This window comes from Mesorhizobium sp. M1396 (genome assembly GCF_040317725.1).
In the GTDB taxonomy this organism is placed as follows: Bacteria; Pseudomonadota; Alphaproteobacteria; order Rhizobiales; family Rhizobiaceae; genus Mesorhizobium.
Genome location: NZ_JAMYLA010000001.1, coordinates 115344 through 170388 on the forward strand (window position 1 = coordinate 115344; position 55045 = coordinate 170388).

Sequence of the window (55045 nt, forward strand, 5' to 3'; positions counted from 1 at the left end):
GCGGTGTCGGCCCCGCGCGTCAATGCAAGGGCATAGGCGCCATGAAAGCAGTCACCGGCGCCGGTCGAGTCGACGACGGCAACCCGGTACGGAGGCAAGTGCCAGAGCCCTGTCTCGCCGCGTCCGCGATAGAAGACACCCCTGCCGCCATCCGTCAGAACCACGGCGGACCGCGACGGCAACCACAATGCATCTAGTATCTCGGCCGGCGAGCGGCGGCCCGTGGCGGCCCGCGCAAAGCCGAGCGGAAGAATGAGATGGTCGCAGAGCCCGATCAGTCTCTCGGTGGCTGGGCCGCGGCTCCATTCGACATCGCCGAGGATCGCAAGGCCGAGATCGCGAGCCCGAGCCACGACATCCAGCGACCCGATCCCGTAACTATCGACGATCAGGACGGTCGCGCGGCTGAGAACCTCGTCCGGAAAGTCCGGCGCGGTGCCCAGCATCGCTTCGTCGTCATACGCGATGAACCGCTCCCCATCCGAACCGACGGTGATCCGCGAGCGCACCGGGCGGGCGTGCGGGTGGCGCGGCGCGAACGCGGTTTCAACGCCGCTCGCAACGAGATCGCACAACACGGCGTCGTCGGCGGCGCTGCCCAGCCATCCGACGAAGCCGGCGGTTCCGCCGAGCCGCGCGACGGCGGCAAGTGCCGTCGCGACATTTCCCCCGAAAGCCCGGGCACTTTGCAGAACCTTCCCCTTGCCCGCCGACAACGGCTGATCGACATAGACGATGTCGTCGATCGCAATAGCTCCGAAGCCGAGGATTGAAGGGACGGTGGGCATCGTTCAGGCACCCGCCTTCGCCAAGGCGTCTTGCGCCGAAAGGCCGTCGTGGATGACGCCCCGAAAGGCAATCGCTGCCTTTTCCGGATCGCCATGCCCCCAGAGATTGCGGCCCACCACGGCACCGCGCGCGCCGGCACGGATGGCGTCCGCCGTCTGCTGAAGGGCGCCGAGCAGCGTGTCGGTCTTCGGACCACCGGCGATCACAACCGGCACCGGGCAGGTCCGAACGGTCTCTCGAAACGACTCGAAATCGCCCGTGTAACCGATCTTGATCACATCGACGCCGGACTCGTAGCCGATGCGTGCCGCATAGGCGATCTCGTCGGGGGTGAAGACGATTTTTGCCCCGTCGGTGAAATCGCGAGGGTAGATATGCGCCACCACCGGCATGCCGTAACGGGCCGCCGCATTCACCGAATCGGTCAGCCAGCGTATGTATTTGCCCTCGGTCGCGCCGCGCACCGGAATGGCCACGGCCAACGCATCGGCGCCAGCGCGCACCGCATCCTCGGGCGTTGCAATCAGTTCACTGATGCGATCGTCTGGGGTGAAGCAGCCGGCCTGGATCACCAGGGAAGCCTTGCCCGCGTATTGCGGCCACAGATGGCGCGCGGTGCCCGGCTGGATGCTGACGTAGTCGGGTTTGCCTACCATGACGCGTGCAAGCGCGCCCGGCAGGTCGGCAAGACCTCCTTTGCGCACGTCGCCATAGCCGACAAAGTGGTCGACCGCGCCGCCAAAAAGATTCCCCGATGGATGTGAGAAGAGGCGCGCCAGGCGCACCTTGGTTCCGAGGCTCATGAGTCCAAAACTCTCCAATCGATTGAATTCAAAATCCCTGGATCAGTGTTTGCGAAAGAAAGGATAAATGCAATCTTTCGAAAGCTTTCGAATTTGCGTATTTTTGGTAGAGTGAACCGAGGCCAGGGCGATCGCCTGGCGCATGGAGGCAAGGACAGGGCAATGTTGTCAGAGCAGAGACGCCAATCGATCCTGGGTGAAGTGCAACGCAGCGGACAGGTTCGCATCAAGGACCTGTCAGACGATTTTGGCGTGTCGGAAGTCACGGTGCGCTCCGACCTCGAGATACTGGACCGCAAGGGACTGCTGACCAAGACCCGTGGCGGCGCGGTGACCCGGACCACAGATTCGACCACGGCCGCGTTCGCCAGGCGGATGCAAACGAACCTCGATGCAAAGAAACGCATCGCCCGGGCAGCGATAGAACTGTTCGAGGACAACCAATCGGTCATCTTCGACGGCGGCTCGACATTGATGCAGGTTGCCATGCTGTTACCGCCGCTCAGCAATGTCGTGGTCGCGGCCACGGCGATGAATATCGTGCAGCATCTGATGCATCGGCCCGGGCTCGACGTTCACATGATCGGTGGCCGGGTCTATCCAGACACGGTGAGCACGCTGATCACCGATGCCGACACGGCTCTCGGCGGCTTGGTAGCGCATCAGGTCTTTGTTGGAGCGCATGCGATTGACTCGTCACTGGATGTGGTCGACGTGAACGAAGACATGGCGCGAACGAAGCGAAACCTCGTGCGCATGGCCCGGCGCGTTGTCCTTCTTGCGGATTCGAGCAAATGGGGCGTCAGCGGGACCTCCAAGGCCTTTTCGCTGTCGAGCGTCGATGTTGTGATTACCGACGATGACCTGTCCGGCCCGATACGCAGCCAGCTTGATAGGACCGGGGCCAAGGTGATCTATGCCTGACCCCGTCGCCGTCCCTGGCCGCGACGGAGATATCCAATGCGCACATGACCCACAGGCTTAGCACCGGCAGTCGGCCGTTTTTCATGTCTGTCATTTTCTCCTCCTAGGGCTGGCAGCCTCCCGATATCGCGCCAGCATTTTCGCATGTTGTATAAAAATTTTACGCGCGTCAATATTTAAAATGTTGTATAGCCCCTGCGAAGGCGATCCGTTGCCGGCTGGGCGAATCCGGCAGACCATGACCGCGTTGGGAGGTACGATCGAAAATGCACGGGAAAACAAAGACGAAACTCGGGATCGGCGTCGTCGGATGCGGCAATATCTCGATGACCTACCTGCGCAACGCCGCCCTCTTCGGCGGGATCGAATTGCGCGCCTGCGCCGATATCTCGGCCGACATGGCGGCGGTGCGGGCGAAAGAATATGGCATCCGGGCGCTCGGCGTCGATGCGCTGCTGGCCGACACCGAGATCGATCTTGTCCTCAACCTGACCATTCCGGCGGCGCATTTCGACATTTCGTTTTCAGCACTTTCCGCCGGCAAGCACGTCTTCACCGAAAAGCCGCTCGCCACCTCGGCCGCCGACGGACAGCGCCTGGTCAACGAGGCGAGGTCGCGCGGCCTGCTGCTCGGCTCGGCGCCCGACACCTTCCTGGGTGCCGCCGGACGCCGGGCGCGCCGCCTGATGGACGAGGGTGCCATCGGTCGCCCGGTCACCGGCACCGCCTTCATGATGGGCCGCGGCATGGAGCACTGGCATCCCAACCCGCAATTTTACTACCAGCCGGGCGGCGGCCCGGTGTTCGACATGGGCCCCTACTATCTAACCATGCTTGTCAATCTGCTCGGTCCGGTCGAGCGCGTCATGGCGATGGCGACACGCGGTCAGGAGGAGCGGCTGATATCCGCCGAAGGGCCATTCAAGAACACCACATTCAAGGTCGGCACCCCGACCAACGTTTTGTCGCTGCTCGAATTCCGCTCCGGCGCGACTGTCACCTTCGGCGCCTCTTGGGATGTCTTTCGCCATTCCAACCATCCGATCGAGCTGCACGGCACGGAAGGCTCGCTGCGTCTGCCCGACCCCGATACGTTCGGCGGCACCGTGTCGCTGTCCGAGCGCGGCACCGAGTGGAAGGATTTCGCCAGCGAAGGCGAGCTCTATGGCGCTCGCAACTGGCCCTATGCGGTGCCCGACCGGGCCAATTACCGCATGCTCGGCGTCGCCGATCTGGTGCGCTCGCTTCAAACCGGCAACACGCCACGCGCCTCCGGCAGCCTCGCGCTGCATGTGCTGGAGATCATGGAGGCGATCCTGCGCTCCGGTGAAACACAGGGCTCGGTCGCCGTCTCGGGCGATGTCGTCCAACCGGCCCTGCTGACCGAGGAAGAGGCAAGCGACCTGCTGGCCTGAGGACATGACCATGACACTCGATCCGGATGCGCTGCGCGTCCTCGAAATCGGCCGCGCTGCCGGCGGCGAGCCGTTCGAGAACGGCAGCGTGGCGGCGGCGCGCGCCGCTTACAACGTCTCGTTCCCGACGCTGCAGGGCGAGCATGAGCCGGTCGCCGCGACCTTGGAACAGCAGATCGACGGGCCGAACGGCGCCATCACTGTCCGCATCCATCGAGGCATCGGCGCACTGCCGAGCGGGGCGCCGGCGCTGCTCTATCTGCATGGCGGCGGCTGGGTCATCGGCAATCTCGATTCGCATGACGAGATCTGCCGGTGGCTGGCCAATCTCGGCAACGCCGTCATTGTCTGCCCCGACTATCGCCTGGCGCCGGAGCACAAATTTCCCGCCGGGCTGGAGGATGGGCTGGCGACACTGCGCTTCATGGCGCGGAACGCCGCCGATCTCGGCATTGACCCGGCCCACATCGGTGTTGCCGGCGACAGCGCCGGCGGCAATCTCGCCGCCGTCCTGGCGTTGCTCGCCCGCGATGGGCTGGCACCACCGCTTGCCGCGCAGATCCTGATCTATCCCAACACCGACGCACGTCAGATGGCAGACAGCTACCGGCGTTTCGGCGACGGCTTCGGGCTTACCGCAACCACCATGGCATGGTTCCGCGACCGCTATGTGCGAACGCCCGACGACATGCTGGACTGGCGCGTCTCGCCCCTGCTGGCGTCTGATATCGCGGGTGCCGCACCGGCGTTCGTGGCGCTTGCGGGCTTCGACATCCTCGCCGACGAAGGGGGAGCCTATGCCGCGCGCCTGCAGGCCGAAGGCGTGCCAGTGATCCTGCGGCAATGGCCGGGCCAGATCCATGGTTTCGTCTCGATGGGACGCCATATCCCAGCCGCGCGGCAAGCGGTGGCCGAGGCGGTGGCTGCCTGGCGCCATTTCGACCCAGGGTCGCTGACGCCTAGGCCGACTGACGCATCACCAGGGTGGCATCGAGCTTGACCGTGCGTGCCAGGCTTTGCTTCGGCGGATCGGCCTCGTCCAGCAGGGCCAGCAGGATCTCGACGCTGCGGCCGGCCATGGCGGTGAAATCCTGCGCCATGGTGGTGAGCGCCGGACAGGTGTAGCGGCTCAGCGGATGATCGTCATGGGCGGCAACGCGCAGATCGCAATCGGACCTGCGGCCGACCTTCAGGCCGCGCGAATACGCGGCAGCCATCACGCCAAAGGCGAGACGATCGTTGGCGCACAGGATGGTGCGGCCGGGCAAGTTGCCGGCCTCCAGCATTCTTTCCATCTGCTCGTAGCCGACCCGTTCGAAGTCCCAGGTGTAATCGCGCGCGGCCTCGATCACGACCGGCTTGAAGCCGGCGGTTTCCATCGCGACGATGTAGCTTGCCTGGCGTTCGCCGGAGTTGTGGTTGACATGCGGAATGTCGAGATAGGCCGGGGGCTCACCCGACCGGCACAGATAATCGACGATGGTCGACACGCTCTGCCGGTTGTCGTTGCCGACGAACGGCGTATCGCCCTCGATATAGGTGTCGAAATAGACGATCGGAATGTCCTGCCCGAGCTTGTCGAAAACGCTTCGGTCGGAGGCCAGGCCGAGCGGAGCGATGATCGCGCCGGCGACCTTCAGTGACAGCAGCGTCCTGACCGACTCCGCCTCCAGCTTCGGAGAGCCATGCGAGGAGATGACGATCGGCCAGTAGCCTTCGTCGCGGCAGCGAAATTCGATGCGGCTGACCATCTCGGCATAGAACGGATCGGTGATCGTCGGCACGACGATGCCGATGTTACGGGTGCGCTTGCGGTTGAGGTTGCGGGCGAAAAGGTTCGGCTGATAGTCCGAGGAGCGCAGGGCTGCTTCGATCCGTGCCCGCGTCGCCGGCTTCACGCTCGCCGGGTCGTCGAAATATTTGGACAGCGTCGGCCGCGACACGCCACATGCCTGGGCGAAGTCATCCATCGTGCGGTGTGTCTTCTCCGCCATCGATACTCCTGATCCCCTTGCCGTCATCGCCGACCGGACGAGCCGTCACCAGTCATGCGGCCGTTGACCGGAAGCGGCAATGCTTGACCCAACTTATTCAGTCAAATTTTCACAGTTCCCAATACAGCGCAAAAACATTACGTGCGTCAAATTATTTATTGACGCTCTAAAATTGAAGACGTAGGGTTCGGGTTGGAAAAGCGGAGCATGGTGCAGCCGGGCGAGCCCAACGCCATCCAGCGACATGGTGAGAACATGAAGAAACTGGTTTGCGCCGGCGAGATCCTGGTCGAGATCATGGCCGAGCGGATCGGCCAGAGTTTCCTTGCTCCCGGCCCGCTCATCGGCCCGTTTCCATCCGGTGCACCGGCGATTTTCGTCGACCAGGCGGCGCGGCTCGGCCAGCCGGCAGGCCTGATCGCCGCGGTCGGCGACGACGATTTCGGACATTTGAACATCGAGCGCCTGCGTTCCGACGGCGCCGACATCTCGGCCATCAAGGTGCATCGAGGCGCGGCGACGGGAACGGCCTTCGTCAGCTATGAGACGGATGGCAGCCGGCACTTTGTCTACAACATCAAGCAGAGTGCCGCCGGCCTGATCGAGATCGGCGACGAAGCGCGCGCACTGCTGGCGGGGGCTGATCATTTTCATGTCATGGGCACGTCGCTGTTCTCGCCGGAAATGATCGAGGTGGCCCGCACCGGTATCGAAGCGGTCAAGGCACGCGGCGGCACGGTCTCCTTCGATCCCAACATCCGCAGGGAGATGCTCGATCTGCCCGGCATGCGCCAAGCGTTGAGTTTCGTGCTGTCGCGGACGGATCTTTTCCTGCCCAGCGGCCCGGAACTGTTCAACTTCGCCAAGGCCGCCGACGAGGAAGGCGCGGTGCGCGAAATGCTGGAACGCGGCATTTCGGCGGTGGTCATCAAGAAAGGCGCGCAGGGTGCCGTTCACCACGACCGTGCCGGGCGCACCGTATCGCCCGGCTTCGTCGTCGACGAGATCGACCCGACCGGCGCCGGTGACTGTTTTGCCGCGGCCTTCGTCTCCTTCTGGCTGCGCGGGGCAGCACCTGAAAAAGCGCTCAAGGTCGCCAATGCCTGCGGCGCGCTGGCCGTGACCAAAAAGGGTCCGATGGAGGGCATAGCTTCCCTCGCCGCAGTCGAAGCGTTCATCGAGACTGCCGAGACCGGAGCGCCGGCATGAGCCAGGCGACGGACAGGCTGGCTGCCATCGCGACGCGTCGCGCGGCCGGCGAACGCCGCGGCATCGCCTCGGTCTGTTCGGCCCATCCGCTGGTCATCGAGGCGGCGCTGCGCCATGGCAAGGCACGTGGCGCCGACGTGCTGATCGAGGCGACCTGCAATCAGGTCAACCACGAGGGCGGCTACACCGGCATGACGCCCGGCGATTTCCGCCGCTTCGTCGAGGTGATCGCCGACAAGGTCGCCTTTCCCCGGGACAGGCTGGTGCTCGGCGGCGACCACCTCGGGCCCAATCCGTGGAAGGACCTTCCGGCGCCCGAGGCCCTGCAGAACGCCTCGCGCATGGTAGACGCCTATGCCGAGGCCGGCTTCACCAAGATCCATCTCGACGCCAGCATGGGCTGCGCCGGCGAAGGCGCGGCGCCGCCCGACGCGACGATTGCAGAGCGCGCCGCCGAACTGGCCGCGGTGGCGGAGACCGCGGCCGACCGAACGGGCGGCGCCAAGCCTGTCTACGTTATCGGCACCGAAGTGCCGGTGCCGGGCGGTGCCCTTGAAGCGATGGACCATCTGGCGGTGACGACGCCCGAGGCGGCACTTGAAACCGTCCGTATCCACCGGCAGGCGTTCAGCCGCCTTGGTCTGGACAAGGCCTTTTCGCGTGCGATCGGTATCGTCGTGCAGCCGGGCGTCGAATTCGGCAATGCGGAGGTGATCGCCTACAGGCCGGAACGCGCCCAGGCGCTGGCCGGCACGCTGCGCGACCTGCCGCAATTCGTCTTCGAGGCCCATTCGACCGACTACCAGCCGGTGACGGCGCTGACCGCACTGGTCGACGATGGCTTTGCCATCCTCAAGGTCGGGCCATGGCTGACCTTCGCGCTGCGCGAGGCGCTCTATGGCTTGAGCCACATCGCCGATATCCTCGTTCCCGACCCGGCGCGCGAAAGCCTGCCGGCGGCGATGGAGCGCGCCATGCAGGCGGCGCCCGGCAACTGGAAGAACCACTACCACGGCTCCGCGACCGAGCAGCGGATAGAGCGGCATTTTTCCTACAGCGACCGCATCCGCTATTACTGGCCGGCGCTGGCGGCCCGGCAAGCCACGGACGCGCTGATGCAGGCGCTCGGTGACCGGGACATTCCCCCACCCCTCATCAGCCAGTATCTTGGCCGTCTCGACACAGCGGTGGCGAACGGGTCCGCTGCGCCAAAGGCCAGGGAGTTGCTGATCGGCAGCGTGGCGGAAGTGCTCGACATCTACGCCGGTGCGACGGGCTGACCGCCGGCCACGGCCTTAGCAGCAAGGCCAGCTACCCGCGATAAGCGAAGCGGCGCCGGCAATTGTCGGCGAGGCGAAGACCGGCAGTTCGATGCCGCGCTTTTTGGTTCCGAGCTGAAGCTTGCCGCTCGGCTATCGGCCATGGCCCTGCTTGCCAAAAGTCGCCACGCCGCCCATACACGGCTTGCGCAATCGCCCAACCGAGGTCCGCCTCTCCTTCGATTTTTGCCAGGGATACTGTCCAATGTCCGCGACGCCGTTGTCAAAGCCTTGACGGATCACTCCAAGCCATCGCTCGCCAGCCTGGGCTGGACGGATTTCTTCGGCGACCAGATCGAGCCCGGCGAAGCCAATCTCGTCCCGACGCGTATCGCCACGGTTCATCGCGACCGCCTGACCGGCCTGTCCCAGGCAGGGCCAGTCGATCTGACGCTGCCCGCGCAAGCGAACACTGGTGATTATGCCGTCGGCGACTGGGTGCTCGTCGACGCGCATGACAAGCTTGTGCAGCGCCGCCTGACCCGCAAGACGGTGCTGGAACGCCGCACCCAGGGCGGCAGGGTGCCGCAACTTGCCGCGGCTAATATCGACACGCTGTTCATCGTCACCTCCTGTAATGCCGACTTCAATCCCGCCCGGCTCGAGCGCTATCTGGCGCTCGCCAACGAGGCAGGAACGACACCGGTGATCCTGCTGACCAAGGCAGACACGGCTGAGGACGCCGAGGCATACCAGAAGCAGGCTGCGGCGCTGCAGCGTGGACTGGCCGTCGTGACGCTGAACCCGCGCACCGCGGATGCCGCGACCGCGCTGGCCGCCTGGTGCGGCGCCGGCCAAACGGTGGCGCTGATCGGCTCTTCCGGCGTCGGCAAATCGACGCTGGTCAACACGCTGGCCGGACCGGCGCAGCAATCGCCGCAACAGACCGGAGGCATCCGCGAACACGATGCCAAGGGACGCCACACCACCACGTCGCGATCGTTGCACGCCATCGCAGGTGGCGGCTGGGTGATCGACACGCCCGGCATGCGGACGTTGCACGTCAGTGATGTCGCCTCCGGCATCGACACACTTTTTGCCGAAATCACCGAACTCGCCCCGCTCTGCAAGTTCCGCGACTGCACGCATGTGCATGAGCCGGGCTGCGCGGTGCAGGCTGCCTTGAAGGCCGGGACGCTGGACCCGGAGCGCCTTGCCCGCTGGCGCAAACTGTCCGACGAAAACCAGCACAACACGCCGGTTCAGAGCGGGCCGCGCGGGGCCAAGTCTCCCGGCGGTCGCGGAAAGAGGCGTTGAGCGGCGGGGGGCAGGCCCCTGGATTCAGAGCCGCGCCGTACCGAAGACCCGATCCCAAAGTGCCGACGTAACACCGAAATTGGCCGATTCGTCGATGTGATGATGCACGGCGTGGCGGCGTTTGAGCGTGTAGAGATAGCTCGGATGGCTGGGATGCCAGTGATGGATCATGTGGTGGATGCTGATGTACCAGAGGTACCCCAGCATCAGCCCGCAACTTACAGCACTTGCGGTTGCGAAACCTGAGACCATCCAGACGGGTACAAACGCAACCAGCGCATGCACCCCAAGGCTGAGCCAGGTCGGCGTGCCCACCGAATCGCGCTCCTCGACATGGTGACGATCGTGCAGGTCCTTGATGTAGGGAATGTGATGAAGGACGAACCTGTGCAGCACGTATTCGGTCAGCGTCCAGAGAAAGAGACAGGCGAGGACCGTGCCGATCCAGCCTGGCGCATTGTCTTCGCCGGCCTCGATCAGCCCTGCAACTGCCAGTGCGGCGATAACCAGCGGATAGACCACGAAGTCGCTATAGTAGCCAATAAGACCGAGTTGCATCGTCACCTAGCCTTCGAGCCGCCAAATAAGCGATGGTATCAGTTTGCCGGACTCGTGCGTGAGGCGCAATGCAGACGCAACTGACATAGCGTCGCAATCCCTAGGTGCAAGGTTCGCGTCAACGATTCAAGGACCATCGGCAGGCTGCCGGCTTCGCAAACGGACGTTCAAAATGGCAAAACGCAGTGCGGGATTGCTGATCTATCGCCGCGGCGACGGCGATCTCAGGGTGTTGCTGGTTCACCCGGGCGGACCGTTCTGGGCGAAGAAGGACGACGGTGCGTGGTCGATACCGAAGGGTCTTGTCGGCGAGAACGAGGACGAGTTGGCGGCAGCGCAACGCGAAACCGAGGAAGAGCTCGGCGTCAGGATAGACGGATCCTTCGCGCGGCTTGGCAACTACAGGCAACCGGGGGGAAAGATCGTCATGGCCTGGTCTGTCGAACCGGCCGTCGACATCGATGTGGCTGCCATCAAGAGCAACATTTTCACCATGGAATGGCCGCCAAGGTCGGGATTCCTGAAGGAGTTCCCGGAAGTCGACAAAGCGGGCTGGTTCACCTTGCCCGAGGCCGAGGTGAAAATCCTCAAGGGGCAGCGCCCGATCCTGTTGGATTTTGCCAGGCAGCAAGGCGCTGGATGATCCGCGGCCTTCAGTAAGGCAGGCCGACATAGTTCTCGGCGAGCGCGGTCGACGCGGCTTGCGAATGGACAAGATAGTCGAGTTCGGCCTCCTGGATGCGCTGGCCGAACTCGCCGGTGTCGGGAAAGCGGTGCAGCATCGTCGTCATCCACCAGGAGAAGCGCACCGCCTTCCAGACCCGTGCCAGCGCCTTGCCTGAATAGGCGTCGATGCCGGCGTGTGATTTCTCGACATAGAAGTCGCGCAAGCCGGCAAAGAGATAGCGCACGTCGCTGGCGGCGAGGTTGAGCCCTTTGGCGCCGGTCGGCGGCACGATGTGGGCGGCGTCGCCGACCAGGAAAAGCCGGCCGAAGCGCAGCGGCTCGGCAACGAAAGAGCGCAGCGGCGCGATCGACTTCTCGAAGGATGGCCCCGTGACGACGCTTGCCGCTGTTTGCTCCGGCAAGCGGCAGCGCAACTCGTCCCAGAAGCGGTCGTCGGACCAAGCTTCGACACGATCGTCCTGCGGGCACTGTACATAGTAGCGGCTGCGATGCGTCGAGCGCATCGAGCACAGTGCGAAACCCCGTTCGTGATTGGCGTATACCAGTTCGTGATGGGCCGGCGGCACTTCGGCCAGCAGGCCGAGCCAGCCGAACGGATAGTGCCGCTCGAAGGTCTTCAGCGCATCCGCGGGCACAGATTTGCGGCTGATGCCGTGATAGCCGTCACAACCGGCAATGAAGTCGCAGTCGATACGATGCGTGGCGCCGTCCCTGTCATAGGTGACGAAAGGTGCCTCACCATCGAAATCGTGCGGCGCGACATCAGCCGCCTCGTAGATCGTGGTCAACCCTGCCGCATCGCGTTCATCCATCAAATCATGTGTCACTTCGGTCTGACCGTAGACGGTGACATGCTTGCCGCCGGTGAGTGCGGTAAGGTCGATGCGGTGTAGGCGTGCGTCGAAGGCCAGCGAGATGCCTGAATGCGGCAGCCCCTCGGCGTGCAGCCGTGCCGCGGCACCCGCCTCCTCCAGCAATTCGACAGTGCCTTGTTCGAGCACGCCGGCGCGTACGCGGCCAAGCACATGCTCGCGGCTCGCGCGTTCCAGAATGACCGTCTCGACGCCGATGCCGGCCAGCAGCTGGCCGAGCAGCAGGCCGGACGGTCCCGAACCAATGATAACGACCTGGCTGCGCATCAGTGGCCGAGACTTTCGACCTGTGCGGCCAGTTCGGCGGCAAGGCGCAGCGACGCGGCGGTCGCGACGACCATCTGCGGCAGCAGCAGCCATTCCAGCGTCCATGCCGCGCCCGAGCGTTCCTGTTCATGCACAAGTGCCTGATGCATGCCGGAAAGCTGCGTGGCGTTGAAGCGGGCAAGCGCCACCAGCGCCTCGGCCTTCACCGGGTTCTGCTTGTGCTGCATGGCCGACGAGCCGCCGCCGCCCGACAGTTCGATGTCGGTTCCGCCTTGCGCCATCAGCGCAATGTCCTGGCCGAACTTGCCAAGGCTGCCCGTGACCAGCGACAGCCAGCCGGCAAAATCGGCGAGCGCGTCTCGCTGGCTCTGCCACTGCCGGGCGTCGCCAAGGCCGAGTTTCGCGGCAAGGGCCGCGCGCACCGCCGGCCCCTTGTCATCAAACTTTTCCAGCGTGCCGGCGGCACCGCCAAACTGCACCACCAGCAGACGCCTCGACTGCTCCGACAGCCTTTCCTGATGCCGTTGCAGCGGCGCCCGCCACGCTTTGACGCGATCGGCCACTTGGATCGGAATCGCCGGTTGCATGCGCGTCATTCCGGTCAGCGCCCTGCCGCCAAAATGCTCTTCGAGCGCGGCGAGGCGCATAACGGTTTCGGTCAACAGCAGATCGAGATGCTCGACGATGGATTTGAACCGAAGCATCAGGCCGGTGTCGATGACATCCTGGCTGGTCGCGCCGAAATGCACTTTCGCCCCATGCGGTTCGCCGACCGCTGCCCTGATCTGGCGCACCAGTTCCGGCACCATGACGCCGTCCCTGGCGACAGCGGCCCGCAGCGGGGCGGTGTCGGGCCGGAACGTGGCAAGTGCGGCCACGATCGCCGCCGCCGCGTCGCTGGCGATGATCCCGGTTTCGGCCTCCGCTTCCGCCAGCGCACGCTCGAAGGCCAGCATCGCCTCGATTTCCGCCTCGACGGAAAAATGCCTCGCCGCTTCCTCGTCGCCGAGGAGAGCGGAGAGCAGTGGATGGTCGAAAGGCGATACGGTCATGGCGCGAGTCTCCTGAGCATCAGCTGTCGAAGAAGACCGTTTCCTTCTCCCCCTGGAGATGGACGTCGAAGATATAGATATCGCCCTTGCGCTCGGCGATCAGCGTCGGCACGCGGATGCGGTGCTCGATCCGTGCCAGGATCGCATCCCCGGCATTGGCCTTTTCCTCATCGGAAAAATAGAGCCGTGTGTGGAGGCCGAGATTGATGCCGCGCGCGACAATCCAGAGCGTGATGTGCGGCGCCATCAGGCTGCCATCCCTGAACGGCACCCGGCCCGGCTTGATCGTGTCGAACGTGCACAGGCCGGTGTCCATGTCGGTCGGACAACGGCCCCAGCCGAAGAAATTCGGATCGGCGGCACCGCGCGGTTCGGCCGGCGAATTGTAAAGCCCATCCGCATCCGCTTGCCAGATCTCGATCAGCGCGTCCTTGAGCGGCGTGCCGGTGCCGTCGAGCACCCGGATGCGAAGACCGATGCGCTCACCCTTGGTCTTGTCGTTGACCATGGTCGCACCAAGGTCGGCCGGGTAGACGCCGCCGATGCCGCAGAAATTGGGCGTCAGCCCGATATGGACATAGGGTCCGGCGGTCTGTGAAGGGCTCTCCTTCAGCCGGTCGAGCGATTGAGCCATCAATTGCCCTCCAGCCTGTTTTCGAACAGCGACGCGCGCCGCCCGCGAAGCACGATGTCGAATTTGTAGGCGCGCGCGTCGAAAGGGATCGTCGCTTGCATGTCGAGCGCGGCGATCAGCGTCTCGACTGCTGCCTTGTCGGGGATGCCGCGCGCGATCGGGCACTGCCAGATCAGCGGGTCGCCCTCGAAATACATCTGCGTGATCAGCCGCTGGGCAAAGCCGTGGCCGAACACCGAGAAATGAATGTGCGAGGGGCGCCAGTCGTTCGGCCCGTTCGGCCAGGGATAGGGACCGGGCTTGACGGTGCGAAAGGCATAGCCGCCATCCTCGCCTGATATGGCACGGCCGCAGCCGCCAAAATTCGGGTCGAGCGGCGCCAGGTAGCCATCCTTCTTGTGGCGATAGCGGCCACCTGCATTGGCCTGCCAGAATTCGAGCAGAGCGCCGGGCACGCCAACGCCGCGTTCGTCGAGCACCCGCCCATAGACGATGATGCGCTCGCCGATGGCGCTCTCGCCGGGTTTGGCGAAATTGTGGATCAGGTCGGCGTCGAGTTCGCCGAGCATGGCGTGGCCGAAGACAGGACCTGTTATTTCCGACAGCGTGTTGTCGAAGGCAAGCAGCGCCTTCCGTGGCGAGCGCAGCACGGAGGTCTTGTAGTTCGGCGTCAGCGCCGGCGGATGCCAGGTCCGGTCGCGCTGGAAGAAGGCGCCGGTCTCGGGTCTCTGGTTCGAGCCGGACTTAGCGGGCATTCTTGGCTCCGTCCATTTCCGAAAACACGTCCTTGGCGATCTTGAAGGCACGGTTGGCGGCCGGCACGCCGGCATAGATGGCGACATGCAGGAACGCCTCGCAGATGTCGTCGCGCGAAGCACCGGTGTTGACGGTGGCGCGCACATGCATGGCGACCTCCTCATCATGGCCGAGTGCGGCCAGCAGCGCCAGCGTGACGATCGAACGCTCGCGCTTGCTGAAGCCCGGCCGCGCCCACACGGTTCCCCAGGCGGCCTCGGTGATCAGTTCCTGGAAAGGCTGGTCGAAATCGGTGGCGGCGACCTCGGCCCGGTCGACATGCCGGTCGCCGAGCACCGAGCGCCGCACCGCGAGACCCGTGCGATATCTGGCTTCGTTGCCGGGGACTTCATCCATGGGGTTCTGCTCCGGGGGCAAGCGATGCGATAAAATCGCGGATCAAGGCGGTCAGCGCTTTCGGTTGTTCGACACAAGGAATATGCCCGGCGTCGCGAATGATCTCGAAGCGCGCGCCGGGGATCAGGTCGGCCAGCGAGCGGACGAGATCGGGAGGCGTCGAGCCATCCTGGTCGCCGGCGACGCAGAGCGTCGGCACCGCGATGTGGCGCGCGGCATCGGTGAAATCCGCATCGCGAACCGCCACGCAAGTCCCGATGTAACCCGCCAGCGCTTGCCTGGTCATCATGTTCCAATAGCCGTCCAACTCGGCCAGACGCGCCGCGTGGAAAGCGGGGGTGAACCACATTTTGAGCACTCCGTCAGCAATGGCCTGGATGCCCTTGCTTTCGACCGTCGCGATGCGTGTGTTCCAGCTGTCTGTCGTGCCGATCTTGTGGGCCGTGTCGCACAGGATCAGGCCTTCGACCATTTCTGGGCGCCTGCGATAAAAGCCTTGTGCGATCAGGCCACCGACCGACAGGCCGCACAGCACGACCTTGCTCAACCCGAAATGATCGATGAGCGCCGAGAGATCATCGACATGATCGTCGATCGACCTGATGTCGCCGATATCGGACAGCCCATGACCGCGCTTGTCATAAACCAGCAACGGCATTTCACCATCGAGCGCCGAGACAATTTCGTCCCAGATCCGGAAATCGGTGCCCAGAGAATTGATGAATATGATCGGGCGCGCATTGCCGGCCGCCTTGATGCGGCGATGGTGCAGCGTGATGCCGCCAATGGTGACGAATGGCACGATTTCGATCCTCCATCCCCACATTGCACAAGGCGTTTGGTTCGGTAAAATGATATTTTTCACCGTTTCATTAACTCAGGGGTTATCAAATCCATGTCCGTAGGCCGCATCCGGTTCCGCCACCTGCAGGCATTCCTGGAAGTTGCGCGGCAGGGAAGCGTGGCGCGGGCGGCCGACTTGCTGCACGTCAGCCCGCCGGCGGTGACCAAGACATTGCGCGAACTGGAAGAGGCGCTGGGTGTGGCGGTGGTCGAACGCGACGGCCGCGGCATCAGGCTGACGCGCATCGGCGAAATCTTCCTGCGCCATGCCGGCACGGCGATCACGGCGCTGAAGCAAGGCGTCGATTCCGTCAGGCAGGACGGAGCGGTCAACCGGCATCCGATCCGTATCGGCGCGCTGCCGACGGTGTCAGCGCGGGTCATGCCGCTCGCCATGACCTTGTTTCTCGAAGAGGGCACTGGTGCTGCGATCAAGATTGTTACCGGCGAGAACGCGGTGCTGCTCGAACAGTTGCGCACCGGCGCGCTCGATCTCGTCGTTGGACGGCTTGCGGCGCCGGAGAACATGACCGGCTTCTTCTTCGAGCACCTCTATTCCGAACCCGTGCTGTTCGTGGTGCGGGCGGGACATCCGCTGCTTGACCCGGGACAGGATGTGTTCGCGCGGCTCGACGAATTCCCGATGCTGATGCCGACACGGGAATCGGTTATCCGTCCCTTCGTCGACCGCCTGTTCATCACCAATGGCATGACGGCGCCGGCAACCGAGATCGAAACCGTCTCGGACTCCTTTGGTCGCGCTTTCCTGCGGCAGAGCAATGCGGTCTGGATCATTTCGGCCGGGGTCGTTGCCAACGAACTCGGCAGCGGCGCCTTCGTCGCCTTGCCGGTCAACACAGAGGAAACCAAGGGCCCAGTCGGCTTGACGATGCGCACGGACACCGCGCCCTCGCCGGCCTTCTCCATCCTGCTGCAGACCGTCCGCGAAGCGGCAAGGCAAGGCAGCTAGGCTCGAGATGGCCGCTGTTCGTCCCGAATTTCCTAACCCAGGGGTTAACGAAACACCGCAAAATATCATTTTACCGAACCAAACCGCTGGTGCACTGTGACGACTGAGGAGCACAGAGGGAGGAACGTATGACTCACGCTATCGGCAGCAAATCCAGTATTCCAGGCATTTCGCGGCGCCAGTTCATCGCCACCTCGATCGCTGGCGGCGCAGCTCTCACGCTTGGCGGCCGCGGCGCCTTTGCCCAGGCAGGCGACACGCTCAAGGTCGGCTTCGTCAGCCCGCGCACCGGGCCGCTCGCCGGCTTCGGCCAGACCGACGGCTACGTGCTCGACCTGGCCCGCAAGGCGCTGGCCGGCGGCCTCGAAATCGGCGGCAAGAAATACAGCGTCGAGATCCTCGACCAGGACACGCAGTCCGACCCGTCACGCGCCGGTCAGCTGGCCAAGGACCTGATCAACAACCAGGCCATCGACCTGATGCTGGCGGTGTCGACGCCGGAGGTGATCAATCCCGTGGCCGACGCCTGCGAGGCCGCCGGCGTGCCGTGCCTGTCGACGGTCATGCCGTGGGAAGCCTGGTATTTCGGCCGTGGCGCCAAGCCCGATGCGCCCTCGCCGTTCAAGTGGACCTATCATTTCGGCTTCGGCGTCGGCGAGTTCTTCAAAGCCTATATCTCGCAATGGAACCTGATCGAGACCAACAAGAAGGTCGGCGTCATGTATCCCAACGATGCCGATGGCAATGCCATCCGCTCCCATTTGGCGCCGCTGCTGGCCAAGCAAGGTTTCACCATTGTCGATCCCGGCGCCTATGAGACCGGCACCACCGACTATTCCTCGCAGATCGCGCTGTTCAAGCAGGAAGGCGTCGAGATCTTCAATTCCTTCCCGATCCCGCCGGATTTCGCGGCGTTCTGGCGCCAGGCGGCGCAGCAGGGCCTGATCAAGCAGATCAAGATCTGCCAGGTCGCCAAGACCGGGCTGTTCCCCTCCGACATCGAGGCGCTCGGCGATCTCGGCGTGAAGATTTCGAGCGCCGCTTACTGGCACAAGGCCTTCCCCTACAAGTCGCCGCTGACCGGCGTTTCGGGAACCGAGCTAGCCGATGGCTACGAGGCGGCGAGCGGCAAGCAGTGGACGCAGCAGCTCGGCGCCTCGATGTCGCTGCTCGACGCCGGCTTCGAAGCGCTGAAGGCAAGCACCGATGCCAAGGACAAGGCAGCGGTGGCCAAGGCGCTGAGCTCGCTGAAAACCGAGACGATGGTCGGCAAGGTCGACTTCACCAGCGGACCCGTGGCCAATGTCTCGCCCGGCCCGATCATCGGCACGCAATGGGTCGCCGCCAAGGAAGGAGCCAAGTTCCCGCTCGACTATGTCGTGACCGAGAATGCCACCGACCCCAACGTGACTGTCGAAGCCAAGCTTCTGCCTTACAACGGCTGATGGACCGCTGAGGATCGCCTGGTGACCCATCCGCAACAACAGGCGATCCTCGCTGCCGCCGGTATCCACAAGCGCTTCGGCGCGCTTGTGGTGTTGGATGCGGTCGACTTCAGCATGGCTGCCGACGAGGCGGTCGGCATTGTCGGCCCGAACGGCGCCGGCAAGACCACACTGCTCAGCGTGCTCGCCGGAGCCTTTCCACCAAGCTCGGGCACGGTCAGCTTCAAGGACAGCGACGTGACGCCGCTGACGGCGACGCAGCGCTGCCGGCTCGGCCTGGTGCGAACGCACCAGGTGCCCAAACCGTTCAGCGGCATGACCACCTTCGAGAATGTCTTCGTCGCCGCCTCGCATGGCGCCGGCCTCGGCCGCGACGAGGCTTATGAGGAAGCGCTCGGCTCGCTGAAACTGTGCGGCATGCTCGGTGTCGCCAACCGGCGCGCCGAAACGCTCGGGCTGCTCGACCGCAAGCGGCTGGAACTGGCGCGCGCGCTGGCGGCCAGACCGACGCTGCTTTTGCTGGACGAGATCGGCGGCGGACTGACCGACGGCGAAGCCGGCGAACTCGTCGACACGATCAAGGAATTGCGCCGGCGCAAGATCGGCATCGTCTGGATCGAGCACATCGTCCACATTCTCCTGCAGGTGGCCGAGCGGCTGATCTGCATGGACGCCGGCAGGATCATCGCCGACGGCGACCCGCAAACAGTGATGGCCGACCCCGAGGTCGTACGCGCCTATCTGGGCGGAGGCCCGAGATGAGCCTGCTTGCGGTCGAGAACCTGGTTGTCCGGCACGGCCTGCTGCAAGCGGTGCGCGGCGTCAGCTTCGGCATCGAACGCGGCGAGACGCTCGCACTGGTCGGCGCCAACGGCGCCGGCAAGACGACGCTGCTGAGGGCGATCGCCGGCGCGCATCAGCCGGCTGCCGGCCGCGTGCTGCTGAACGGCGCCGATCTGACGGATGTGCCATCGCACAAACGCGTCGGCATGGGCATTGCACTGGTGCCGGAGGGGCGAAGACTGTTCGTGCGGATGACGGTCGAGGAAAACCTTCTGCTGGGCAAGACTGCCGGCCGGCCGGGCGACTGGAGCGTCGACAAGGTGCTGGAAATGTTTCCCAATCTGAAGCCACGCCGCCATGCCAAGACGGGCCACCTCTCTGGCGGCGAACAGCAGGCGACGGCGATCGGCCGGGCGCTGATGAGCAATCCGGACGTGCTGCTGCTCGACGAGGTCTCGCTTGGCCTGTCGCCGCTGATCGTCGACCGCGTCTATACAGCACTGCAAGGGCTGATCGCCTCGGGCACCACGATCATCCTCGTCGAACAGGACCTTAACCGGGCGCTCGCGGTTTCCGACAGGATCATCTGCATGCTCGAAGGGCGTGTCGCGCTAGAAGGGCCGAGCAAGGCGGTTTCGCGCGAGGAGGTGACGAAAGCCTATTTCGGCCTGCACCGGAAAAGCCCCGGGAGCGTTCCCGTATGAGCAACCAGATCATCCAGGGCATTCTGCTCGGCGGCTACTACGCGCTTATCGCCTGCGGCCTGTCGTTCATGTTTTCGGTGATGCGCATCATCAACCTCGCCCATGGCAGTCTTGCCGTGTTCGCCGCCTTTGCGCTGTGGTGGCTCGCCTCGCGGTTCCACATCTCGCCCTTTGTCGGCCTGCTCATCGTCCTGCCCTTGATGGCGGCGATCGGCTGGGCGCTGCAGCGCTTCCTGCTCGAGCGCAGCGCGCGCGGCGGCGCGCTGCTGCCGATCCTGACGACGTTCGGCCTCGCCATCGTCATCGACAATCTGCTGTTCGAGCAGTTCGGCGCCGACACCCGTTCGCTGGCGCCCTATATCGGCAGCCTGTCCTATGATTCCTGGGAATGGCCGGGCAGCATCTATGTCGGCAAGCTCGCCGTGATCATGTTTGCCACCGCCGTCATCCTGCTGGGCGGGCTGCAATTGTTCCTGACCCGCACAAGGCTTGGCCGCTCGATCCGCGCTACATCGGAGGACCCCGACACTGCCGGCCTGGTCGGCGTCGATGCACGCCGCGCCAATGCCATCGCCGCTGCCATCGCCATGGTCACGGTCGGCCTTGCCGGCGCGTTCCTCGGCATGCGCGCCACCTTCGATCCCTATGCCGGCGCGCCGCAATTGCTGTTCGCCTTCGAGGCTGCGGTGATCGGCGGCGCCGGTTCGCTGTGGGGAACGCTGATCGGCGGCATCGTGCTGGCGCTTGCCCAGACGCTCGGTGCGCAGGTGCATCCGCAAGGGTTTCTGATCGGCGGCCATGTCGCATTCCTGATCGTCCTGTTCGTGCGGCTCTCCACGTCGGGCCTCGGCCTGCGCGGCCTGTTGCGCCTGCCATCCCGGAGCGCATCATGAGCGCCGTCTCGGCCTCACCGGTCATCGAGCGCGGCACAGCGACGTCGCGGATCGCCGCGATTGCGGTCGCGCTGGTCATCGCGCTGCTAGCGATTGCACCACAGTTCCTGTCGAACGGCGGTGTCGACCGGATGACCGCGCTGTTCATCTATGTGATCCTGGCGGCGATGTGGAACGCGCTGGCCGGCTTCGGCGGCCTGGTCTCGGTCGGTCAGCAAGTGTTCTTTGGGCTCGGCGCCTATTTCGCCATCCGGCTCGCCGATGCCGGCCTCAACCCGTTCCTCGCGCTCTTCGCCTCTGGAATTGTCGTTGGCGCCGTCTCCTGGCCGCTCTCGCTGTTCATGCTGCGGCTGAGGAATGGCGAGTTCGCCATCGGCATGTGGGTGATCGCGGCGCTGACTCATCTTCTGGTCAATCTCGACCGTCTGGTGCAGGGCGAAACCGGCACATCGCTGATCTCGCTCAACGCCTATGACGCGGGCGCCAGGCGGGCAGCGATCTACTGGCTGGCGCTGGCGTCGATGACCGCCCTGCTCGCCATTCTGTTTGGCCTGCTGCGCGGCAGCACAGGTGCGGCGATCCGCGCGATCCGCGACAATGAGGATGCCGCCGCATCGGTCGGCGTGCGCGTCACCGGCACCAAGCGGCTGCTGTTCGTGCTTGCCGCCTTCGGCATCGGCATTGCCGGCGCGCTGTGGCTGGCGACCTCGATCACCTTCCAGCCGAAGACCTATTTCAACGTCCAGTGGACCGCCTACATGATTTTCATGGTGCTGGTCGGCGGCATCGGCACTTTCGAGGGCGCCATTTTAGGCGCGCTGCTGTTCTTCCTCATCGAGACCTGGTTCGGCGGCACCGGCGTCTGGTACCTGATCGGGCTTGGCGCCACCGCCGTGCTGTTCTCGCTTTTCCTGCCGCGCGGCCTGTGGGGGACGATCGAGGAGCGCTTTGGGCTCCGCCTGCTGCCGGTCGGCTATCGCGTCAGGCTCTCAACCGATGGCGATGCGACGCCTGCGCCACAACGAGCCACGACACATCGGGAGAAGGCATGACCATGCTTTTCGGCAAGACGATCCTCATCACCGGCGTCGCCTCCGGCATCGGCGCGCGCACGGCGGAACTTGCCGGCCAGCTTGGCGCCGACGTGATCGGCGTCGATGTTCGACAACCAGCCGCGGCGGTCGGCGGCTTCGTCAAGGCCGACATCTCGTCGAAGGCGGGCGTCGATGATCTCATCGCGCGTCTGCCGCAGCGCCTCGACGCGCTCTGCAATGTCGCCGGCCTCTCCGGCAACACCGGCCCGGCGTCGACGCTGGCCGTCAACTTCTTCGGGCTGCGGGCGCTTTCGGAAGGCCTCGCGCCAAAAATCCGCGAGGGCGGTGCCATCGTCAACGTCGCCTCCATCGCCGGCTATGGCTGGCGCGCCAATCTCAATCGCGCCGCCTCAATGGTCGGCATCGAGGGTTTTGCCGATGTCGCCAAGGTGGTCGAAGACCACGCTGTCAAGAACGAGGAAGGTTATCCGGTCTCCAAGGAACTGCTCTTGCTGTGGACTTTCCGCGCCGCGCATCAGGACCTGTTCAAGAGCCGTGGCATCCGCGTCAATGCGGTGAGCCCGGGGCCTGTCGAAACGCCGATCCTGAAGCAGTTCCGCACCGTGCTCGGCGACGCCCGCGTCGACAGCGACATTGCAAGGGTCGGCCGCGCCGGCACATCGGGCGATATCGCCCCAGTGGTGCTGTTCCTGTGCTCGGACGGAGCGCGCTGGGTCAACGGCGCCAATGTGCCGGTCGATGGCGGCCTCGAAGCATCGATCAATGCCGAAGTGCTCGGCTTCTAAACCTCAATCAGCAGCTCCAACCGGAGCAGTGGAGACTACAATGGATATCGGACTTCTGATCGACGGTGACGAACGGGCAGCCTCGGGTGCGGCGTCCTACGAGCGCATGGACCCGTTCACCGGCAAACTGGCGACGCGTGCCGCGGCAGCGAGCATTGCCGATGCCAATGCCGCCGTCGAAGCCGCCGCGGCCGCCTTTCCGGCGTGGTCGAAGGCCGGGCCCGGCGAGCGCCGCGCCTTGCTGTCGAAGGCTGCTGACGTCATGGCCTCGAAGGTCGGCGAGTTCACCCGGCTGATGATGGAAGAGACAGGAGCGACCGGTCCCTGGGCCGGCTTCAACGTCATGCTGGCGGCCAACATGCTGCGTGAGGCGGCGGCGATGACGACGCAGATCTCGGGCGAGATCATTCCGTCCGACAAGCCGGGCACGCTGGCCATGGCGATCCGCCAGCCCGCCGGCGTGTGCCTCGGCATCGCGCCGTGGAACGCACCGGTCATTCTCGGCACCCGCGCCATCGCGATGCCGATCGCCTGCGGCAACACCGTTGTGCTGAAAGCATCCGAAATGTGCCCCGGCACGCACCGGCTGATCGGCCAGGTGCTGGTCGAAGCCGGGCTGCCCAAGGGCGTCATCAATGTCGTCACCAACGATCCCAGGGATGCCGCCGGCATTGTCGAAGCGCTGGTCGCGCATCCCTCGGTCAAGCGTGTCAATTTCACCGGTTCGACCAAGGTAGGCAGGATCATCGCCGAACTCGCCGGTCGGCACCTGAAGCCGGCGCTGCTCGAACTCGGCGGCAAGGCACCGCTGCTGGTGCTGGACGATGCCGATATCGACGCCGCGGTCAACGCGGCCACCTTCGGCGCCTTCATGCATCAGGGCCAGATCTGCATGTCGACCGAGCGCCTGATCGTCGACGACAAGGTCGCCGATGAATTCGTTTCCAAGCTGGCTGCCCGCGCCTCACAACTGCCGGCGGGTGACCCGCGCGGCCATGTCGTACTGGGCTCGCTGATCAGCAGCCAAGCCGCCGACAAGATGGAGGAGTTGGTCGCCGACGCGGTCGGCAAAGGCGCCAAATTGGTGGCTGGCGGCAAGCGCGCCGGAACCGTGGTGGAGGCGACGCTGCTCGACCATGTCACACCGGCGATGCGCGTCTATTCGGAAGAGTCCTTCGGGCCGGTCAAGCCGGTGATCCGGGTCAAGAGCGAGGACGAAGCCGTGCGTGTCGCCAACGACACCGAGTACGGCCTGTCGTCAGCCGTGTTCAGCCGCGACATCAAGCGTGCCATGGCGGTTGCCGCGCGCATCGAGGCCGGCATCTGCCACATCAACGGTCCGACCGTCGGCGACGAGGCACAGATGCCGTTCGGCGGCGTCAAGGGTTCGGGCTATGGCCGCTTCGGCGGCAAGGCCTCGATCGCCGAATTCACCGATTTGCGCTGGGTGACGATCGAGGATCCGGGCCAGCACTACCCATTCTGATCCGGCCTCGCATTGGGCGGTTCGACATGGGCGATCAGACCGCCTGCGACGGCGTGAAGCGAACGCTTGCGGATCGCATCTGCCCGGGTGCCAATACGATGCATCCGGTATCGATGCCCGCGTCACCCCTGCAGTTGAAGGCGTCGGTGATGTTGCTGACCGGCTCGGCGCAAAAGAACGGCTCGCCGGGCGGCGTGTAGAGGACGAGGAAATCGAGTGGGGCCTCGGCCTCGATGTCCAGCTGCCGCCCATGCTCCGGCCAGGAAATCCGAGCGCGGCGCGCCTATCCGGTGAAGACCGTGTCGAAGTCCGTCTCCGACACGCCGAAGCCCGTGGTCGGGTTGGAGCCAGCGGGCGGCAGGACGTGCCGGGTGGGCAGGATTTCCGCATCGCCGGATCCGTTTTGCCGCCAGCGATAAGACGCCAGCGCGCCGCCGCCAGCCGGCGCAATTTCAACCTTTCGCAATGCCGTCGCTGATCGAGACCAGCTCTTGATGCTGCTCGGCAACGGCAGCCGAATTCTTTGTCATCGGCACTCCGTCGTCCCTTGACTCCAATCGCCACGCCTATAAGACATATCATATGAATAGTATGAAGAATAAAAAGTCTTTCAGCACGGCGCGCACGTCAAGGGTCACGGTGGCGGTTTCCAGCGGCTCGACGGCACTGCATGCGACGGTCGTCGAGCAGATCGGATTGCGCATCGTGCAAGGCGATTTCCTGCCCGGTGAGGCACTGCCCAATGCCGACGATTCCAGCGAGATGCTGGGCGTCAGCCGCACGGTGCTGCGCGAGGCGATCAAGGTTCTGGCCGGCAAGGGGCTGGTCGAATCGCGGCCGAAGACCGGTACAAGGGTGCGTCCCCGCTCCGACTGGAATTTCCTCGATCCGGACGTCCTGTCGTGGCGCTATGCCAGCGGTGTCAGCGCCGAGGATGTCCGGGCGCTGTTCGAACTGCGCCGTGCCATCGAGCCGATGTCGGCCGCGCTCGCCGCCAAGCGCGCCACACCGGCGCAGATTGCCGAGATCAATGCCGCGCTGGCCGAGATGGAAGCCGTTGTCGACGATGGCGACCGCTTCGCCAAGCCCGACCTTTTGTTCCACCAGACCATCCTGCGCATGACCGGCAACGAGCTGATCGGCTCGCTGGCCGCACTTGTCGAAACCGCGCTGGTGATGAGCTTTCGCCTCTCCAACGACAATCCGGAAGGGCAGCGTCATTCTTTACCGCTGCATCGGGAAGTGGCCGAAAAGATTGCATCCGGCGACGCGGCAGGCGCGCAAAAAGCGCTGCTGGTGCTCATCGACAATGCCGAGGAAGACGTGCGCCGCAGTGTCGAGAACCGCAACAAGCGCCGCCAGGATCGGGAACAGACATCGTGACCGAGACAAAACGCAAGCTGCGATCCGAGGCCTGGTTCGGCGGCGAAGGCAAGAACGCCTTCATGCACCGCAGTTGGATGAAGAACCAGGGCATCCCCGCCGACGCTTTCGACGGCCGCCCGGTGATCGGCATCTGCAACACCTGGTCGGAATTGACCCCGTGCAATGCGCATCTGCGGGCGCTCGCCGATCACGTCAAACGCGGCGTCTATGAAGCCGGCGGCCTGCCGCTCGAATTCCCGGTGATGTCGCTGGGCGAGAGCAACATGCGCCCCACCGCCATGCTGTTTCGCAATCTGGTCAGCATGGATGTCGAAGAGTCCATCCGCGGCAATCCGATCGACGGCGTCATCCTGCTTGTCGGCTGCGACAAGACCACGCCGGCGCTGCTGATGGGGGCCGCGTCGTGCAATCTGCCGACCATCGCTGTTTCCGGCGGACCGATGCTCAACGGCAAGTTCCGAGGACAGGATATCGGCTCGGGCACCCATGTCTGGAAATTCGCCGAGGAAGTGAAGGCCGGCCGCATGCCGGTCGCCGACTTCCTCGCCGCTGAGCAGGGCCAGAGCCGGTCGGCGGGCAGTTGCATGACGATGGGCACGGCTTCGACCATGGCCAGCATGGTCGAGGCACTGGGCATCGGCATGCCGGACAATGCCGCGATCCCGGCTGTGGATTCACGCCGTGGCGTGCTCGCGCAGATGGCCGGACGCCAGATCGTCGATCTCGTCCGGAGGGACGTGACGATCGCGCGGATCCTTACCAAAGAGGCGTTCGAGAACGCCATTCGCGTCAATGGCGCGATCGGCGGCTCGACCAACGCGGTGCTGCATCTGATCGCCATCGCCAACCGGGTCGGTGTCGATCTCAGCCTCGATGACTGGGACCGCCTTGGCCGCGACGTTCCAACCATTGTCGACCTGATGCCGTCGGGCCGGTTCCTGATGGAAGATTTCTACTACGCCGGGGGGCTAGCCGCGGTCATGGCGTCGCTTGATGAAGTGGGGCTTCTTCATCGCGACGCCATGACCGTCAGCGCCAAGACCATCGGTGAATTGATCGACGGCGCGCCCAACTACAACAGCGAGGTGATCCGACCGCTGAGCCAGCCGCTGAACAAGGAGGGCGGCATCTCCATCCTGCGCGGCAATTTGGCGCCTGACGGGGCGGTCATCAAGCCGTCCGCGGCAACGCCGGAGCTGATGCAGCATCGCGGCAAGGCGGTGGTGTTCGAGAACATCGAACACTACTACGCGCGCATCGACGATCCGGAGCTGGATATCGACGCCTCCTCGGTGATGGTGCTGAAGAACTGCGGGCCGCGCGGCTATCCCGGAATGGCCGAGGTCGGCAACATGCCGCTGCCTGCGAAACTGCTGAAGCAAGGCATCTCCGACATGGTTCGCATTTCGGACGCGCGGATGAGCGGCACCGCCTACGGCACCGTGGTTCTGCATGTGGCACCGGAAGCAGCCGCGGGTGGCGCGCTGGCGCTGGTGCGCGACGGTGACCTTATCGAGCTCGATGTCGCCGGCCGCCGGCTGGAGCTTTTGGTATCGGATGAGGAGCTGGCAATCCGCCGGCGTGACTGGAAGCCGCCGGCGCCGCCGGAAGGCGGCTATCAGAGCCTTTATGTCGAGCGCGTTCTGCAGGCCGACAAGGGCTGCGATTTCGACTTTCTCGTCGGCCGACGCGATGCCGGCATCCCTCGGCATTCGCACTAGAGAGGCGCGCGATGACGGATGAAATCGGCTACGCGATCTATCCAAGCCTCAAGGGCCGCAGCGTCTTCATTACCGGTGGCGGCAGCGGCATCGGCGAAAGCCTGGTGCGCCATTTCTGTGCGCAAGGCAGCCGTGTCGCCTTCGTCGACATGGCCGAGGAGCCTTCACGGCGTCTGGTCGATGCGATCGCGGCCGAGGGACATGCCGCACCGCTGTTCATTCCCTGCGACCTGCGCAACGTCGAAGAGTTGCAGACGGCAACCGTGCAGGCGATGCGGCACAATGGCCCCATCCAGGCCCTGTGCAACAATGCCGGCAATGACGACCGCCACCAGACCAAGGATGTGACGGTTGCCTATTGGGACGACCGCATGGCGGTCAATCTGCGCCACCAGTTCTTCGCGGCGCAGGCGGTGCGTCCGCAGATGAGCACGCTGGGCGGCGGCTCGATCATCAATTTCGGCTCCATCACCTGGATGGTCGGCGATCCGGATTGCCCAGCCTATGTCACCGCGAAAGCCGCTGTTTACGGAATGACGCGGGCGCTGGCCCGCGAACTCGGCCCCGAACGCATCCGCGTCAACTGCATGGTGCCGGGCTGGGTGATGACCGAGCGCCAGATGCGCCTGTGGCTGAACCCGGCCGGCGAACGCCAGATCGCGGAAAGGCAGTGCCTGCCCGACCGGCTGCAACCCTCCGATATAGCGCGCATGGCGCTGTTCCTCGCCGCCGACGACAGCCGCATGTGCACGAGCCAGCAGTTCATCGTCGATGCGGGCTGGGTATGACCCGTACGGCTTCAAAGGAAGAAGGTTAGTTCATGCGTCTTGTTCAGTTCAGAATGGCCGACGGCAGCAGACGGGTTGGCCGTGTCTCCGATGACGGCAATCATCTGCACCCGCTCGAAAAGACCAGCACCGTGCTGGAACTCGCCGAAGCGGCGATCGCCCAGGGCACGTCCATCGCAGCGCTGGTCGAGAAGCGGACGGGCACAGCGAAAATCGACTACGACCAGCTGTTGCGCGATGGCCGCGTGCTGGCCCCGGTCGACCATCCGGAACCGGCGCGCTTCCTGGTCACCGGCACGGGCCTGACCCATACCGGAAGTGCCGCCGCACGCGACAAGATGCATGTGCTGACCCATGGCGAGGATGCCGAGGAATCGGATTCGCTGAAGATCTTCCGCATGGGTCTGGAGGGCGGCAAGCCCGCCGCCGGGCAGATCGGAATCCAGCCCGAATGGTTCTTCAAGGGCGTCGGCACCTGTGTCGTGCCGCCAGGTGCGCCGCTGCCGATGCCGGCATTCGCGCTCGCCGGGGCCGAAGAAGCCGAGATCGTCGGCCTCTATCTCAATGGGCCGGATGGCCGCCCCTACCGCATCGGCTATGCGCTCGGAAACGAATATTCCGACCATGTGACGGAGGCCGAGAATTACCTCTATCTCGCCCATTCCAAGTTGCGCTCCTGCTCGATCGGGCCGGAGCTGCTGATCGGCGGCCTGCCCGACGAAGTGCGCGGCCATTCGCGCATCCTGCGCGACGGCACCGTCATCTGGGAGCAGGAGTTCCTGTCGGGCGAGGCGCACATGTCGCACTCGATCGCCAATCTAGAACACTTCCATTTCCGCTACCCGATGCACCGCAGGGCGGGCGACCTGCATGCCTATTTCTTCGGGGCGGCGGTAATGAGCTACGCCTCCGGCGTCAAGACGGCTTCCGGCGACGAATATGAAATCCAGGCACAGGCATTCGGCAAGCCACTGCGCAACCGGATGGTGTCGGTGCCGGACGAGGGACTGGTCGCGGTCACCCAGCTGTGACGGCAAAAGTCCGGAAACTGCGGTCCACCAGAATGACAATGGGAGATTGAAAATGGGACTGAAAAAACTGTTTCTAAGAATGGCAACGATCGGGCTCAGCATCGGCCTGATGACATCGGCGGCGCTCGCCGCGAACCTGCGGGTTCTGGCCTGGGACGGCTACGCCGACCCGGACTGGGTGAAAGACTTCACCGCTGCGACCGGCATCGGCGTCGATATCGTCTTCATCGGCAGCGACGACGAGATCTGGGCCAAGATCAAGGGCAGCGAAGGCCAGGACTTCGATGTTTTCGCGGTCAACACCGCCCAGCTGCAGCGCTATATCAAGGCCGACCTGGTGTCGCCGATCGACGTCACCAAGCTCGCCAACCAGAAGGAAGTGCTGCCGCGCTTCCGCGATCTGACCGCGGTGAGCGGCGTCACCAAGGACGGCAAGGTCTATGGCATTCCGTTCTGCTTCGACTCCATCGGCCTGATCTACGACACCGACAAGGTCAAGCCGGCGCCGGCCTCGATGTCGGTCCTGTGGGACCCGGCATACAAGGGCAAGGTTCTGGCCTACGACAATGGCGAGCACAATTTCTCGTTCACCGCACTGACGCTCGGCTACAAGGATCCGTTCAACCTCAACGAAGAGCAGATGGCGACGGTCAAGGCCAAGCTGGTCGAACTGAAGCGCAACGTGCTGAGCTTCTACACCACCGCCGACGAGGCGCAGCAGATCTACCAGAACAATGATGTGGCCCTGATCTGGGCCAATTACGGACAGCAGCAGGTCAAGGCGCTCCAGAAGATCGGCGCCCATGTCGCCTACGTCAATCCAAGCGAGGGCGCGCTCGCCTGGCTCGACAACTGGGTCATTTCCAAGGGCGTCCGCGACAATGCGGCGGCCGAGAAATGGATCGACTTCATGCTGAGCAAGAAGGTCAGCGGCGAGCTTTCCGAGCGCACCGGCTTCGGCAACACGGTGACGGAAACCGGCAGCGCAGGCGGCAACGACAAGCTGGTCTGGCTCAACAATGTCGAGGACCCGCTCAAGCGTTCGGACATGTGGAACGAGGTCAAGGCGACGCCCTGATCTTTCCGCCCCATGCCTTCGAAGGACCCGGCGGTCCGGAGTTCCGGACCGCCGAAGCGTATGCGAGAGTATTTCATGAACCAGAACGCCGACCTGCTGACGCTGCGGTCCGTCTCGAAATCCTACGGCACGGTCCCCGTGCTGCACGACATCGACCTGTCGATCCGGGACGGTGAGTTCCTCACCGTTCTCGGGCCGTCCGGCTCCGGCAAGACAACGGTGCTGCGGCTGATCGGCGGGCTGGAGCCGCTGACATCTGGCGAGATCCGTCTGGACGGCCAGGACATCAGCCGCATGCCGATCAACCGGCGGCCGTTCAACACCGTGTTTCAGGACTACGCGCTGTTTCCGCATCTGACCGTTTCAGGCAATGTCGGCTACGGGCTTTCGGTTCGCCATATCCAGCGCAAAGAGATCGCGCGCCGTGTCGCGGAGGCGCTGGACCTGGTTCAGCTCGGGCGTTTCGCCGACCGATTTCCGGCACAGCTCTCCGGCGGCCAGCGCCAGCGCGTCGCGCTCGCCCGTGCACTGATCTGCCAGCCGCGCCTGATCCTGCTCGATGAGCCACTGGCCGCACTCGACCTCGAACTGCGCCGGCAGATGCAGGTGTTCCTGAAATCCATCCAGCGCGAAATCAAGACCACCTTCCTGTTCGTCACCCATGACCAGGAAGAAGCCATCGGCATGGCCGACCGGATCTGCGTCATGGAAGCCGGGCATATCCGTCAGCTCGGTACGCCGCACGACCTTTACTACAAGCCGAATTGCGAGTTCGTCGCACGCTTCTTCGGCGAGAACAATCTGATGGCCGGGAAACTCGGACCGGTCCAGGGCGAACTGCGATCGATCGAGACGGCGCTTGGGCGCCTCATCTGCTCGATCAGCAACCAGCCGCATTTGACGGCCGCGGCGGACGGCGCCAGCGCCTACGCGGCGTTCCGTCCCGAGGCCTTACATCTTGCGGGTGCAAAGGACACCGACAACCGCTTTTCCGGCACGATCTCCGACATGGCCTTCGCCGGCTCGTCGACCGTCGCCACCATCACGGCCGGCGCCGACAATGCCGCGCAACGCTTGCGGCTGCGCGTGCCAAGCCGCGTCAACGGCAGCACGCTGAAACCTGGCGAGACGGTGTCGCTTTCGTTTGCGCCGCATGAAGGCCATCTGGTGCTGGCATGAGCGAAGCCGGCTCGACACAGCCTGCGGAAAGACGGCTGTCGCTGCTGGTGACAGTGCTGGCGTTCGCCTTGCCGGTGGCCTTCGTCCTGGTGCCGCTGGCGATCTTCCTCGGCTACAGTTTCTTCAGCGTCGACCAGGGCACGATCGTCTACGGCCTGTCGCTGGGCAACTATGTCAGGTTTTTCACCGATCCGATCTTTCTGCCGGTGTTCTGGAACACCATCGTGCTGTGCGTCTCGGTGGCCATCATCTGCATTCTGCTTGCCTATCCCGCCGCCTATTTCCTGACGACGCTGAAAGGGCGCTGGCGCTATGCCTTGCTGATGCTGCTGCTGGTGCCGTTGCTGATGAGCTACGTCATCAAGATCTATGCGATCCGCAGCATCCTCGGCCTCAACGGCTTTCTCAACAAGGCGCTGGTGGCGGTCGGCATCCTGCAGCAGCCGTCGACGCTTTTCGTGTTCAACATGAACGCCATCCTGCTGACGCTGACCCTGCTCTTGATCCCCTTTGCTATCCTGCCGATCTTCCTGTCGCTGGAGCGGATACCGCAGGTGCTGCTGCGTGCCTCCGACGATCTCGGGGCGAGCGGCTGGCAGACATTCCTGCGCATCACCTTGCCGCTCAGCCTGCCCGGCGTGGCCTCGGCGGCGAGTTTCGTCTTCGTGCTGGCGATCGGCGATTTCCTGACGCCGCAAATGGTCGGCGGGATCAGCGGCTTCACCTTCGGCCGCATTCTCTACAGCCAGTTCGGCACGGCCTATAACTGGCCGTTCGGCGCCGCACTATCGGTGGCGCTGGCGGTCGTGGTGATCGCGGCAATCCTCGTTGGCGAACGCTTCGGGCGAAATCGAGGGACTTCGGTATGACCACCCTGCCCCGGTTGTCCACCGTCCTTCTGGCCGCGATCACGACGCTGGTTGCCGTGCTGCTCTACAGCCCGCTGTTCGTGCCGATCGTGTCGTCGTTTTTCACCATTGCGCGTGGCAATGTCGACTGGTCGTCGCCGACCTTCGCGACCTATGTCGCGCTGGCCGAAAATCACGACATATTGGTCGCCTTGCGTACCACGCTGATCGTCGGTGTGTGCACCGTCATCCTCTCGGTGGTCAGCGGAACGCTGCTGGCGCTCTACTATCACGGCCGCCGCTCCGGGCGGTCGATCCTGCAGTTCATAATCTTCCTGCCGTTCCTGATGCCGCCCATCATCAGCGGTCTGGCGCTGCTGATCTTCTTCCGCGAAATCGGCCTCGAACGCTCGCTGCTGACGATCGTCATCGGGCATACGGTTTTCGTGCTGGCGATCGTCTACCGCACAGTGCTGATGCGGCTGCAGTCGATGAGCCGCACGCTGGTCGAAGCCTCCTACGATCTCGGCGCCACGGGCTGGCAGACGTTCTGGCGCATCATCCTGCCGAACCTGTCGAGCGCGATGGTCGGCGGCGCCATCCTGGCCTTCGCGCTGTCGTTCGACGAGACGATGATCACCATCCTGGTCACCGGCACCCAGAGCACATTGCCGGTCAGGCTGTGGGCGATGATGCGGCTTGGCTTCTCACCCGACATCAATGCGCTGGTGGCGCTGATCCTGATGTTCACCGTGCTGCTCTGCGTGCTTGCCGCCCGCTTTCTCATCCCCAGGCAAGTCGCGACTGAACGGACCTGAGTTACCGGGCAATCGTCATCGGGAGAAGGCGGTTGGGTTGAGGTCGAAGACCCGTCCCGGATTGAGGATGTTTCTGGGGTCGAATGCGGCCTTCAGCCGCCGCATCGTGGCGATTTCGGCGTCACTGCGGACCAGATGCAGCCACTTCTTCTTGTCGAGGCCGATACCATGTTCGGCCGAAACGCCGCCGCCGGCCGCCGCGACGCCGCGATAGACGATGTCGTATGCCGCCGCCGGATCGACCGTGCGAACCTGGTAGTGCAGATTGCCGTCGCCGAGATGGCCGAAGACATAGATGTCGGCGCCGGGGTCGACGGCATGGATGGCGGCGTCCGCCGCTTGCAGGAATGCTCCCATGTGGGCCAGCGGGATGCTGATGTCGACGCCGATCAGACCCTTGATCGAGAACAGGATGCGATTAGCGTCTTCCCGCACGTCCCACAGCGCCCGGAATTCGCGCGGCGACTGCGAGACGACCACATCGTCGATGACACCGTCCTCGACCGCCTGCATCAACACCTCGGCGAAGCGTTCGCCGTCACGTTCCGGCTCGCTGCCCTGGATCTCGGCCAGCACATAGATGGGCGAGCCCGCCGGCAGCGGCGCCGGCATGGCCATGCTGGCGACCATGACGTCATAGAGCGGTGCGAAGTTGACCTCATAAGCAGACAGAAGGGGCCCGAGCTTTTGCCGCAGCAGCCCAAGCAGCGCGATTGCCGCATCGAGCGAGGAGAGCGCGCAAAAGGCGTTGACCTCGGACGCCGGCTTCGGGTGCAGCCTGAGCGCGGCGCGGGTGACGACGCCGAGCGTTCCTTCCGTGCCGATGAAGAGCTGGCTGAGGTCGTAGCCGGAATTGTCCTTGGGCAGCCCCTTGAGCGAGGTCAGAACGCTGCCATCGGCAAGCACGGCTTCCACCCCCAGAACCTGAGCGCGGTACATGCCATAACGCAGCACACGGATGCCGCCGGCGTTGGTGGCGATATTGCCGCCGATCGTCGCGGAGCCGCGTGCGCCGATATCGACGCCGAACATCAGCCCGGCGCCGTCGGCCGCCTCCTGCGCCGCCTGCAGCGTCGCGCCCGCTTCGGCGACGATGCTGGCAGCCTGGCGATCCAGAACGGCGAGGCCGGTCATGCGCTCCAGCGACAGCACCACCTCACCCGGCTGCACACGCGCGGCGCCTGCCAGGCTGGTGCGTCCGCCCTGCACGACAACCGGCTGGCCAAGATCGTTGCATGCGGCGAGTGCCGCCGCGACGCCTTGTGTGTCGCGCGGGCGCAGCACCGCTTCGGGAAGCGTGCCGAGCTTGCCGTCGGGATCGTCGCGATAGCGCTGATCCACATCCGGGCCGGCGAGCACGCCGCCCGCACCCAGCCGGTCGCCGAGCGCAGATAGGAGCTGTTGGATTTCAGGCGACATCGGCCGATCCTATCCATGATCGCCTGCCGGTCAAACGCTCGTCCACACAAAGCGACGTCGTCCGTGTCCGTGGGCAATGCAGAACAGGACAATCGTCCGGTATCGATCACGATGGGATCGTGATCGATACCGGAGAATATGTTGTCTTACTGAAGTTTCGCCTGCAGGGCGTTGACGTCGTCGGTGGTCATTTCGCCGTCGGTCGCTACCTTGCCGTCGACGATCTTCCACAGCCGGAACGGGCCGGTGATGTCGCCATATTTGTCGAAGGCGACCGGGCCGATGACGCCTTCGTAGCGGATCGGCTTGCCGTCCTTGATCAGGCCGAGCGCCTTGGCGAATTCTTCCTTGCCGGCAAAGATCGGCGTGCCCGCGGGATCGACCGCCTTGTACATCGCGTCCTTGATCTTGGCCGGATCCTCCGAACCGGCAATGGCGATGGCCAGACCAACGATGGCGCCGGCGTCATAGGAACGGTCGGCCGCCGGATTGGTCGGTTCGATGCCGGAGAATTCCTTGTAGTTCTTGGTGAAGTACTCCGTCGAAGCCGTCGGGCTGGTGCCGGACGAGGTGCCGTAGGCTTCCTTCAGATAATCCGCGCCGACGGACTCGATGAAATCAGGGCTGTTCATGCCGTCATTGAGCAGGAACTTCTGCACGCCGCCTTGCGAAATCCAGGTGCGGGCAACCGTTGCGCCGTCGACCGGCGTGCTGACGAGATAGAGCCCGTCCGGTTCGCCGGCCATCGCCGCCGTGACTTCCGAGGCATAGCTCGACTGCTTTTCATTGTAGGGCGTGTCGGAGACGATGGTGCCGCCGAGCGCTTTGTAGGCGCGCGAGAATTCGGCCACCATGTTGACGCCGAAATCGTTGTTGACATGGATGATCGACAGCTTCTTGAAACCCTTGTCGATGGCGTATTTGGCGGCGGCGACACCCTGCAGCGCATCCGAGGTGATGGTGCGGAAGAAGATGCCGTTGGTCTTGCCGTCGCGGCCGAGCGCCGTCAGCGTCGGCGAGGAGGACGCGGGCGACACCTGGACGATCTTTGCAGGTGCCGTGACCGAGGTCAGGATCGGGATCGACACCGACGAGATGATGCCGCCGATGATGACCGGGACTTTCTTGACCTGAACCAGCTGGGTGGCGGCGTCGACCGCGATGTTGCCCTGGCTCTGGCTGTCGCGCGTATCGGTGACGAGATCGCAGCCGCGCACACCGCCGGCGTCGTTGATGTCGCGGAAGGCCATCTCGACCGACTTGGCGCCAGCCTGGCCATATTCGCCGGCCGGGCCGGTCAGCTCCATGACGAGGCCGACGGTGATCTTGCAATCCGCGGCCTGTGCCGCACCCGCCATCGTCACGAGAGCAAGTGCCGTGGTGAGTTGAAGTATCGTCTTTGTCATTGTTGTTCCCCTTTCGTTACTCAACTGTATTTGATCTCTGGAGCCTGTTTCAGCATTCCGGCACCTGCAGCCAGGTTTCATGCAGATGTCGCCATTCGACCCCGTTGGGCGCCGATGAACTGGTGGTGAAGACGGCACTCGACTGGCGGCGGCTGTGCTTGCCGCCGCGCAGCTGTGCCTCGACGTAAAGGACGACGATCGTGTCCGCGTCCTGCCAGCCGGGCCGGATGTCCTCGATCGAAATGGCAAAACCGTCGTCGCAAGAGGCGCGGCTCGAGCGGACATGGTCGACGACCGCTTCGCGATCGAGGACCTGCCCGTCCGGTGCCACCATGCTGAGGTCTTCGCCCATGGCGCGTTCGAAGCGGCCGAAGTCCACCGTATTGGCTCGCGCGGCGACGAACCAGTCGACGAAGAAGCGATGCAGGTCGATGACCTCGGCGCTGGCGCGTGAAAACAGGGAGGGTTCGCCGCTCATTTCTTCCCCGCATTGAGGTTGTAGTGCATGATCGAGCCGTGGCGGCCGTGACGGTCGCGCTCCAGCGTGTAGACGTCTCCCTCGAGGCCGGTGCCTTGTGCGATGACGGTAGCAATCCGTGCCCGGTCATCGGCGTCGAGCGCAACGTCCATGATTTTCGCATTGGCCAGCGCATGCGCCTGGTTGCGGGCGCCGACGATGACAGCCGCCACTTGCGGCTGCTCCAGCACCCAGGCGCTGGCGATGGTGGCGATGTCAACGCCGTGGCGGTCGCCAACGGCCTTCAGCGCCTGAAGCAGGTGCTGGAATAGGTCCCAGCCGCCGAAATCGTCGATGATCAGCTTGTATTTGACCAGCGAACGGTTTTCGAGCGGCGTGGCGGGCTCGGCCGCACCGAGCCATTTGTCGCTGAGGAAGCCGCCGGCGACGGAGCCGTAGCAGAGGAAGCTGACGCCGTTCTGTTTTGCCAGTGCCGCCAGGCTGTTGCCCGGCCGCTGATCGAGCACAGAATATTGCAGTTGCTGGCTGACCAGCGGGATGCCGGCGGCGAGGATTTCGGCAAGCCGCGGCGTGTCGAAATTGGTGGTGCCGAGATTGCGCACCTTGCCTTCCAGCCGAAGCTCGTCGAGCCAGCCCATAGCATCGACGTAGCGGGGCTGCGCATAGTCCCACCAGTGGAACTGCACGAGATCGAGCCGCTCGGTCTTGAGCCGCCGTAGCGACTGGTCGACGATCCCCCTGATATAGTCTCGGCTGATGCTGGCCAGCCGTTCGAGGTCGGGCACCAGCTTGGTGTGCACCTTCATCCTGGCCGCGACGTCGAGGCCGCGCTCGCTGGCCAGCCGCAGGCGCGCCGCGCCAATGAGCTCCTCGACACCGGTGTAGATGTCGGCGCAATCATAGGTCCAGATGCCGGCATCGAAGGTGGCGATCAGATCGGCAACTGCTTGGCCGCGGTCGATGGCGCCGTGGCCGCCGGCCAGCTGCCAGCCGCCGCGGATGACGCGCGAGATTGTATAGCCGGGGCCGAGTTCGAAGGACTTGGCGATCATGTCAGGTCATCCTCCTTCGGCAGCGGCACGGCCGTGGTCTCGGCATGGCTGAACCGCCGCTTGGCCACCCTGACGATCCGGAGCCGGCTGGCGCAATTGGGGTCGGGACAAGCGATCTCGGCGTCAGAGGTCATCCAGTCGTTCGCGTGGGTAGGGCGCTGCTTCGCCGCCAGCAGCGGCAGCACGGCGGCGAGCGAATAGATCGAAAACCCCTGCCCTGCCGGCATCGACAGCATCTCGCCCTTGAGCTCGAAATAGTCGCCGGCCTTGGCGCCGCAATAGATCGGTTTGCCCTCAGGAATGACCGCCTCGACGCGAAGGTCGAACAGCTCGAAACTGTCGTCGGCCATTTCAGGCCTCCACCAGGCTGAAAGTGACGTCGCAGGCGCCATTGCGCCGGATCACCCCACATGCGGCGGCGAACTGATCACGCTCTTCGGCGCGCACTTGCGCCACCACGCTGCCGGCGAGCCAGCCGATCGGAAACAGCAGCCGCGCGCCCTGCCCGTAGTAGAGGCCGATGTCGAAGATCGCATTGGGGTTGCCGCCCCACATGCGCGGCGGCACATAGGACAACACGATGTCGCCAGGCTGCGGTGTCAGCGTGGCGTTCTCGGCCGGCAAAGGCCTGGCAAAGGCCTGGCCCTCGAGATCGGCCGCCGGAACCGGACAGGAGATTTCCGGCCCTGTCCACATCGCGTGGATGCCAGGGACGACACGTGGCGTGCCGAGGTACGCCGAGAGGAAGGCGGCGTTCTCCGGCGCCTTCCCAGGCAGCAGGAGCGCAGTCACGGAAAGCTGCGAGCGCGGCTCGGTGATCCTGATGGAGGTCATGTCTGGTCTTTCGCGGCGACAGCCTGCAGCTTGCTGCGCAGGAAGGTGAAGGGTCGGCTGATGTCGGCGACCAGCGATTCACGCGCCGCCTGCGCATCCTGCGTGGACAGCGCCGTGACGATGCGGCGGTGATACTGGGCGGTGTCGACCTCGCCGGCTTCCGAGAAGGCGTAGATGGCGACACGGATGCAGGGGCCCGATTGCAGCCACAGGCTCTCGATCATCGGGATCAGCACGGCCGAGCCGCAGGAGCGGTAGATCTCGAAGTGAAAGCTCTGGTTGAGCGTCACTTCGCGATCGACGTCCTTCTTGTGTTTCAGCGCCCGCATCTCGTCCCATTCGCCGAGAATGGTTTCGATGGTGGCGATCTGGCGCGGACCCATGCGGGCGGCTGCCAGCGCGATCGCCTCGCCCTCGATCAGGATGCGAGCGCGCAAGAGATCGTCGAGGCGCTCCAGCGTGATCGGCGGCACGCGCACCGAGCGGTTGGGCAGCGCCTCCAGCGCCTTTTCCGTGATCAGCCGGCCGAGCGCCTCGCGCACCGGCATGGTCGAGGTGACCAGCGCATCGGCCAGGCCACGGATGGTCAGCACCTGGCTTGGTTCGAACAGGCCGCCAATCAGGGCACGGCGCAGTTCGGAATAGACACGATCCTGCACCGTTTCGCGGCCGACCGGCGCCAGTTGAGCCGCGATCGCCTCGTTGTTCTTTTCGATGGCAGCCTTTTGCATGGAATTCCGTTCTTGGCCGGTTTTCGGCTTGCGGACGAGATTAAAGCCGAATAGCGTGATCAAAGCAAGTGTGATCACAAATCAATAATCAGGAGACGGCAACGATCGTCTTCGGCCAGAGGGTTTGATGAGCGAGGCAACCAGACGGCAAGGGCAAGAAACCCGTGCTCCGGTTCTGACGGCAAGGAACGTCGTCAGGCGGTTCGGCGGCCTCGTCGCCGTCAACGATGTCTCGTTCGACGTCAGGGCTGGAGAAATCCTCGGTCTCATCGGCCCGAACGGCGCCGGCAAGACGACGATGTTCGATCTGCTCGCCGGCAGCATCCTGCCGACCGGCGGCGAGATCCTGCTCAATGGCACGCGCGTCTCCGGGGAAGCCGCGCATCTGCGCATCGGGCGCGGTCTTGGCCGTACCTTCCAGATCCCGCGCCCGCTGCCCAACCTGACGCTGATCGAAAACATCATGCTGGCCGCACAGGGCCAGGCCGGCGAAAAGCTGCTCGCCAATTTCGTCACCCCGTGGCGCGTGGCGGCGCAGGAACGAGCAGCCAGGACAAAGGCGCTCGAACTGCTGGAGCTCGTCACCCTCACCCATCTCGCGCATGAGCCGGCGCGCGTGCTTTCCGGTGGCCAGCGCAAGCTGCTCGAACTCGCCCGCGTCATGATGGCCGATCCGGCGATCATCCTGCTCGACGAACCGGCGGCGGGCGTCAACGCAACGCTGCTCGAAGTCATCATCGACCGCATCCGCGATATCAACGCGCGCGGCATCACCTTCCTCTTGATCGAGCACAACATCGACATGGTGACACGGCTCTGCCATCGCGTCCTGGTCATGGCGAGCGGCCAGTTGCTCAGCGAAGGCACGGCGGAACAAGTCGCCCGCGACCCACGCGTCATCGAGGCCTATCTCGGAGGCGCCGCATGAGCGCGACCGTCCTCGATGTCCGCGATCTCGAAGCCGGCTACGAGCCCGGAGTGCCGATCGTGCGCGGCGCCTCGATCACCGTCGGCAAGGGCGAGATCGTCGTCGTCCTTGGCCCCAACGGCGCCGGCAAGTCGAGCTTCATCAAAGCCATCGCCGGCCTCGTCCCGATCACCGGCGGCACGGTGTTTCTGGACGGCAAGGACATCACCGCCTCGCCGGCCCACACCATGGTGCGGCTCGGCCTGGCGTTCGTACCGCAGACCGAAAACATCTTCCCGCTGATGTCGGTCGAGGACAATCTCAAGGTCGCCTGCGGCATCCTCGAGCGGCGCGAAATCCCCGCCCGCATCGAGGAGATGTATGCGGCCTTCCCCGACCTCGTCCGCCAGCGGCGGACCGCCGCCGGCAACCTTTCAGGCGGACAGCGGCAGATGCTGGCCGTCGCACGGGCGCTGATCGTCCACCCCAAGGTGCTGGTGCTCGACGAACCATCGGCCGGTCTGTCGCCGAAATTCGTCTCGATGGTGTTCGAGATGCTGGCCGGCATCCGCAGATCCGGCGTCACCATCCTTTTGGTCGAACAGAATGCAAAGGCAGCGCTTGCCATCGGCGACCGCGCCTATGTGCTGGTCGAGGGCAAGGACCGGCACGAGGGCGTCGCCTCCGAACTGTGGAACGATCCGGTCGTCGCCGAGCTCTATCTCGGCCAGCGACCCCGTAAGTCCGACACAGGAGGTGGGGGATGAGCCTGCAATTCGTCGTCGACGGACTTTTGACGGGCTCGATGATCGGCTTGGGCGCGATCGGCGTGACGCTCACCTATTCGATCCTGCGCTTCTCGAACTTCGCCCATGGCGATTTCATGGCCTGGGGCACCTATGCGACATTGGCCGTCGTCAGCGCCATCGGCGCGACCTTCGGCAAGGTGGCGCCGATCGCGCCGTTGTCCTTCGGCTGGCCGCTCATTGTCGCGCTGATCGTCGGCATGGCCTTCACCGCCCTCTTGGCGCTGCTGCTCGACAGGGTACTGTTCGCGCGGCTTCGCTCGCAAGGCCAGGCGATCATCGTGGTGATGGCGAGCTTCGGCGCCTCGATGGCGCTGAGAAGCCTGCTCGAATTCACCTTCAGCTCGCGGCCGACTTATTTCAGCCGGGCGATCCAGATCGCCATGCCGGTCGGCTTCGGCATCCGCATCACGCCCGACCAGATCGCCTTGCTGCTGCTGACCGCGGTGCTCGTGCTCGGCGTGCATCTGTTGATGACGCGCACGCAGACCGGACGCTCAATGCAGGCCTTGAGCCAGAACGCGGCGCTAGCCCGCATCGTCGGCATCGACGTCGCCAGCGTGGTGCGCGTCACCTGGGTCATCGGCGGGGCGCTCGCCTGCGTGGCCGGCGTGATGATCGGCATTCTGGTGCAGATCCGCCCGTTCATGGGCTTCGACATGCTGCTGCCGATGTTTGCCGCCGCCATTCTCGGCGGCATCGGCAGCATCCCAGGGGCGGTGCTCGGCGGGATGATCATCGGGCTGGCCGAAGCCGGCGCGGTGCAATTGATCGGCGCCGAATGGCGCGCCGCGATCTCCTTCATCATCCTGATGGCGGTGCTGTTCGTGCGGCCGATCGGCCTGTTTGGTGTGAGGGAACGCTGATGGACCTGCTTGGCTACGGCGCCTTCTTCCTGACCACCGCGCTGATCTTTTCGCTGGTCACGCTGGGGCTCAATTTGCAATGGGGGCTGACCGGCCTGTTCAATGTCGGCCTCGCCGGCTTCGTCGCCATCGGCGCCTATACATCCGCGCTGCTGACGACACCGGACGACGCTGCACGACTCGGCGGCTTCGGCCTGCCGATCCTTGCCGGCTGGGCGGGCGCCATGGTCGTCGGCGGTATCGCCGCGGCGCTTACCGGCATGGCGACGCTGCGGCTCAGGTCCGACTATCTGGCGATCACCACCTTTGGCGTTGCCGTCGTCGTGCAACTGGTCGCGCTTAACGCGCAGAAACTGACCGGCGGCCCATTCGGCATCGGCTTCATCCCGCGCCCCTTCGGCGGCCTTGCCGAAACACCGCTGCTGTTCAACCTGTCGAACCTCGCCGTCGTCTCGGCCGTGACGCTGATCGCCTATCTCGCTTTGGAGCATCTGTCGCGCAGCCCGTGGGGACGCGTGCTGAAGGCACTGCGCGAGGACGAGCGGGCGGCGATCTCACTTGGCAAAAGCGCTCGTTTCTACCGCGTCCAGGCCTTTGCCGTCGGTGGCGCGATCATGGCGCTGGCCGGCGCGCTGCAGGCGCATTTCACCGGCTTCATCGCGCCGGACAATTACCTGCCGATCCTGACCTTCCAGGTCTGGGTGATGCTGATCGTCGGCGGCTCGGGCAGCAATCTCGGCGCCGTCATCGGCAGCATTCTGGTGTGGGCGATATGGGCCGGATCGGGCACGTTGACCAGCGTGCTGTTCCCGCCCGAACAGCAGGCGCGCGCCGCCGCGCTGCAGATCGCCGCCATCGGCGTCATGCTTTGCGTCATCCTGCTGATCCGGCCAAACGGCCTGTTCGGCGACAGGCCGCGGCTGCCATGGTTCGGCAAGCGGGCGAAGATCGCTCAGGCCAAGAGCAGTTCCGGGTCATGAACGCCGTGGTCCGGCAGGAAGCCCATGACGCTTCGCTCTGGCATGCGGTCAGCCGCAATCGCCGCGAGCGGCCGGCGCTGCAAGGCGGAGACGATGTCGATCTCGCCATCGTCGGCGGCGGCTTTTCCGGCCTTTCAACCGCGCTGCACGCCGCCGAGAAAGGCCTTTCCGTCGCCGTTCTCGAAGCCGAAATCATCGCCTGGGGCGCGACGGGCAGGAATGCCGGCTTCGTCGTGCCGAACTTCGCCAAGATGGACCCGGCCGACATACTGGCCCATCTCGGGCCTTCGCGCGGCGAAAGGCTGATCGATTTCGCCGCCGGCAGCGCCGATCTGGTGTTCCGCCTGATCCGGCAGCATGGCATCGACTGCGACGCGGTGCAGAGCGGATGGATCCAGCCGGCGCATTCGCCTGCGGCCTTCGAGAAGGTCAAGTCACGTGCCGGGCAATGGGCACGGCGTGGCCGGCCGGCAGTCACATTGGATCGGCAGGATGTCGAGGCACTGACGGGCGTGCCGGGCTATGCCGGCGGCTGGATGGATCATTCTGGCGGCGTGCTCAATCCGGTTGAGTACGCGCGCGGGCTCGCCGATGCGGCGGAGAAAGCCGGCGCGAATATCTTCGAGCGGACGCGCGTCACTTCGGTCGATCGCATCGCCGATGGTTGGATGCTGAAAACGCCGGCGGGATCGGTGCGCGCCGCCAAGGTGTTGATCGCCACCAACGCCTATGGCTGGTCCCTCGATCCGTCATTGCAGCGAACCTATTTCCCGCTGAAAGTCTTCCAGATCGCGACAGCGCCACTGCCTCGTGAAGTACGCAGCCGGTTGCTTCCCGGCGGGCAAGGCGTCGGCGACACCAGGCGCAATCTGTTCACCTTCCGCTTCGACGCCGAAAACCGGCTGATCAGCGGCGGCATGCATATACTCGGCGCCGGCGCCGACACGCGTGTACCGCAGACGATCTGGCGAAGGCTTGGCCGGCATCTCGGTCTGCCTGACCTGCCACCGCTCGCCTATAGCTGGTCGGGAATGGCCGCGGTCGAACCGGATTTCCTTCCGCATCTGATCGACCTCGGTCCCGGCCTGATCGCCGGTCGTGCCTGCAACGGCCGTGGCATCGCCATGACGACGGCAATGGGCAAGGTGCTGGCCGACTGGGCCTTTGGAACCGACGCCCGCGACCTGCCGCTGCCCTTCGCGCCGCCGGCGCCGATCCCGTTCCACGCCATGCTGCGGCATGCGCCCAACATGTTGCTCGGCTGGAGCATGCTGCGCGACCGGTTGGACAGGACGAGCTAGGCAGTCACTTCACCTTGCCAAGGTTTGCCGACAGAACCGCAGCCGCCATGGCGATGTCCTCTTCTATGAAAATCCGCACAGTGGAACCGCTGCGCTGCTCCAGTGCGGCAACGATCTTGCGATGCGCGTCATTCGGCTGCGGGATGTAGCGATCGGCCTGCATCAGCAGCTTGAGATAAGGCCCGACCCGTCCCCAGAGATCGCGGATCATGTTCAAAAGGATCGGCGCGTCGGCGTGCTGGTAGATGGCGAAGTGGAAGGCCTCGTTCAGCGTCAGCTAGGCCCTGGCGTCGCCGGCCTCGATGGCACGCTGCATGCCGGCAAGGGTCGCCTGTATGTCAGCCAGCCCGCTTTCGCTGATCCTGGTCGCCGCCATCTCGCCCGCCAGCCCCTCGACGGCGATGCGGATGCGCGTCAATTCCTCGAAGGCGGGCGCGGACAGCAAGGGGACGATGACCGAGCGGTTGTTCTGCATCTCCAGAAGCCGCTCGGCGACAAGCCGTTGCAGCGCCTCGCGGATCGGTGTCGTCGAGATGCCGAACGTCTCGGCGAGCTTGCGGATGACCAGTGTCTGGCCCGGGCTGAAGCCACCGGAAATCAGCTCCTGCTTGAGCGCGCCATAGGCGCGGTCATTCAGGGTTTGATGTTCGAGCTTCAGCATGCGTTCGGCCCGCTCACCAGTTCGACAGGGCGCGATCGAGCGTCTCGGCCAGCTGCTCGGCATTGTCCCTGGCAAACGGCAGAGGTGGCCTGATCTTCAGCACATTGCCGCGCGGACCGCTGGACGAGATCAGAACGCCGTCCTCGCGCATGGCTTCGACAACCGCTGATGTCTTGGTGGCAGCCAGAGCCTCGCCGTCCGCTGTCAGCTCGACACCGAAATAAAGGCCGTTGTGCCTGACATCGGCGACCGCGCCATGCCGGCTTTGCAGGGTGCGCAGCAGGTCAGCCGCATAGGCGCCAACATCGCGCGCATTCGCGATCAGCCCCTCGCCTTCGATCACGTCCAGCACGGCGAGGCCGACGGCCGCCGCGACCGGATTGCCGCCGAAAGTGTTGAAGTAGCCGGTGTTCGAGCCGAAGGAGGCGACAAGCCGCGGCCGCACGAGCACGGCGCCCATCGGATGCCCGTCGCCGATCGGCTTGCCCATCGTGACGATGTCCGGCTCGATGCCATAGTTGGCAAAACCCCACATGCCCTGGCCAAGCCGGCCGAAGCCGGACTGAACTTCATCGGCGATGACGATGCCGCCGGCCTTTTTGACTATATCGGCCGCCTCCCGCATCACCGCCGCATCGGGAAAGAAGATGCCGTCGCTGGAAAAGGCCGAGTCGAGAAGCAGCGCTGCCGGCTTGATACCTTTTGCGCGCATGTCCTCGATGGCCGTGGCGACGTTCTTGGCGAAATCATGCGCGGCACGGCCATGGTCGCGGAACGTGTCCGGCGCCGACACGGTCCGATGCTGCGCGGGCACGCCCTTTGCCCCGACCGCCGCGGGTGACAGTTGCGCCGTCGCGATCGTGGCGCCGTGATAGGCGAAATCGGTGATGATCACCCCGGTGCCGCCGCTGGAATTCTGGGCGATGCGGATGGCGAGGTCGTTGGCCTCGCTGCCGGTGCAGGTGAACATGGCGTGGCCGAGATGGGCCGGAACGGTGCCGAGCAGTTTCTCCGCGTAGTCGAGGATGATTTCGCTGAGATAGCGCGTGTGGGTGTTGAGCGTCGCGGCCTGCCCCGACAGCGCCTCGACCACGCGCGGATGGCAGTGCCCGACCGAGGCGACATTGTTGTAGGCATCGAGGAACTTGCGGCCCTGGGCGTCGTAGAGCCACACGCCGCTGCCGCGCACCAGATGGATCGGGTTGCGGTAGAAGGCGCGGTAGGTCGGCCCGAGCAGCCTGGCTCGGCGTTCGAGCAGCGCGCGCTCCGATGCCGTCGCGTCGGCATTTGCAGGATATGGCGAGGACTGGGACACGAGCATCTACTCCGGATTGGAATGGTCGAGGAAATAGCGGCGGGCGTCAGTGGACGAGAGTTCGTCCAGCCGTTCGAGCGAGGCCCACACTTCGGTGGCGAGACGCAGCACATAGTCGCGCTTGGCCGGGAAGCGCTCCGCCTGCCAGCTGGCGATGTTGGCGATGAGCGCAAGACGGGCCCGGATCAGATCGAAGAGAATGCCGATCTCTTCGGCCTCGAGCGGCTGCACGGATTGATAGCCGGCGACGAAGCGCGCGGCCGGCGCCAGCGGATGACCTTCCGCCGGCCAACGGTAGACGGCGCCGATGGCGAGGTCGCAGATCAGCGGCGAATGGATCATGTCACCGAAATCGAGGATGCCGATCACGACTTCCGGCCGCGAAGCATCCATCACCACATTGTAGGAGTTCATGTCGTTGTGGACGATCTGGGCGCGCAGTTTCGGTATGACCGGCGCCGCATGCTCCTCGAAGGAGTCGATTGCGCGCTCGACCATGGCCCGCCGGCCAGCGTCAGGGATATGCGCCATCATCGGTCGCGTCTTGGCGACCTTGCGGATATCCCAAAGCAGGTCGCTGCCGGCGGCCGGATGGAAGAAACCGCGCAGCGCCCGGCCAAGGCGAGCGAGAAAAATACCGAGATTGCGGTCCTGCGCCGCTGACGGGGGTGAGCGCGACAGCAACTGGCCGGGCAGATAGGTGACCAGCCGGATGATGCGCGGCGCCGATCCACCGACGCTGACCGTGAATTGCGCCTCGCCCTCAAGGCTCTTGCGCACCGAGGGAACCGGCAAGGCCGGGTCGACCGCGAGGATGTGGTCGAGCGCCTTGTTCTGGAAGTCGGTGAAGCCGGCCTCTTCCGCCGGATGGGAGATCTTCAGGACGAACTCGCCCTCGCCGTCGGTCTGGATATGGAAGTTGTGGTCGCGTTCGCCAGGCAAAGGACGCGCGGCGCCGGTGAGCCCGTAGTGCCGGCGCAGGATGGCGAGCGCGTCGGTGGTCGAGACGTCAGGCGCGTCCTCGGCGAGTGTTTCGCCGAAAGCATCGGACATCGCGGCGCTCATGACCTGACCTCGGGATCGATGGGTTCGAGGCCGCACCAGTCGGCAATGAACAGGGCGATCGTCTGGGTGACCTTGCGCACCGAGTCGAGATCGACTGCCTCGTCATAGCCATGCGGCATGCGGCAGATCGGGCCGTAGACGATCGCCGGCGTGTCGGCGTAGAGGCCGAAGAAACGCGCATCGGTCGTCGCCGAGGTGACGTGTTCGGTCAGCGGCTCGCCCCAGACGGCGGTGTGGCTGCGGCGCAGCACAGCCTCCATCTTGTCGGCGCCCTCCAGCACATAGCCCTCGGCCATGAAGCCATTGTAGGTGAGGGTCGGCGGGCGATTGGCCGGGTCGGCGCGGGCCGCATCGGCGATGCAAGCCTCGAGCTCGGCTCTCGCATCTTCGAGCTTCTGGCCGGGATAGGTGGCGACGCGCATCTCGAAGACACAGCGCGCCGGAACGCTCGACGTCCACTCGCCGCCTTCGATCTTTCCGAGGTTGAAGCGGATCGGATGCGGGTGGCCGTGGAAATGCTTGTCATCGACCTTGCGCGCGTTCCAGACGATTTCGAGCTGCTTCAGCGCCTGGATGATGACGAAGGCCTTTTCGATGGCATTGGCGCCGGCGGAGAAAGCCCCGGATGCATGCCGCGGATCGCCGTCGACCTCGACCCGGAACCAGATCGGACCGACCTGTGCACGCATCAGTCGCGGTTCCAGCGGTTCGGGAATGAAAGCGGCGTCGGCGCGGTAGCCGCGCTGCAGACAGGCGAGCGCGCCATTGCCGGTGCACTCCTCCTCGACCACCGACTGCAGGTAAACGTTCGCGGCCGGCTGGTAGCCGAGACTGCGCAAGGCGGTCAGCGCATAGCGGCAGGCGGACAGGCCGGCCTTCATGTCGCCGGCGCCGCGGCCATGCATCCAGCCATCTTCGATCGCCGGATCGTAGGGGTCGCGCACCCAGCGGTCGAGCGGCCCCGTCGGCACGACGTCGATATGGCCGTTGAGGATCAGCGAGCGGCCCAATGCGTTTCGCGGCGTATGCGTGGCAACGACATTGAAGGCATCGTCATAGGAGACTGCCACGGGTGAAAAACCCGGCAGGTCGCGAATCGCATCGACATCGACGCGCCACATGTCGACCGCATAGCCATCCGCTTCGTACGCGGCGGCCATAAAGGATTGTGCGGCATGTTCCTCGCCACGCTGTGAGGGAAAACGCACGAGGTCTTGCAGAAACGCGACCTGTCGCGCGAAGCCGTCATCGACCGCGCTGAGAATGGCCTCGTCCGCAACCCGCTTAGGCATCATATTTCACTTTCACTTGTCGGCAAGGCGGCGGCCGACGGCATCGGCTACGAGATCGCTAGGGATTTCGGCACCATCGTACCGGTGACGCCTTACTGCAAGGTCTAGGAACTTCGGCTGCGCGGCACATCGAGCCTTGTCCATGCCACGCAGCCATCCGGCGGCCGATCTGGATAGGTCGACAATCCTGGTGGCGGCGTTGCCGCCGCCGTCAGGGCGCCTGTGTCGTCGGCAGCCGCTCGCGCAACTCGTCGACAAGCACCCTTATGTTTTCGGAATAGTCGATAGGCACGACGACGAGATGCACGCCGCCGCCGGCGAAGGCCTGTTCCAGCGCTGGCCGCAATTCGGCGATCGCGCCAACCCTGGTCCCCTTGGCGCCATAGGCCTCGGCGTATTTCACGAAGTCGGGATTGCCGAAGGTCATGCCAAAGTCCGGAAACTCGTCGACCGCCTGCTTCCAGCGGATCATGCCGTAGGCGTGATCCTCGAGCAGCAGGACGACGAGATTGAGCTCGAGCCTGACGGCGGTCTCCATTTCCTGGCTGTTCATCATGAAGCCACCGTCGCCGCAGATGGCCATGACGCGGCGCTGTGGATAGAGCAGTGCCGCCATCATCGCCGACGGCAAGCCCGCGCCCATGGTGGCCAGCGCATTGTCGAGCAGCAGCGTGTTTGCCATCCGCGTCCGGTAGTTGCGCGCGAACCAGATCTTGTACATGCCATTGTCGAGGGAGAGTATGCCGTCCGCCGGCATCACGGCGCGAACGTCATGCACGATGCGCTGCGGTGTGAAGCGATCTTCGGTAGCGCGCGCGGCGATCCGGCTCAAAATACCCTCACGCAGCGGCAGAAGGGCCTGCGCGTTGGGGATATTGCCCTCGATGCGGTCGGCCAGCAGCGCCAGCGAAGGCCCGAGGTCGCCGACGATTTCGGCCTGTGGGAAATAGACCTGCTCGACATCGGCCGTTTGATAGCCGACATGAATCACCTTCGGCCCCTTCGCCCCCATGATGAAGGGCGGCTTCTCGACCGTGTCGTGACCGATGGTGATGATCAGATCGGCCTGTTCGATGGCCTCGTGCACATAGTCGCGCTCCGAAAGGGCTGCTGTTCCCATATAGAGCTCGGTGCCGCCGGGCACGGTGCCCTTGCCCATCTGCGTGGTGAAATAGGGAATTTGCGTGCGCAACACGAACTGCGCGAGATCGGAGGTCAAGCGCGGCCGCGACGCCGCCGCGCCGAACATCAACAGCGGACGCCTGGCTTCCATGATCATACGGGCGGCGCGATCAAGCGCGCCCGGGCTGGCCAGCGGCAGTTCGACCGGGTGCGTCGGCACCAGTGCGATCGGCTCGCACTCCGCCGCTGCGATGTCTTCCGGCAGTTCCAGATGCACGGGCCCCGGTCGCTCTTCCTGGGCGACACGGAAAGCTTCGCGCACCAGCGACGGGATCATCTTCGGCGAGACGATCTGGCGCGACAGCTTGGTCAGCGGCTTCATCGCCGCGATGATGTCGACGATCTGGAAGCGCGCCTGCCGGGATGACAGGATGCCTTTCTGGCCGGTGATCATGATCATCGGCATCGCGCCGAGCAGCGCATAGGCCGAACCGGTAGAAAGATTGAGCGCACCTGGGCCAAGCGTGGTGATGCAGACTCCGGGCTTGCCGGTCAGCCTGCCATAGGTGGCGGCCATGAAGGCAGCCGCCTGCTCGTGGCGGGTCAGGATCAGCTGGATCGAGGAGCGGCGGATGGATTCGACGATATCGAGATTTTCTTCGCCCGGAATGCCGAAAATCCGTTCGACCCCTTCGTTCTCGAGGGCCGCGACGAACAAATCCGAACCTTTGGTCATAAACCGTCCCTCCCGCAATGCGCTCATTCAGTCGGCCACTTTCATATGGCACTGGAACGCGACGCATATGGCACTGGAACGCGACGCCTCAAAGACCCAGAGCGTGCACTCTTTCATCGGCTTTGCAGAAGCAAGCTGAGGTGTGTCCTTGTTGTCGACGCGTGGCGGCGACGAACTGATCGTCGACCGTGCCGAGGTCAAGGAACATCGGCGCGATCTTAACCGAGAGGCGGACGCTACGGCCAGGCCATCATTTTCGGCAGGGCGGCGGCCAGCGCATCGACGGCAAGCCGCACCTTCAGCGGCAGATGCGGCGTCTGCGGCCAAAGGGCGTGGCAGTCGTAGAGGTACCGCGGCTGGTCCGGCAGCAGCGCGACCAGCGCGCCGGTCTGAATGCGGTCACGCACCAGCCAGTAGGGCAGCCAGGCGACCCCCATGCCCTCGGCAGCCGCGTCGCCTATGGCATCGAGATCGTCGAGCCGCAACCGGCCGGTCGGCATGATCTCCTGCGTCGGTTGCGCCTCGCGCGCAAACAGCCAAGGCTGAACGATCTGGCCGAGCCGGCGGTAGACGATGGCATGATGGTCAGCGAGATCCTCGATCCGCAGGGGTTCGCCGTGACTTTGGAGATAGGCGGGCGCGGCGCACACGACCATATCCTGGCGAGCGACGCGACGGGCGATCACCCCCGCCTTGTCGTCCAGGGTACCGGTGCGAATGGCAAGGTCGTAGCCGTCCTCGGCGAAATCGGCGAAGCGGTCGCTGAGCGACAGGTCGAGTTCCAGCATCGGATATTGCCGCGCCAGCCGCAGCAGCACCGGCGTCACGCAGTGGCGGCCGAAATGCGCCGGCATGGTGACGCGCAGCTTGCCACGCAGCTCCGAGAACTGGTCGGCGGCGAGCGCATCGGCGGCCTCGGCCTCGGCCAGCACCACCCGGCAGCGTTCATAATAGGCGCGTCCGAAGTCGGTCAGGCTCTGCCGGCGTGTGGTCCGGTTGAGCAGCCGCACACCCAGCCGCTCCTCGAGAAACCGGACATGCTTGCCGACCATCGGGCCGGATAGGTCGAGCGCGATCGCCGCCGCCGCGAATGAGCCGAGGTCGACGGCTTTGACGAACACGGCCATGCTCTCAAGCCGATCCATATTCAAAACTCCTGGTTCCTACTGTTCTCCCTTTACAGCCATTTATCCCCGACGAGCCTAGCTTCATAGCTCATTCGGTTCAGATGATTTGGAGTCTCCCGAATGGTACGTGTGGTTCGCTTTCACCAGCATGGTGGTCCCGAGGTTCTGCGCATCGAGGATGTCGAATTGCCCCGGCCGGGTCCGGGCGAAGTTCAAATCCGCGTCAAGGCGCTCGGCCTCAATCGCGCCGAGGCGCTGCTGCGCGCGGGCGCCTATATCGAGACGCCCACCCTGCCTTCCGAGCTTGGCCTGGAGGCGGCGGGTATTATCGAGGCCGTGGGCGAAGGCGTGAACGACTTTGCACCGGGGGACGCGGTCAGTGTCATCCCGCCGCGATCGATGGTTCGCTGGCCAGCTTATGGCGAGGTGGTCACCTATCCCGCCAGGCTCATCGTCAAGCATCCGCCGTCGCTTGACTGGCAAACGGCGGCGGCCGTCTGGATGCAGTATCTCACCGCCTATGGCGCGCTAATCGATATTGCCAGGCTTAGCGGTGGGGATGCCGTTGTCATCACCGCGGCGTCGAGCAGTGTCGGGCTTGCGGCGATCCAGATCGCCAACAGGGTCGGCGCAACCGCGATCGCGGTGACACGGACATCGGTGAAGAAGCAGGCGCTGCTCGACGCCGGCGCGGCACATGTCGTGGTCACGGCCGACGAGAACCTGGCGGCGCGATTGAACGAGATCGCCGGACCGCAAGGTGTGCGCGTCGTCTTCGATGCGATCGGCGGCCCGATCTTCGAGCCGTTGACAGCGGCCATGGCGCGTGGCGGCATCCTGATCGAATATGGTGGCCTCAGCCGCGAGCCGACGCCGTTCCCACTGTCCGCCGTGCTGGGCAAGACACTGACGCTGCGCGGCTACCTCGTCCACGAGATCACCGGCAACCCGACGAAACTGGAGGCCGCCAAGGCGTTTATCCTCGAAGGACTTGGGACTGGGGCTCTAAAGCCGATCATCGACCGGACCTTTTCGTTCGACCAGATCGTCGAGGCGCACCGCTACCTGGAGTCGAACGAGCAGTTCGGCAAGATCGTGGTGACGATCTGAGATCGTGGTGACGATCTGAGATCGTGGTGACGGTTTGAGCAGAGATGGCGAACAAATCAACATTGCCGGCAACATCGCCCTTGAAGGCACGGCTCCGCACTCCTAACTGTCCCGTGCGGGCCGGGCCCCTCTGACACTCGCTTTTGGCGATTGTGATGTCGGACCGCTTTAACGGGCCCGTTTCCACCCTTTTCGGTCAAGCGGGCTCAATCATTTTTGGTTTGGAGCCCCACATGACATCTTCCCTCCTTGGTATGGTTTGCCCCTCCTGCCGCGTCGCGCTCGTGATGAGCGAACGCCAGGGTATCGAGATCGATTACTGCCCGCAGTGCCGCGGCGTCTGGCTTGATCGAGGTGAACTCGACAAGATCATCGAGCGTTCCGGCAGGGAGGCGTCGCCAGCACCGCAGCCGGCAGCATTCTCCCAGCCGCAACAGGGCCAGGGGCGCGATGACGATTATTCCCGCTCGCAGGGCCACCGCTATCCGAAGCGGAAGAAATCATTCTTCGAAGAGTTGTTCGATTGACCGCATGACGCCCGGCACCCGGGCCGGCGTTTGCTGAAACTTCAAAACCGCATCGATAAAGGTCCATCCCGATGATTTCCCGCACAAGCCGATTTGCAGTCCTCTTTGCGGGACTGTTCCTCGCATTCTCCATGGTCGCGATGGATCATGCCGAGGCCCGTCGCGGCGGCAGTTTCGGCAGTCGTGGCATGCGTACGTTCCAATCGGCACCGCCGACCAGAACCGCGCCAGCGCCGACCGCTCCCGTCGAGCGTTCGATGACGCCCAACGCCGGTGTGAACAACGCGACCCGGCAGCCGCAGGCCGGCTTGCAGCGGCCGGGCTTCATGAGTGGCCTCGGTGGAACGATGATGCGCGGCCTGCTGCTAGGCGGCCTGATCGGCCTGCTCGTCGGCCAAGGCTTCGGCGGCCTCGCCGGCATGTTCGGTTTCCTGCTTCAGGCCCTGCTTATCGGTGGCGCAATCATGCTGGCCATCAGGTTCTTCCGCTCGCAATCCGCGCGCGGTCCCGCCCCTGCGCTGGCCGGTGCCGGCAATGCCCAGGCGTCGAGATTTGAAAGCCGCGCAACGGCAGAGCCGCAGGCGAGCACTGCACGCCCTTTCACGATTCCCGGCTTTGGCGGCGGTTCGGGAGGCTCTCCGGACACCGGTTCCGAGGAGATCACGCTGGCCCAGACCGACCTCGACGCATTCCAGCAGTTGCTGACTGATGTGCAGGAAGCATTCGGCCGCGAAGACCATGCCGCTCTGCGCCGCGCAACGACCCCCGAGATGGTGTCCTATCTGTCGGAGGAGTTGGCCGACAATGCCCAGAAAGGTCTTAGGAACGAGGTAACGGACATCACCTTGCTGCAGGCCGACATCGCGGAAAGCTGGCGCGAGGATGACCGCGACTACGCCACGGCCGCATTGCGCTACGAGTCTCGTGACGTGACGCGCGAACGGTCCAGCGGCAAAGTCGTCGAAGGCGACGATGACCACCCGACGGAGACGACCGAGTTGTGGACATTCGTGCGTGAGAATGGCTCGAACTGGAAGCTCTCGGCAATACAACAGGCTTGAGCTGAGTGCGAGCCTCGATACGGCTGCGTGCGGGCGCTCAGCGCACCAACGGACAGCCGCGTGCCGATCTCTCTGGCGTGCCCGGTATCGCGGTCCAGGCTGCTGACAAATACCAGACAATCTTTGCGCATGAATTCCTCCCTCCCCGCCGCCTCTTCGGGCGCGCGGGAGCGGCTGAACTTTCGCCTCTTCGTGCTTGCATCGCAATCCCATATGTGAAAAGAATATTTACAAGAGAAGATTGACGGGAGGAGACGTCGTGCATTCAGGCGCCTTGACGCGTGTTCAAATGGCTGCGCGGAACCTCCTCCCGAACTGGCAGAGCCAGCCATGAACGATTTCGCGCCCACGGTCGGCGTCGCCTCGACGCACCCCGAAAACATGCCGGCGGATCATGCCGCGCTGCCGGTGTGGAATGCCGAAAACTGGTTCTACGAGGACTGGCCGGTCGGCCAGAAGATCCGTTCGCTACGGCGCACGATGGCCGAGGGCGACAGCCATTTGTTCAACACGCTGGTGCTCGACATCCACCCTTATGTGCAGGACCAGATGTTTGCCGAGAGCGAAGGGATTTTCGGCAAGCGGCTGATCGCCGGCGCTTTCGTCTTCTCGGCCGGCCTCGGGCTGGTCGCCACCAATTGCATCAACGCCTTTTCCTATGGCTACGACAAGCTGCGTTTCATAAAGCCTGTCTTCATTGGCGATACGATCTATTCGATCCGCTCCAACCTCGACAAGAAGCCCCGCTACAAGGAGATGGGGCTGATCCGCGCCAGCTATGAGGTGTTCAAGGGCGAAGGCGAGCTCGTTCTCTACTGCGAGCACCTGCAGACGGTGAAGTACCGCAACCCCGTCGACTTTGTCGGCAAGACGGAGAAATAACGATGCCGGCTGCAGCCGAATTGCCGCTCGCCGGCCTTGTCGTCGTCGACATGAGCCAGTTCCTGTCGGGCCCGTACTGCTCGCTCAGACTGCTCGATCTCGGCGCTCGCGTGATCAAGATCGAGCGTCCGGACGGCGGCGACCTGTCGCGCCGGCTCTATCTCAGCGACACCGAGATCGGCGGCGATTCCACCATCTTCCATGCCATCAACCGGGCGAAGGAAAGTCTTGCTATCGACCTCAAGAACGACGCCGATCTCAAGGTGTTGCGCGGGCTGCTGGCCAAGGCCGATGTGCTGATCCAGAATTTCCGACCGGGCGTCATCGAGCGGCTCGGCTTCGACTACCAGGCGGTCCGCAAGATCAATCCGCGGCTGGTCTACGCCTCGATCAGCGGCTATGGCGAGGACGGCCCTTGGGTCAAGCGGCCGGGTCAGGACCTGCTGGCGCAGGCGCGTTCCGGCGTAATGTGGCTGAACGGAGACGAAGACCAGGGGCCGGTGCCGTTCGGTCTTGCCATCGGCGACATGCTGGCCGGTGCTGCCTGCGCGCAAGGCATTCTGGCGGCACTGGTGAGGCGCGGCATCACCGGCCAGGGGAGCCATATCGAGACAAGCCTGCT

58 protein-coding genes and 1 pseudogene (2 of these 59 only partly in view) are annotated in these 55045 nt (G+C 64.5%); 35 read left to right on the plus strand and 24 right to left on the minus strand.

Annotated features, from left to right (window positions below; genetic code table 11):
* A protein-coding gene (locus tag NKH02_RS00535; protein WP_352875591.1) for a PfkB family carbohydrate kinase crosses the window boundary here: on the minus strand, positions 1-788 show its 5' portion. Its footprint begins 163 nt before the window's first position; only the first 788 of its 951 coding nucleotides appear in the window; it begins with the start codon at positions 786-788; the stop codon falls past the left edge of the window.
* A gap of 3 nt (positions 789-791) precedes the next feature.
* Positions 792-1592 (minus strand): beta/alpha barrel domain-containing protein, encoded by an 801-nt coding sequence (locus tag NKH02_RS00540; RefSeq protein ID WP_023756676.1) that lies wholly within the window; start codon positions 1590-1592, stop codon positions 792-794.
* Between the two features lie 162 nt (positions 1593-1754).
* Here NKH02_RS00540 and NKH02_RS00545 point away from each other — a divergent pair, with 162 nt between their 5' ends.
* From NKH02_RS00545 to NKH02_RS00555, 3 genes are all read left to right on the plus strand, one after another.
* Positions 1755-2516 (plus strand): DeoR/GlpR family DNA-binding transcription regulator, encoded by a 762-nt coding sequence (locus NKH02_RS00545; RefSeq protein ID WP_352875593.1) that lies wholly within the window; start codon positions 1755-1757, stop codon positions 2514-2516.
* A 266-nt stretch (positions 2517-2782) separates the two neighbouring features.
* Positions 2783-3931, plus strand: a complete 1149-nt coding sequence (locus tag NKH02_RS00550) for a Gfo/Idh/MocA family protein (protein ID WP_352875595.1) — start codon at positions 2783-2785, stop codon at positions 3929-3931.
* A 10-nt stretch (positions 3932-3941) separates the two neighbouring features.
* Positions 3942-4931: an alpha/beta hydrolase gene (locus tag NKH02_RS00555; protein WP_352875597.1), complete on the plus strand. Its 990-nt coding sequence runs from the start codon at positions 3942-3944 to the stop codon at positions 4929-4931.
* On the opposite strand, the gene NKH02_RS00560 is transcribed toward NKH02_RS00555, so the two are convergent.
* A complete protein-coding gene (locus tag NKH02_RS00560; protein WP_352875599.1) occupies positions 4891-5925 on the minus strand; it encodes a LacI family DNA-binding transcriptional regulator in 1035 nt (344 codons plus the stop codon). The two genes, NKH02_RS00555 and NKH02_RS00560, sit on opposite strands and share 41 nt — an antisense overlap.
* 255 nt (positions 5926-6180) lie before the next feature.
* Between NKH02_RS00560 and NKH02_RS00565 the strand changes: the two genes are divergently transcribed.
* The 3 genes from NKH02_RS00565 to rsgA all read left to right on the plus strand — a co-directional run bounded on the left by NKH02_RS00565 (position 6181) and on the right by rsgA (position 9710).
* Entirely contained in the window at positions 6181-7134 is a 954-nt protein-coding gene (locus tag NKH02_RS00565) for a tagatose kinase (protein ID WP_352875742.1), read from the plus strand.
* Positions 7131-8414 (plus strand): D-tagatose-bisphosphate aldolase, class II, non-catalytic subunit, encoded by a 1284-nt coding sequence (locus tag NKH02_RS00570; protein WP_352875601.1) that lies wholly within the window; start codon positions 7131-7133, stop codon positions 8412-8414. Before NKH02_RS00565 ends, NKH02_RS00570 begins: the two co-directional genes overlap by 4 nt.
* A 270-nt stretch (positions 8415-8684) precedes the next feature.
* Complete coding sequence (gene rsgA, locus NKH02_RS00575) at positions 8685-9710, plus strand: ribosome small subunit-dependent GTPase A (RefSeq protein ID WP_352875603.1); 1026 nt, start codon at positions 8685-8687, stop codon at positions 9708-9710.
* 24 nt (positions 9711-9734) lie between these two features.
* Here the strand turns inward: rsgA and NKH02_RS00580 are convergent, their stop codons facing one another.
* The gene (locus NKH02_RS00580) at positions 9735-10268 is read right to left on the minus strand and encodes a sterol desaturase family protein (protein ID WP_352875605.1); all 534 of its coding nucleotides are present in this window, start codon (positions 10266-10268) and stop codon (positions 9735-9737) included.
* Between the two features lie 172 nt (positions 10269-10440).
* Between NKH02_RS00580 and NKH02_RS00585 the strand changes: the two genes are divergently transcribed.
* Positions 10441-10911, plus strand: coding sequence for an NUDIX hydrolase (locus tag NKH02_RS00585; RefSeq protein ID WP_352875607.1), 471 nt, complete (start codon positions 10441-10443; stop codon positions 10909-10911).
* 10 nt (positions 10912-10921) lie between these two features.
* Here the strand turns inward: NKH02_RS00585 and pobA are convergent, their stop codons facing one another.
* The 6 genes from pobA to pcaD are packed head-to-tail and all read right to left on the minus strand — an operon-like array spanning position 10922 to position 15734.
* Positions 10922-12094, minus strand: coding sequence for a 4-hydroxybenzoate 3-monooxygenase (pobA, locus tag NKH02_RS00590; protein ID WP_352875609.1), 1173 nt, complete (start codon positions 12092-12094; stop codon positions 10922-10924).
* Positions 12094-13146, minus strand: coding sequence for a 3-carboxy-cis,cis-muconate cycloisomerase (locus tag NKH02_RS00595; RefSeq protein WP_352875610.1), 1053 nt, complete (start codon positions 13144-13146; stop codon positions 12094-12096). Before NKH02_RS00595 ends, pobA begins: the two co-directional genes overlap by 1 nt.
* A 19-nt stretch (positions 13147-13165) precedes the next feature.
* The gene (gene pcaG, locus NKH02_RS00600; protein WP_352875612.1) at positions 13166-13780 is read right to left on the minus strand and encodes a protocatechuate 3,4-dioxygenase subunit alpha; all 615 of its coding nucleotides are present in this window, start codon (positions 13778-13780) and stop codon (positions 13166-13168) included.
* Positions 13780-14535 carry a protocatechuate 3,4-dioxygenase subunit beta gene (gene pcaH / locus NKH02_RS00605; RefSeq protein ID WP_352875614.1) on the minus strand — a complete coding sequence of 252 codons (756 nt, stop codon included), beginning with the start codon at positions 14533-14535 and terminating at the stop codon, positions 13780-13782. The genes pcaG and pcaH overlap by 1 nt, the downstream gene beginning before the upstream one ends.
* Positions 14525-14932 (minus strand): 4-carboxymuconolactone decarboxylase, encoded by a 408-nt coding sequence (gene pcaC, locus NKH02_RS00610; RefSeq protein ID WP_352867322.1) that lies wholly within the window; start codon positions 14930-14932, stop codon positions 14525-14527. Before pcaC ends, pcaH begins: the two co-directional genes overlap by 11 nt.
* Positions 14925-15734, minus strand: coding sequence for a 3-oxoadipate enol-lactonase (pcaD, locus tag NKH02_RS00615; protein WP_352875615.1), 810 nt, complete (start codon positions 15732-15734; stop codon positions 14925-14927). Before pcaD ends, pcaC begins: the two co-directional genes overlap by 8 nt.
* A 93-nt stretch (positions 15735-15827) precedes the next feature.
* Here pcaD and pcaQ point away from each other — a divergent pair, with 93 nt between their 5' ends.
* From pcaQ to NKH02_RS00660, 9 genes are all read left to right on the plus strand, one after another.
* On the plus strand, positions 15828-16745 hold the full coding sequence (gene pcaQ / locus NKH02_RS00620; RefSeq protein WP_352875617.1) for a pca operon transcription factor PcaQ: 918 nt from the start codon (positions 15828-15830) through the stop codon (positions 16743-16745).
* Positions 16746-16873: 128 nt separating this feature from the next.
* Positions 16874-18190 carry an ABC transporter substrate-binding protein gene (locus tag NKH02_RS00625; protein ID WP_352875619.1) on the plus strand — a complete coding sequence of 439 codons (1317 nt, stop codon included), beginning with the start codon at positions 16874-16876 and terminating at the stop codon, positions 18188-18190.
* Positions 18191-18208: 18 nt separating this feature from the next.
* Positions 18209-18952, plus strand: a complete 744-nt coding sequence (locus NKH02_RS00630; RefSeq protein WP_352875743.1) for an ABC transporter ATP-binding protein — start codon at positions 18209-18211, stop codon at positions 18950-18952.
* A complete protein-coding gene (locus NKH02_RS00635) occupies positions 18949-19677 on the plus strand; it encodes an ABC transporter ATP-binding protein (RefSeq protein ID WP_352875621.1) in 729 nt (242 codons plus the stop codon). Before NKH02_RS00630 ends, NKH02_RS00635 begins: the two co-directional genes overlap by 4 nt.
* Positions 19674-20570: a branched-chain amino acid ABC transporter permease gene (locus NKH02_RS00640; RefSeq protein WP_352875623.1), complete on the plus strand. Its 897-nt coding sequence runs from the start codon at positions 19674-19676 to the stop codon at positions 20568-20570. Before NKH02_RS00635 ends, NKH02_RS00640 begins: the two co-directional genes overlap by 4 nt.
* Entirely contained in the window at positions 20567-21622 is a 1056-nt protein-coding gene (locus NKH02_RS00645; RefSeq protein WP_352875625.1) for a branched-chain amino acid ABC transporter permease, read from the plus strand. Before NKH02_RS00640 ends, NKH02_RS00645 begins: the two co-directional genes overlap by 4 nt.
* A 2-nt stretch (positions 21623-21624) precedes the next feature.
* Entirely contained in the window at positions 21625-22410 is a 786-nt protein-coding gene (locus NKH02_RS00650) for a coniferyl-alcohol dehydrogenase (RefSeq protein WP_352875744.1), read from the plus strand.
* A 40-nt stretch (positions 22411-22450) separates the two neighbouring features.
* Entirely contained in the window at positions 22451-23896 is a 1446-nt protein-coding gene (locus NKH02_RS00655; protein WP_352875626.1) for an aldehyde dehydrogenase, read from the plus strand.
* 26 nt (positions 23897-23922) lie between these two features.
* Positions 23923-24096, plus strand: coding sequence for a hypothetical protein (locus NKH02_RS00660; RefSeq protein ID WP_352875628.1), 174 nt, complete (start codon positions 23923-23925; stop codon positions 24094-24096).
* 83 nt (positions 24097-24179) lie between these two features.
* On the opposite strand, the gene NKH02_RS00665 is transcribed toward NKH02_RS00660, so the two are convergent.
* A complete protein-coding gene (locus NKH02_RS00665; protein ID WP_352875630.1) occupies positions 24180-24404 on the minus strand; it encodes a hypothetical protein in 225 nt (74 codons plus the stop codon).
* A gap of 83 nt (positions 24405-24487) precedes the next feature.
* Between NKH02_RS00665 and NKH02_RS00670 the strand changes: the two genes are divergently transcribed.
* From NKH02_RS00670 to NKH02_RS00705, 8 genes are all read left to right on the plus strand, one after another.
* A complete protein-coding gene (locus NKH02_RS00670; RefSeq protein ID WP_352867342.1) occupies positions 24488-25279 on the plus strand; it encodes a FadR/GntR family transcriptional regulator in 792 nt (263 codons plus the stop codon).
* The gene (locus NKH02_RS00675) at positions 25276-27003 is read left to right on the plus strand and encodes an IlvD/Edd family dehydratase (protein ID WP_352875632.1); all 1728 of its coding nucleotides are present in this window, start codon (positions 25276-25278) and stop codon (positions 27001-27003) included. The genes NKH02_RS00670 and NKH02_RS00675 overlap by 4 nt, the downstream gene beginning before the upstream one ends.
* Before the next feature lie 11 nt (positions 27004-27014).
* Complete coding sequence (locus NKH02_RS00680; protein ID WP_352875633.1) at positions 27015-27791, plus strand: SDR family NAD(P)-dependent oxidoreductase; 777 nt, start codon at positions 27015-27017, stop codon at positions 27789-27791.
* 32 nt (positions 27792-27823) lie between these two features.
* On the plus strand, positions 27824-28822 hold the full coding sequence (araD1, locus tag NKH02_RS00685) for an AraD1 family protein (protein ID WP_352875635.1): 999 nt from the start codon (positions 27824-27826) through the stop codon (positions 28820-28822).
* Positions 28823-28874: 52 nt separating this feature from the next.
* Positions 28875-29900, plus strand: a complete 1026-nt coding sequence (locus NKH02_RS00690) for an ABC transporter substrate-binding protein (protein WP_352875636.1) — start codon at positions 28875-28877, stop codon at positions 29898-29900.
* Between the two features lie 75 nt (positions 29901-29975).
* Positions 29976-31079 (plus strand): ABC transporter ATP-binding protein, encoded by a 1104-nt coding sequence (locus NKH02_RS00695; RefSeq protein WP_352875637.1) that lies wholly within the window; start codon positions 29976-29978, stop codon positions 31077-31079.
* Positions 31076-31948: an ABC transporter permease gene (locus tag NKH02_RS00700; RefSeq protein ID WP_352875639.1), complete on the plus strand. Its 873-nt coding sequence runs from the start codon at positions 31076-31078 to the stop codon at positions 31946-31948. Before NKH02_RS00695 ends, NKH02_RS00700 begins: the two co-directional genes overlap by 4 nt.
* The gene (locus NKH02_RS00705) at positions 31945-32745 is read left to right on the plus strand and encodes an ABC transporter permease (RefSeq protein ID WP_352875640.1); all 801 of its coding nucleotides are present in this window, start codon (positions 31945-31947) and stop codon (positions 32743-32745) included. The genes NKH02_RS00700 and NKH02_RS00705 overlap by 4 nt, the downstream gene beginning before the upstream one ends.
* Before the next feature lie 15 nt (positions 32746-32760).
* Here the strand turns inward: NKH02_RS00705 and NKH02_RS00710 are convergent, their stop codons facing one another.
* From NKH02_RS00710 to NKH02_RS00740, 7 genes are all read right to left on the minus strand, one after another.
* Positions 32761-34164: an FAD-binding oxidoreductase gene (locus NKH02_RS00710; protein ID WP_352875642.1), complete on the minus strand. Its 1404-nt coding sequence runs from the start codon at positions 34162-34164 to the stop codon at positions 32761-32763.
* A gap of 146 nt (positions 34165-34310) precedes the next feature.
* Positions 34311-35570 (minus strand): ABC transporter substrate-binding protein, encoded by a 1260-nt coding sequence (locus NKH02_RS00715; RefSeq protein WP_352875643.1) that lies wholly within the window; start codon positions 35568-35570, stop codon positions 34311-34313.
* 49 nt (positions 35571-35619) lie between these two features.
* Positions 35620-36048: a DUF4440 domain-containing protein gene (locus tag NKH02_RS00720; protein ID WP_352867368.1), complete on the minus strand. Its 429-nt coding sequence runs from the start codon at positions 36046-36048 to the stop codon at positions 35620-35622.
* Positions 36045-37100, minus strand: coding sequence for an aldo/keto reductase (locus NKH02_RS00725; protein WP_352875645.1), 1056 nt, complete (start codon positions 37098-37100; stop codon positions 36045-36047). Before NKH02_RS00725 ends, NKH02_RS00720 begins: the two co-directional genes overlap by 4 nt.
* Positions 37097-37450 (minus strand): TIGR04076 family protein, encoded by a 354-nt coding sequence (locus tag NKH02_RS00730; RefSeq protein ID WP_352875647.1) that lies wholly within the window; start codon positions 37448-37450, stop codon positions 37097-37099. The genes NKH02_RS00725 and NKH02_RS00730 overlap by 4 nt, the downstream gene beginning before the upstream one ends.
* 1 nt (position 37451) lies before the next feature.
* Positions 37452-37934: a DUF3830 family protein gene (locus NKH02_RS00735; protein ID WP_352875648.1), complete on the minus strand. Its 483-nt coding sequence runs from the start codon at positions 37932-37934 to the stop codon at positions 37452-37454.
* A complete protein-coding gene (locus tag NKH02_RS00740; RefSeq protein ID WP_352867377.1) occupies positions 37931-38665 on the minus strand; it encodes a GntR family transcriptional regulator in 735 nt (244 codons plus the stop codon). Before NKH02_RS00740 ends, NKH02_RS00735 begins: the two co-directional genes overlap by 4 nt.
* A gap of 127 nt (positions 38666-38792) precedes the next feature.
* Between NKH02_RS00740 and NKH02_RS00745 the strand changes: the two genes are divergently transcribed.
* From NKH02_RS00745 to NKH02_RS00765, 5 genes are read left to right on the plus strand one after another with little or no spacing between them, the layout of a single operon-like run.
* Positions 38793-39593 (plus strand): ABC transporter ATP-binding protein, encoded by an 801-nt coding sequence (locus NKH02_RS00745; RefSeq protein WP_352875650.1) that lies wholly within the window; start codon positions 38793-38795, stop codon positions 39591-39593.
* Complete coding sequence (locus NKH02_RS00750; RefSeq protein WP_352875652.1) at positions 39590-40339, plus strand: ABC transporter ATP-binding protein; 750 nt, start codon at positions 39590-39592, stop codon at positions 40337-40339. The genes NKH02_RS00745 and NKH02_RS00750 overlap by 4 nt, the downstream gene beginning before the upstream one ends.
* Positions 40336-41244, plus strand: coding sequence for a branched-chain amino acid ABC transporter permease (locus tag NKH02_RS00755; RefSeq protein WP_352875654.1), 909 nt, complete (start codon positions 40336-40338; stop codon positions 41242-41244). The genes NKH02_RS00750 and NKH02_RS00755 overlap by 4 nt, the downstream gene beginning before the upstream one ends.
* Positions 41241-42224: a branched-chain amino acid ABC transporter permease gene (locus NKH02_RS00760; RefSeq protein WP_352867410.1), complete on the plus strand. Its 984-nt coding sequence runs from the start codon at positions 41241-41243 to the stop codon at positions 42222-42224. Before NKH02_RS00755 ends, NKH02_RS00760 begins: the two co-directional genes overlap by 4 nt.
* Entirely contained in the window at positions 42221-43525 is a 1305-nt protein-coding gene (locus tag NKH02_RS00765; RefSeq protein ID WP_352867388.1) for an NAD(P)/FAD-dependent oxidoreductase, read from the plus strand. Before NKH02_RS00760 ends, NKH02_RS00765 begins: the two co-directional genes overlap by 4 nt.
* Before the next feature lie 4 nt (positions 43526-43529).
* On the opposite strand, the pseudogene NKH02_RS00770 reads toward NKH02_RS00765, so the two are convergent.
* The 4 genes and pseudogenes from NKH02_RS00770 to NKH02_RS00785 all read right to left on the minus strand — a co-directional run bounded on the left by NKH02_RS00770 (position 43530) and on the right by NKH02_RS00785 (position 47858).
* Positions 43530-44249: pseudogene (locus tag NKH02_RS00770) on the minus strand (GntR family transcriptional regulator).
* Complete coding sequence (locus NKH02_RS00775; protein WP_352866885.1) at positions 44200-45507, minus strand: aspartate aminotransferase family protein; 1308 nt, start codon at positions 45505-45507, stop codon at positions 44200-44202. Before NKH02_RS00775 ends, NKH02_RS00770 begins: the two are co-directional and overlap by 50 nt.
* Entirely contained in the window at positions 45508-46566 is a 1059-nt protein-coding gene (locus NKH02_RS00780) for a phosphotransferase (protein WP_352875656.1), read from the minus strand. It abuts the gene before it with no gap.
* Positions 46563-47858: an ArgE/DapE family deacylase gene (locus NKH02_RS00785; RefSeq protein ID WP_352866915.1), complete on the minus strand. Its 1296-nt coding sequence runs from the start codon at positions 47856-47858 to the stop codon at positions 46563-46565. Before NKH02_RS00785 ends, NKH02_RS00780 begins: the two co-directional genes overlap by 4 nt.
* On the opposite strand from NKH02_RS00785, the gene NKH02_RS00790 reads away from it, so the two are divergent.
* Complete coding sequence (locus NKH02_RS00790; protein ID WP_352866918.1) at positions 47781-47966, plus strand: hypothetical protein; 186 nt, start codon at positions 47781-47783, stop codon at positions 47964-47966. The genes NKH02_RS00785 and NKH02_RS00790 overlap by 78 nt on opposite strands.
* A 103-nt stretch (positions 47967-48069) precedes the next feature.
* Here the strand turns inward: NKH02_RS00790 and NKH02_RS00795 are convergent, their stop codons facing one another.
* Both NKH02_RS00795 and NKH02_RS00800 read right to left on the minus strand, forming a co-directional pair.
* Complete coding sequence (locus tag NKH02_RS00795; protein ID WP_352866882.1) at positions 48070-49716, minus strand: acetolactate synthase large subunit; 1647 nt, start codon at positions 49714-49716, stop codon at positions 48070-48072.
* A 236-nt stretch (positions 49717-49952) separates the two neighbouring features.
* Positions 49953-50861, minus strand: a complete 909-nt coding sequence (locus NKH02_RS00800) for a LysR family transcriptional regulator (protein ID WP_352875658.1) — start codon at positions 50859-50861, stop codon at positions 49953-49955.
* Positions 50862-50963: 102 nt separating this feature from the next.
* Here NKH02_RS00800 and NKH02_RS00805 point away from each other — a divergent pair, with 102 nt between their 5' ends.
* From NKH02_RS00805 to NKH02_RS00825, 5 genes are all read left to right on the plus strand, one after another.
* Positions 50964-51953 (plus strand): zinc-dependent alcohol dehydrogenase family protein, encoded by a 990-nt coding sequence (locus tag NKH02_RS00805; protein WP_352875659.1) that lies wholly within the window; start codon positions 50964-50966, stop codon positions 51951-51953.
* Between the two features lie 233 nt (positions 51954-52186).
* Positions 52187-52480 (plus strand): TFIIB-type zinc ribbon-containing protein, encoded by a 294-nt coding sequence (locus NKH02_RS00810; protein WP_352866913.1) that lies wholly within the window; start codon positions 52187-52189, stop codon positions 52478-52480.
* Positions 52481-52551: 71 nt separating this feature from the next.
* Positions 52552-53541 (plus strand): Tim44 domain-containing protein, encoded by a 990-nt coding sequence (locus tag NKH02_RS00815; RefSeq protein ID WP_352875660.1) that lies wholly within the window; start codon positions 52552-52554, stop codon positions 53539-53541.
* Between the two features lie 330 nt (positions 53542-53871).
* A complete protein-coding gene (locus tag NKH02_RS00820) occupies positions 53872-54423 on the plus strand; it encodes a MaoC family dehydratase (protein WP_352875661.1) in 552 nt (183 codons plus the stop codon).
* Positions 54424-54425: 2 nt separating this feature from the next.
* Positions 54426-55045, plus strand: partial view of a CaiB/BaiF CoA transferase family protein gene (locus NKH02_RS00825; RefSeq protein ID WP_352866875.1) — the 5' portion only. The gene runs 541 nt beyond the window's last position; the window shows 620 of its 1161 coding nt (coding positions 1-620); the start codon lies at positions 54426-54428; its stop codon lies off the right edge, out of view.

Excerpts from the sequence above, each read along its gene's own strand:
- NKH02_RS00540 (WP_023756676.1), bottom strand. The coding sequence starts at position 1,592 with ATGAGCCTCGGAACCAAGGTGCGCCTGGCGCGCCTCTTCTCACATCCA.
- NKH02_RS00545 (WP_352875593.1), top strand. The coding sequence starts at position 1,755 with ATGTTGTCAGAGCAGAGACGCCAATCGATCCTGGGTGAAGTGCAACGC.
- NKH02_RS00550 (WP_352875595.1), top strand. The coding sequence starts at position 2,783 with ATGCACGGGAAAACAAAGACGAAACTCGGGATCGGCGTCGTCGGATGC.
- NKH02_RS00555 (WP_352875597.1), top strand. The coding sequence starts at position 3,942 with ATGACACTCGATCCGGATGCGCTGCGCGTCCTCGAAATCGGCCGCGCT.
- NKH02_RS00560 (WP_352875599.1), bottom strand. The coding sequence starts at position 5,925 with ATGGCGGAGAAGACACACCGCACGATGGATGACTTCGCCCAGGCATGT.
- NKH02_RS00565 (WP_352875742.1), top strand. The coding sequence starts at position 6,181 with ATGAAGAAACTGGTTTGCGCCGGCGAGATCCTGGTCGAGATCATGGCC.
- NKH02_RS00570 (WP_352875601.1), top strand. The coding sequence starts at position 7,131 with ATGAGCCAGGCGACGGACAGGCTGGCTGCCATCGCGACGCGTCGCGCG.
- NKH02_RS00580 (WP_352875605.1), bottom strand. The coding sequence starts at position 10,268 with ATGCAACTCGGTCTTATTGGCTACTATAGCGACTTCGTGGTCTATCCG.
- NKH02_RS00585 (WP_352875607.1), top strand. The coding sequence starts at position 10,441 with ATGGCAAAACGCAGTGCGGGATTGCTGATCTATCGCCGCGGCGACGGC.
- pobA (WP_352875609.1), bottom strand. The coding sequence starts at position 12,094 with ATGCGCAGCCAGGTCGTTATCATTGGTTCGGGACCGTCCGGCCTGCTG.
- NKH02_RS00595 (WP_352875610.1), bottom strand. The coding sequence starts at position 13,146 with ATGACCGTATCGCCTTTCGACCATCCACTGCTCTCCGCTCTCCTCGGC.
- pcaG (WP_352875612.1), bottom strand. The coding sequence starts at position 13,780 with ATGGCTCAATCGCTCGACCGGCTGAAGGAGAGCCCTTCACAGACCGCC.
- pcaH (WP_352875614.1), bottom strand. The coding sequence starts at position 14,535 with ATGCCCGCTAAGTCCGGCTCGAACCAGAGACCCGAGACCGGCGCCTTC.
- pcaC (WP_352867322.1), bottom strand. The coding sequence starts at position 14,932 with ATGGATGAAGTCCCCGGCAACGAAGCCAGATATCGCACGGGTCTCGCG.
- pcaQ (WP_352875617.1), top strand. The coding sequence starts at position 15,828 with ATGTCCGTAGGCCGCATCCGGTTCCGCCACCTGCAGGCATTCCTGGAA.
- NKH02_RS00625 (WP_352875619.1), top strand. The coding sequence starts at position 16,874 with ATGACTCACGCTATCGGCAGCAAATCCAGTATTCCAGGCATTTCGCGG.
- NKH02_RS00635 (WP_352875621.1), top strand. The coding sequence starts at position 18,949 with ATGAGCCTGCTTGCGGTCGAGAACCTGGTTGTCCGGCACGGCCTGCTG.
- NKH02_RS00640 (WP_352875623.1), top strand. The coding sequence starts at position 19,674 with ATGAGCAACCAGATCATCCAGGGCATTCTGCTCGGCGGCTACTACGCG.
- NKH02_RS00645 (WP_352875625.1), top strand. The coding sequence starts at position 20,567 with ATGAGCGCCGTCTCGGCCTCACCGGTCATCGAGCGCGGCACAGCGACG.
- NKH02_RS00650 (WP_352875744.1), top strand. The coding sequence starts at position 21,625 with ATGCTTTTCGGCAAGACGATCCTCATCACCGGCGTCGCCTCCGGCATC.
- NKH02_RS00655 (WP_352875626.1), top strand. The coding sequence starts at position 22,451 with ATGGATATCGGACTTCTGATCGACGGTGACGAACGGGCAGCCTCGGGT.
- NKH02_RS00660 (WP_352875628.1), top strand. The coding sequence starts at position 23,923 with ATGGGCGATCAGACCGCCTGCGACGGCGTGAAGCGAACGCTTGCGGAT.
- NKH02_RS00670 (WP_352867342.1), top strand. The coding sequence starts at position 24,488 with ATGAAGAATAAAAAGTCTTTCAGCACGGCGCGCACGTCAAGGGTCACG.
- NKH02_RS00680 (WP_352875633.1), top strand. The coding sequence starts at position 27,015 with ATGACGGATGAAATCGGCTACGCGATCTATCCAAGCCTCAAGGGCCGC.
- araD1 (WP_352875635.1), top strand. The coding sequence starts at position 27,824 with ATGCGTCTTGTTCAGTTCAGAATGGCCGACGGCAGCAGACGGGTTGGC.
- NKH02_RS00690 (WP_352875636.1), top strand. The coding sequence starts at position 28,875 with ATGGGACTGAAAAAACTGTTTCTAAGAATGGCAACGATCGGGCTCAGC.
- NKH02_RS00695 (WP_352875637.1), top strand. The coding sequence starts at position 29,976 with ATGAACCAGAACGCCGACCTGCTGACGCTGCGGTCCGTCTCGAAATCC.
- NKH02_RS00700 (WP_352875639.1), top strand. The coding sequence starts at position 31,076 with ATGAGCGAAGCCGGCTCGACACAGCCTGCGGAAAGACGGCTGTCGCTG.
- NKH02_RS00705 (WP_352875640.1), top strand. The coding sequence starts at position 31,945 with ATGACCACCCTGCCCCGGTTGTCCACCGTCCTTCTGGCCGCGATCACG.
- NKH02_RS00710 (WP_352875642.1), bottom strand. The coding sequence starts at position 34,164 with ATGTCGCCTGAAATCCAACAGCTCCTATCTGCGCTCGGCGACCGGCTG.
- NKH02_RS00715 (WP_352875643.1), bottom strand. The coding sequence starts at position 35,570 with ATGACAAAGACGATACTTCAACTCACCACGGCACTTGCTCTCGTGACG.
- NKH02_RS00720 (WP_352867368.1), bottom strand. The coding sequence starts at position 36,048 with ATGAGCGGCGAACCCTCCCTGTTTTCACGCGCCAGCGCCGAGGTCATC.
- NKH02_RS00725 (WP_352875645.1), bottom strand. The coding sequence starts at position 37,100 with ATGATCGCCAAGTCCTTCGAACTCGGCCCCGGCTATACAATCTCGCGC.
- NKH02_RS00730 (WP_352875647.1), bottom strand. The coding sequence starts at position 37,450 with ATGGCCGACGACAGTTTCGAGCTGTTCGACCTTCGCGTCGAGGCGGTC.
- NKH02_RS00735 (WP_352875648.1), bottom strand. The coding sequence starts at position 37,934 with ATGACCTCCATCAGGATCACCGAGCCGCGCTCGCAGCTTTCCGTGACT.
- NKH02_RS00740 (WP_352867377.1), bottom strand. The coding sequence starts at position 38,665 with ATGCAAAAGGCTGCCATCGAAAAGAACAACGAGGCGATCGCGGCTCAA.
- NKH02_RS00745 (WP_352875650.1), top strand. The coding sequence starts at position 38,793 with ATGAGCGAGGCAACCAGACGGCAAGGGCAAGAAACCCGTGCTCCGGTT.
- NKH02_RS00750 (WP_352875652.1), top strand. The coding sequence starts at position 39,590 with ATGAGCGCGACCGTCCTCGATGTCCGCGATCTCGAAGCCGGCTACGAG.
- NKH02_RS00755 (WP_352875654.1), top strand. The coding sequence starts at position 40,336 with ATGAGCCTGCAATTCGTCGTCGACGGACTTTTGACGGGCTCGATGATC.
- NKH02_RS00765 (WP_352867388.1), top strand. The coding sequence starts at position 42,221 with ATGAACGCCGTGGTCCGGCAGGAAGCCCATGACGCTTCGCTCTGGCAT.
- NKH02_RS00775 (WP_352866885.1), bottom strand. The coding sequence starts at position 45,507 with ATGCTCGTGTCCCAGTCCTCGCCATATCCTGCAAATGCCGACGCGACG.
- NKH02_RS00780 (WP_352875656.1), bottom strand. The coding sequence starts at position 46,566 with ATGAGCGCCGCGATGTCCGATGCTTTCGGCGAAACACTCGCCGAGGAC.
- NKH02_RS00785 (WP_352866915.1), bottom strand. The coding sequence starts at position 47,858 with ATGCCTAAGCGGGTTGCGGACGAGGCCATTCTCAGCGCGGTCGATGAC.
- NKH02_RS00795 (WP_352866882.1), bottom strand. The coding sequence starts at position 49,716 with ATGACCAAAGGTTCGGATTTGTTCGTCGCGGCCCTCGAGAACGAAGGG.
- NKH02_RS00800 (WP_352875658.1), bottom strand. The coding sequence starts at position 50,861 with ATGGATCGGCTTGAGAGCATGGCCGTGTTCGTCAAAGCCGTCGACCTC.
- NKH02_RS00805 (WP_352875659.1), top strand. The coding sequence starts at position 50,964 with ATGGTACGTGTGGTTCGCTTTCACCAGCATGGTGGTCCCGAGGTTCTG.
- NKH02_RS00810 (WP_352866913.1), top strand. The coding sequence starts at position 52,187 with ATGACATCTTCCCTCCTTGGTATGGTTTGCCCCTCCTGCCGCGTCGCG.
- NKH02_RS00815 (WP_352875660.1), top strand. The coding sequence starts at position 52,552 with ATGATTTCCCGCACAAGCCGATTTGCAGTCCTCTTTGCGGGACTGTTC.
- NKH02_RS00820 (WP_352875661.1), top strand. The coding sequence starts at position 53,872 with ATGAACGATTTCGCGCCCACGGTCGGCGTCGCCTCGACGCACCCCGAA.